Raw genomic sequence first — 57,671 nt, 5'->3', positions numbered from 1 at the left:
AAGACCCGCAAATAAACACTTTTTTTTATGTCCAAACAAAGCGGCAAAAAATGCTCCAATAAGGGGTGCAAATAACGCAATGTATACCATTTGAATAAGCATTTCACTTGAGAATCTCATATTTATCCTTTAAGATTTTGAAGTGTGGTAATATCAAGCGTGCGATGCTTTTTATACCAAATAACAACAAGCCCTAATCCCACGGCAATTTCTGATGCTGCAATAGCAATAATAAAGAGCGCAAAAATCTCGCCATTTAAATCATTGAGATATGAACCTATGGCAACAAAACCAATATTAATGGCATTGAGTAAGATTTCGGTTGAAAAAAACAGCATTAGGATATTGCTTCGTCTTAAAATGCCAAAAAGTCCTATGCAAAAAAGTATCACACACAACAATAAATAATGATTAAGACTAATCATTGCTCACTCCTTTTAATGCTTAATATAATCCCAACAACCATTGCTACAAGTAGCATAAATGCCGCAATTTCAAATGGAATGAGATATTTAGTAAAGATGATATAGCCAATCATTTGGATATTATTCATTTCTGCAATATTAAGTAGATTTTGAGAATCTGCTACTGCTTCAAGATTGCTTCCAAGTAAGGGAATACCAAATATACATACAAGCACTACTGCTATGCCAAAGCATAATATGCAAACTACCCATTCATTTTTGTAAGATTCTATAATGTCCTTAGAAGTGTCAAAAAACATCATTGCAAATGCATAAAGTGCTACAACAGAGCCACTATATACAATAATTTGCACCACGCCCAAAAATTCTGCATCAAGCACAAAGAATATTCCAGAAATGAAAATCATTCCACTTGCAAGAGCTGTCATTGCATAGAGAATGCGCTTTGAGGTAACTACAATAAGAAAACTTACAATACATAATGTGCTAAAAAGATAAAATGCAATTGTTTCAAACATTTGTGTTCTCCTGTGGCGCAGATTCTGAAAGCATATTTTGAGAATCTTGCGTGCAATAACTCAAAGGTGTTATTTTCACGCGCTCATCAGCATTAACAGAGATAGAGCCAAATCCACCAAATTCAAGGAGTGAAGATTTATGCTCTAGGAGTTGGGGCTTAAAGCCAAAAAAAGCTCTTTGTGTGCTTGCATTTTCAACCAAATCTCCGTGCACAATAGCAAGTTCAGGACAAACTTCAGCACAAAGCCCACAATAAATACAGCGTCCAAAATTAATACTATAATTGAGAATCTTTTTGCGCCCATCTTCTCCCTTATCAGTAATAATGCGAATGCAATTGCTTGTGCAGATTTTTTCGCATAATCCACAACCAATGCAACGTTCATTTTCGGATTCCAAAAGGCGTTGAAGTTTATGAATAGCCCTATATCTTGGGCTTAGAGGAGCACTTTCGAGAGGATAATGTATAGTAACTTTTGGCGAAAAAAATGCTCCAAGTGCAGTTTTTAACCCACTAAATAAATCAAGGCTAAAACTTGTTTTGAGTGTAATGATTACACGTGCAAGGAAAGATTGTTTGTCGCGATTAATGCGCGGAGTTAAAAGACGATAATCATTATGCAATTTCATTTGCTCTCCTAGAATAGTAAAATACAGCCTGTGATAAGCACATTAAGCAATGCAAGAGGCAGCATAATTTTCCAGCACATACGCATAAGTTGGTCTGGTCGGACATGAGGAAAGGTAGCCCTTACCCACATAAATAAGAAAATAAAGAAGCATACTTTAAGCAAAATAGCAATTCCACCGGGGATAAAGCCCCAATCATTGAAGCCGCCGCAGAAAACAAGGCTTAAGATAAAGGCGGTGGCAAACATATTAGCATATTCTCCAATAAAGAACATACCCCATTTTAAACCACTATATTCTGTCGCAAATCCTGCAGTAAGTTCGGCTTCGTGTTCAAGCAGGTCAAAAGGTGTGCGGTTAAGCTCTACATAGGCTGCAATAATGAATAAGCCAAAGGCAAGAGGTTGTTTGAAAATAAGCCAATCAAGCATACTTCCTTGTTGATAATTGTTAATATCTATGAGTGAGAGAGATTCTATAATCATAAGGGGTGCAAGGAGTGAGAGTATAGTGATAGCTTCAAAGCTTAAAAATTGTATAGCAGCTCTAGCTCCACCAATGAGAGACCATTTATTCCCTGAGCTTAAGCCAGCAAGAAGCGGAGCATAAATACCACAAGAACTTACCGCAAGCACAAAGAGAATCCCTACATTAATATCAGCGATGATTGGGCGGACAACATAGCCAAAAATTTCAAATTCAGGAAAGAAAGGTATAGGTGCCATAGCAATAAATGCAGTGATAGCAGCAATTGATGGTGCAAGAATAAAAATAGGTTTAATGGCATTTTGAGGGATAATATCTTCTTTGGCAAAGAGTTTGATTCCATCGGCAACCACTTGCAATAAACCATAAGGTCCTACATAGTTTGGTCCGATGCGTCTTTGAAAGAATCCAAGCACCTTGCGTTCTAAATAAGTCCCAAAACCTGCAAGTGCAGAAAATATGAGCAAGACAACAATAATTTTTAATATGCATTCAATAATGCCCCCTGTTAATTCGCTCATACTTGCTCCTTATGTAAAATATGCACATTAGCCCATTGATTTGAAGAAAAAATCTTATCTGCACCACGAAGCATAGGGTTTATAAGGAAATAGGGCTCATTGAGATGGTAATCAATAAATACAGCTCCACTTATATTGTATTGGGAATCTGAAAGCGTTATATGTTCTCCTTCATTTAGTCCAAGTTCTTGAAAGAAAGCGGGGCTGACGTAAATACCTACTTTGTTTTGGAGATGTCTGCTCATAGCCGTATAAGTATTAAATTGTGAGGGAGAGTGCAACATATAGGCATTATAAGTTTTGTATGTAGGAAGTGTGAGCGTGTGAGAATCTTCAGGTGCAAGAGGTGTGAGGGCAAGATTTTTAAAGCGGTAGCCACGCATATTCGTGCCATCATTTAAAAATTTATTTTCAAAATCATCAAATTCACACCCACAAATAAGACTTGTATAGTCAATAAGGTAATCACCTTTCATATTAAAGGCTTTAGCAATATCACTTAAGTCATAGCCCACAAAAGGAAGAGCAGGTTTAAGAGGTAAGATCCTACAATCAATGTTTGTATAAGTGCCCTCCATTTGGTTAAGTGCAGGAAGGATAAAATGGGGTATGTTATCTGACACAGGTGTTTTATGAAGTTCATCATCTGCAATAAAATTAGATTCACAGACAAAATCTCCCTTATCACGGAAGCCGATAGTAAAATCTGCATTTTGCACAGGGCTTAAATCACAAATCATTGCCAAACCTAGTGCATTAGCGAATGGCGGGATAAGAAGCACTTTAATTACATTGTTACGCTCCAAGATACCAAGTATTTGTGCAAGAATCCTAGATTCTGTATGTTGGTATATATCAGAGCCAAGTATGAGGAGGGGTGGTGTTTTAAGAATGTCTTTTAAAGCAATGAAATGTTCTGTATTTATATGCGCATCAAGAAGGGCTTGATATACACTTTCTTCTTGTATATCCTCAATGGTTTCTGTAATTTCTTGACTCACTTCCTCGCCTGTTTCATTCGTTGTTGTGATAGTCTTTTTCACTTCTTTATTGATGGTTTTTTTAATTGTATGCTTACTTTGCAAAAGGGGTTTTAAAATATCAATGAGTTCTGTATTTTCTGCTTGTATTCTTTGCTCCTCTAGTGCCGCAAGAGCAATGCTTCCAACAGCTATTCCTAGTGCATCAGGGTGATAGGTAATAGTTGTTAGGTTTTTGCTTAAAGATTGAATGAGGCTATCATTAAGCGAATGCATATAAACTGCCTGTGAGCCTTTAACAAGCTTTAATTTATTATTAAGCATATATCGTAATGTTGGCACTTGATAATTGATAGCACTTCCTAATACAATTACAGATTGAGATTGTTTAAAATTATCAAGGTGATTTAGTGTGGTTTTTTGGGCATATGTGAGAAAGGTATTAATGAAATTTTTAAAATATAAGGCTTCTTGATTGTGAAGACGAAGTTGCAACGATTTTGCAAGATGATTAAGCACAAATGCTTCTTCATTGGTTGTTTGGTTGCCGACATTAATAGCTTGAGCTTTTTTAAATGCTTCAATAGCAGATTCTAGATTCTGTGTAGGATTAGTGCTAGAAGTAATATCATAAGCATATCGTCCAGCCCCACAAATAGGATTAAAATAAAAATCATTTTTTACTCGATAGATGTGAGGTGTCCCAAGTGTATCATTATGGCGAATTTCGTAGGCAATTTTACATCCCATAGCGCAGTGGATACAAGTAGATTCTACCTTTTCGAGCTCCCACGCATTTGCTTTGTATTTGAAATCATTTGTGCTTAAAGCACCAACAGGGCATACACTGATACATTCTCCACAATCAAAACAAGGCGTATCGCCTACAAACTCAATAAGCGCTTTTTGTTTTCTTGACCATACGCTTAGAGCATCTTTTGGCATTTTTTCTTTCCATAATGCGGTATCTAATGGCTCTAAATCTGCCTTTTGCGCTTTAAGATTTGCTTCGCCTAAATTATCTTTACAAGTTGTTGCACAACGCTCACACATAATACACAAATTAGGGTCATATACAGCTTTTGCCCACGATTTATGTGGTTTATTGCTTTCTTTTATGCTGTAATGTTGGTTTGTAACGTTCATTTTAAGTGTATAATTTTGCAATTCACATTCTCCGCTTTTATCGCATACACCGCATTGAAGCGGGTGATTGACATCATAGCTTTGCATAATAGCGTTGCGTTCTTCATTGATTTCAGGTGTATGTGTAAGGATATTCATACCTTCTTTGGCTTTGGTATTACAAGAATAATTACGTTTGCCATCAATATCTACCATACAGAGTTTGCAAGCCATTGTTGGAGAACAGCCTGAAAGGTAGCAAATTGCAGGGATTTCAATCCCTTCTCTACGTGCTATTTGCAAGATGCTTTCACCCTCAACACAAGAGACACTTTGATGATTGATTGTGATAGTAATTTTGCTCATAATATTACCTCTACTTTTTTGTAAGGATAGCCCATATCTTGAGTTTTTGGCATATATAAAAGTGCGATTGTTCCTTTTAAAGTGCTATCATATTCACAGCTTGTAGGAATCTGTTGAGATTCAAATTTAAGCACAACTTTTTGCTGGTTGTTAAGTTTGAGTGTAGGCGCAAAAAGCGGTGGAGTCTTGAGAATGGGCGTTGATGTATCGGAGGGAAGAATATAAATAAAATGTCCATTTGATTCTGGCAGCTCTTCACATAGACTTAGTGATGTATGTTCCATATGTGAATTATAGGGCATAATGGAGTTTGCAAGTTGAGGTATAATAAAATCTATTTTATTTGTTTTCCCAAGTGTGCCTAGAACTAGGGCAATATCTTGTGCGCGTGGGTGCATAGCTAATTCTGCTCCTAAGACAATACCAAGAGGTTGAGAGCACGTGTGCATAAGATCTTTTATTTCTTCTAATTCTTCTTCTGAAAGATTAGTTTCTGAAGAGAGAAAACCTATATCAATATTTTCAAGTTCAGTTATTTGATTATTTTTTATATCAAGCACGGGAGCAAGCGTGTATGCTAAAAGCCATACCACACCAAATTCTGTGCCAATCTCATAACGCAATGTGCGAGATTGTGATGATGGGTTAAAAGGCGCAAAAAGTGGGTGTAAAATAAAAAGTGGTGTATTTGGATTTTTAAGCGGCTCTTGCCATAAATAGCCAAAACTAAGCAGTAATGTGTAATTTGACACATCTGTTTTAATAGGCTTTTGAGAAATATTTGCAATGAGTTGAGCAAAAGTATTCATTGTTTGTTCCTTTTTACTACAATACTCCAATCTACTTCATTAAAGCGCAAACTATTAAGAAGATCATCTCCGCGATTTAAAATACAATCAATAGCTTTTTGAACATTACTAAAATCCCGCACTTCAAAGAGAAAAATTGCTACCTCTCCATAAGGGAGATCTTCACATAACTCATTCATTCTTTGTTCAAAATTATCAGCAAGATGGCGTAAGTCATATCGTCTCATAGCATTCCTTTATCTATCGATTTCACCAAAAACGACATTTGTTGAAGCCAAAATTGCAGGAATATCGGCAAAATAATGCCCAATTAAAAGTTCCTGCAACACGCCTATATGATAAAAGCTTGGTGTTCGGATTTTAAGACGATGTGGAGAGGGAGCACCTTGCGAATTAATAAAGAATCCAAGCTCGCCTTTGGGAGATTCTGTTGGGACATAAACTTCACCTACAGGAGGGCGCATACCTTGTGTTACAAGCACAAAATGTTGCATAAGAGAATAGTTTTGTGTCATAATATCTTCTTTGGGAGCAGAGATATAGCGCGCATCTTTTGCCATAATTTCCTTAGGTGTGCTAGGGTACATAGCAATAAGTTGCTTAATGATTTTAAGGGATTCATAAATTTCTTCAATATAGAGTTGATAACGTGCATAACAATCACCTTCAGTGGCAATAGGGACTTCAAAATCAAGCTCTGAATAGAGTTCATAAGGATTGTGCTTGCGTATATCCCATTTAATACCACTTCCTCTTGCCATAATCCCGCTTAAACTCCATTGTTTAGCAAAATCTTGTGAAATATATCCAACATTTTCAAGGCGAATACGCCAAATTCTATTTTTATCTAGTAATCCACGCACTAAATCAAGCGTTTTAGGCACACTATGTGTAAATTTTTCTACGCTTTCAAGGAAGTTATGTGGTAAATCAAGTGGAACACCCCCAATACGAATAGCATTATGCGTAAGTCTAGCTCCACAATAGTCTTCCATTAAATCCAAACCATATTCACGTTCAATAAAACAATATAAAAAGATAGATAGTGCACCCACATCCATACCCTGCACGCCAAGAAGAAAGATATGAGAAATAATACGATTGATTTCTAAGAGCATAGTCCGTATGACTTGCGCACGTAGAGGAATATCAACGCCTATAAGTTTTTCTACTCCAAGTGCAAAAGCATAATTATTGCTTGTTGCAGCAATATAATCAAGCCTATCAGTTGTTGGCATAAATTCATTATAAATCATATTTTCAGCCATTTTTTCTATACCACGATGAAGGTAGCCGATATCTGGTGTAGCCTTAATAATTTTTTCATTTTCTAGTTCAAGTATAAGTCTTAATTGCCCGTGCGCTGAAGGGTGTTGTGGTCCAAAATTTAGAATCATTTTATCATTTTCTTGCTCAAAAAATATATTTTCAAAATTAGGTTTGAGTTTTGTGTAATTTTGTTTCATCTGCGTTTCTCAAGCTTTTTGGTAGTTTTAAAAGATTTAATCAGTATAGGAGCTGTTTCTTCTTGATAGCGAGATTCAAAATTTATGGGAGAGAAATTTTTATCATCATCTTTGTCAATTCTTGCACTATCTCTTTGCTCTGCTCCAATGATGTCGCGATAAGATTTACCAAAAATTTTATCCACTTCATACCAAGCAGCATATTCATCGCCTTGTAAAGGATATGATTTAAGTAATGGGTGTCCTACCCAATCTTTTGGCATAATTAGTCTTTGGAGGTAGGGATGTCCATTGAAAATGATGCCAAACATATCATAGCATTCTCTTTCGCTCCAATTTGCACTTTTAAAAATCGGTGTGAGCGAAGAAATTTGCTGTCCTTTTTTAATTTTAGTTTTAATCTTAAGACGTTTAGAGCTTGTATCCTCAAGCTTAAGAAGGAGATAAAAAAGTTCAAACTCGTTACATTCTTCTAATTTATCAATAGCACTCATTTCAGTAAGAATTTCATAGCCTAAAGAATGAAGTTCTTTAATAAGTGCAAAAATATAAGTAGATTCTACCCAAAGCGTGGCTAAATCATTTTGTATATAGCTCTCGCTAATTGGAGTAGTAATAGTATTTATTTCAGATTCAAAGCCTGTAAGCGCAAGTTTTGGAGAAGTGGGTGCAACATCAAAACGATGAGTATAATAAACATTTTTTTGAGCGTTTGTTTTAGGAGGATTCTGCCGTATCATACTTTACCTTTTGTCATATAAGTCGTTTTGGTTTAAGATGAGGTAGGGCTTTTTGCCTACGAATCTTTTGTTGAAGCACCATTATAGCATATTGCAATGTCTCTGGGCGTGGCGCACAACCGGGTAAATAAATATCCACGGGTATGATTCTATCTACACCTTGCACAGTGGCATAGGTATTAAACATTCCACCCGTATTTGCACAGCTGCCCATAGAAATAACCCATTTAGGTTCTGGCATTTGGTCATAAAGACGGCGAACAAATTCAGCGTGTTTTTTAGTAACAGTGCCTGATATAATCATTAAATCAGATTGACGAGGTGAAGCACGAAAAATTGAACCAAATCTATCAAGGTCAAAACGACTACCACCAGTTGCCATCATTTCAATAGCACAACACGCTAAGCCGTAAGTTACTCCCCAAAGCGAATTGCTTCTGCTCCAATTAAGAAGTTTATCAACACTGCTCAGAACAATTGGTAAGCCATTGTTTTGAGTATAATTTACTTGATGCTCTGCCATGAAAATGCTCCTTTTTTCCACGCATAAATGAACCCTACAAGCAAAAAGCCGATGAAACTTAGCATTTCAAAAAATACAAAATTTCCAAGTCCGATATGTGTAAAAAGTTTAAAATCAATTGCCCAAGGCACCATAAAAATGACTTCAATATCAAAGAGGACAAACAAAAGGGCGAAAATAAAAAAGTGCGCAGAGATTCTATTTTGTTGTTTAGTGGGGGTGGGACCACACTCATAAGTAGAAAGTTTGAGTTTTTCTCTATCTTTTTTAGCGAGTTTTCTTGAAATAATGCGTTGCAGACGGAGGGTAAGAGTAAAGGCAACACAGGTTAGCACAAACAATACAAATACACCGAAGTATGGGTGTTCAAATGTAGAATGGCTCATTTTAATTCCCTTTTGTTGTAAAGCTTTAAATAACCAAATTATAATGCTAGATTCTAAAAAACAATACTTTTGGTAAAAAAATATTTTACAAATATATAAATCAGGTTACTTTTTTACCCTTAATTGACTTATTCAATGTTTGTATAAACTGCTTGGACATCATCATCATCTTCAATTTTATCAAGGAGTTTTTCAATATCTTGCATTTGTGTTTCGCTTAGGCTAATGGGTGAAGTAGGGATTCTCTGTAGGGTAGCCTTAGAAATAGGAATATTCAAATGCTCAAACCCTTCACTCAAGCGTCCAAAATCTTTATAGTCTCCATAGGCAATATGATAGATTCCCTCCTCACTCTCTCTGCTTTCTAATTCCTCAAGTCCATAGTCAATAAGTGCCAATTCTAATTCTTCTATATTTTTGTCTGTGTGAAATTCAAATGCACTTTTGCGCGCAAACATAAACTCAATAGAACCATTTGTAAGGATACTTGCGTTGGGGGTTTTGTTAAAATAGCTTTTAATATTTGCAATAGTTCGGGTAGGATTATCTGTTGTGCATTCAATAAAAATAAGCACACCATAAGCAGCCTTACCCTCATAAGTAATTTCGCTAAAGATTCCATCTTTACCACTAGCACGCTTAATGGCTGCGTCAATATTATCTTTTGGCATATTTTGTGCTTTAGCATTAGCAATAGCTGTGCGCAGTTTGGCATTCATTGCTGGGTCTCCTCCACCTTCTTTTGTTGCAACTGTGATAGCCTTTGCAAGTTTGGGGAAAACTTTGCTCATTTTATCCCATCGTTTTTCTTTGGCTGCTCGGCGGTATTCAAATGCTCGTCCCATATGGAAAATCCTTTATTTTAGAATCTAAAATATGTATTATAGCCAAAGCACAGCTTTATATGCAATGTTTTGTTCAAAGCAGTAGGGAATAGATTTGGTATACTAAAGTATCAAATTTCTTTATTGAAACTTATGCAATATTTGCGCTACTTCTTTAGTATGATAGCTGATGATAATATCTGCACCTGCGCGTTTAAATCCTGTGAGTGTCTCAAACAATACTCTTTCATAATCAATAAGCCCTGCTTTTTGCGCACATTTTAGCATAGCGTATTCACCACTGACATTATATACAGCTAAGGGGAGCAGTGTGCGGTCACGAATATCACGCACAATGTCTAAATACGCAAGTGCAGGTTTTACCATAAGAATATCCGCTCCCTCTGCCTCATCTGTTAGACTTTCTAAAATTGCTTCTCTGCGATTTGCTGGATCTTCTTGATAAGAATTTCTATCACCAAAACTTGGTGCAGAATTTGCAGCATCACGGAAAGGTCCATAATAGCCACTTGCAAATTTTGTTGAATAACTCATAATGGGTATATGATTAAAACCACTTTTGTCTAAATATATGCGGATGGTTTCTACCATACCATCCATCATTGCGCTTGGTGCTATCATATCTGCTCCACAAGTAGCAAGCACTACGGCTTGTTGTCCGAGAATCTCAAGTGTTGCATCATTATTTACGCTGCCAAGATTTTGGTCTAAAATACCACAATGTCCGTGGTCTGTATATTCACAAAAACATAAATCAAGCGTAACTATCATCTGTGGAAATTGTTTTTTAATAGCTTTTGTTGCTTGTGCAATAATACTTTTATCACTTAGAGCTTCGCTTCCACAAGAATCTTTATGGTTTGGCAACCCAAAGAGTATAATGTGATAAATACCTAATTTGAGTAGCTCTTCGCATTCTTTGAGGAGATTATCAATACTGAATTGATAGACTTGAGGCATAGAGGTAATTTCATTTTTGATTCCTTGACCTTCAATAACAAAAAGTGGATAGATAAAATCTTCTTTATCAAGTCGCGTTTCTCTTACTAATGCTCTCATAGGCGCTTTTAATCGTGTGCGCTTTAATCGTCTAAACATAGATTCTCCTCTATTTTGGTTTTTTATCAACAAGACAATAGTTTTCAACTACGCAATGATGAATAATAAAAATATTATAACCATTTTTGTGTTTATAACTTAGGTTAAAACCTTGATTATCAAGGGTATTTTTAATGATATACATACCAAGTCCAAAGCCTTGTGATGAAGGGTTTTTATGATTTTTAAAATAAGGCTTAAAATAGGCTTTAAGCTCATATTGGAGCGGCTCACCTTTAGAGCTCGTGTAAAGTCTATCATTCTTTGTATATACTGATACTTTACCATCATTGCTGTATTTAATAGCATTATCAAGGAGGTTTTTAAGCGCAATAACAAATAAATCAAAATCCGCTTTAATAAGGGCGTGAGGCGAACTCAGTGTGATAGGGCTAGATTCATCAATAAGGAGCATATCTTCTGTATGACTGATGAGATCTTGGAGCAGAAATTCTTGTTTGTTAAGATGATAGTTTTTAGAAGTAATTTGTTCAAGCTTTGCAAATTCATTTATAAGCTCATTAAGGCGTGTAAATGCCGAGCAAAGCTGTTGTTTATGTGTAGAATCTTGCACCATTTCTGCAACAATGCGTCCTTTGGTAATGGGAGTTTTAAGTTCGTGCATAATTGAGCGCAAAAGGAGACTGCGGGATTCATTAAGGGATTTAATTTTGTTTGAGGCTTTGTAAAATTCGTGATAAAGTTCCCCAATTTCATCTTTGGTGTTTTGCTCATATTGAGTATTGAAATTACCTTCTGCAAATAGTTTGACTTGACTTTTAAGAATCTTAAGGGGCATAAGGCTTTTAAGCACGATAAAAAATACAAAAGTAAGCAATATAATGCCAATGAGAGTAATTACATAAAAATCTTCATAAAGCTTTCGTGAATTATCCTTATAAAGGATAGTTTCATTATGGCTTTCAAGAAGAATATAAATACCATTTTGTGTATTAATTGCCTTTGCGAATACTCCACTAAAGTTATCTGGAAGTTTACCTACTTCTTGAAGAACTTCTTTGATTTTTTCTTCTTCTGCGGGGACAAATTGCATACTTTGAAGATATTGCTTGATAATATTGAGATTTCCACCATATTGCATAATTTCATTAATTGTGGCTGTAAATTGTTTGTAACGAAATTCAGAGAGGAGATTCTCATTTTCAATATGGTCTTGAATAAAATAATAAGAAATTGCAAAAAAGCTAAACAAGGCACAGAGAAATAAAATGACAATTTTAAAAAAAATTGAATGCCGAAATTGAAACATAGAATCTCGCTATTTTATGTTTCAAGTTTATAGCCCACACCACGCACAGAGATAATGTATTGTGGGTTTTTTGGATTTTCTTCAATTTTAGAGCGTAAGCGTCCAATGATGACATCAATACTTTTATTGGAGCTTTCAGGGTTAATGGATTCAGATTCTATTGCAATGGCTTCGCGTGAAAATACGTGCCCCTTTTTACTAATAAGTAATGTAAGAATCTCATATTCCGCACGCGTAAGTTCAAGTTTTTTCTCTTTAAAAAAGACTTGGTGGCTATACTTATCAATTCTAAACACGCTATCTTTTTCTTTATCTTGCTCTTTAACGCTTTTTTTATTACAACGTCTAAGTAGAGTTTGGATTCTCACAACAAGCTCTTTTGGGTCATAAGGCTTTGAAATATAATCATCAGCTCCAGATTTGAGTGCCTCAACTTTATCATCAACATCACTTCGCGCAGAAGAAACGATAATAGGGATACTATTTTGCTTTGCTACACGCTTGCATACTTCTAAGCCATCAAGATTAGGTAGAGTCAAATCAAGAAGGAGAATATCAAAGTGTTTGGCATTGACTGCGCTCATACCCGTATAAGGTTCATCATAGTTGGTAACATTCATATCATATTGCCCGAGATAACTTGTTATAATTTCTGCTAATTCCACATCATCTTCAATCATTAAAACTTCTAACATAGTCCAAACCTTTATGTAATGTAGTCTATTAAGGTATTAAAAATGAGGATTGTATAATAAAAAACTTGTTAGATAGCTTAAGAGCTTTTATCTAGGCAAGATTCTATATAAAAAGATACTTTAAAAAGGAAATATTGTAACTTACTTAAAGTTAGTATGGAGGAGACGCCGCTAAAGTGGGGGACTTTAGCGGTATCAATAAAGGTTTGGTTATCGGTAAATGCCTTGAGGAAACAAGGAGGAAGTTGGAGGGGGATAACCTCCTTTTGAGATGGCATTTACATATGGGTTAATCCATCACCTCGCCCTATCTCATTCGGGTCAAAAGGCTAAGAAGCATTGTAAGGGAGAATATTAAATGAAAATTTAATAGCAATGCAAATTTTTTGGTAGATTCTAGAAAAATGTTATTTTTTAAGGTCATTTAGCCGTTCTTGTATAACGCTAAGTTGATATTCAAGGAAATTTATTGTGATGTTTAGGCGAGATTGTATGTCTTTATTTTGTGGGGCATTCAAGCCTTCAAAAAGCACTAAAAGTCGCTCTTGAAGTAACTCTAAAAATTCACATTCTTCGCGTAGAGATTCGTTACTTTGATGAAGTCGTTGAATTGTAGAGAGCTGTGAAGGTGTAATGGGTGCAATTTTGCTTTCACTTGGATTTATAATCTGAAGCTGTGTGAGATTGTGCTCTTGTGGTGTATCATTTGTCGAAAATTCATTGAGGGTTTCAAGTATTAAATCTTTGAGTTCCATTGGAGTAGCCACCTTTGAAATTGAATTGAATCCTCTTGAGATTGAGGATTAACAAAAAGCTCTTTTTGAATTTGATTTGTCGGAGGAAAATGTTTTTGAACAAGCATTAAACGTTTGATTGCCGTTTGCGCCTCTTTATTTTCAGGGTGTGCTAAAAGAATTTCACGATAAATTTTAAGCGCATCTTCTTTGAGCCCTTGTATCTCATAGATTCTTGCAAGAGCAACTGATTTAATGCTTTCCATAGATTCAACTCCTTAAGTAATGAGATTAGATTCTATAATGATTTTGTTTGTAAATACTTTAAAAAGTTTGTTATTTTCAAGTGTCAAGATAGCGTTTATCGCAAAAGCTTCCTGCGTGGATATTGCTAAAAGCATTTTTAAGAGATTTGAAAAAATCTGGGTTTTGGGATTCTATATTTTTGAGAAATTGTTTTGTTGATTCTCTACTATGAGGCTTTTTATCAGAATCTAACCAATTAATGGGACAATTACAATCAGGTGCAATATAAATGTGATTACTTGCAATGAAATCAATAATCTGTCGCTCACGCACAAAGATTAAAGGACGGATAACCTCCAAACCATTTTGCGCACGATATGTCGGTGGCATAGAACGCATCGCTCCATTATAAGTAAGATTCATAAAAAAGCTTTCCGCCGCATCATCAAGATGATGTGCAAGGGCAAGCTTATTGAATCCTCCCTCTAATGCCTTACTATATAAAGCACCGCGTCTCATACGAGAGCAAAAGCTGCAATAAATTGTGCCTTCTCTTTTATTTTCTTCTAATATCTTATAAATATCTGTGCGGTAGAGTTCGTAAGTAATCCCTAATTTCTCGCAATATTCAAAAATATATTCATATTCGCCACCTCTGCCATAATCAATTGTAATAGCTTTAAAATCAAATTTAAAAGGGGCGTGTTTTTGCATATAAGATAATAATGTAGCAAGCAGAATAGAATCTTTGCCTCCGCTTAAGCCCAATAATACTTTATCCCCCTCCTTAATGAGTTGGTATTGTGCGTTTGTTTTCCCAACAATACCAAGAATCTTTTTGCTTATTGTAGGTGTTTGTGAAAGATTCTCTTTTTTAGTTTGGATATGGTTATTTGTCATTTTTATTTTTAGCTTTATCTTCTTCTGGGAATATGATTTCTATGAAATTTCCACTTCCATCTAGTGTTTCTATCCTTATGACATTATCGGGGTTTTCTTCATCAATATTATCTTTTTGTTTGTCTGATTCTATATTATTAGGCATTGTGCCCTTTTTAGCAATTATATTTTTATCATTTTTTAAAATAATACTTTTTTTTGAAGTATGTTTTTTGAAGTAATCTCTATTTTGATAGATTAAAAAACATAAGTAAAGCCCCATTACAGAGGCAATGATGATTTTCTCATAGTCCATAATTTAGCCTTTGTTTAATGTAGATAAGATTTGCTCTTTTTTTATGAGTGTATCATCGTATTTGATAATAGCAATATGCTCATTTTGATTGATATACCATTCAATAACACCCTCAAGTGTATCAAGTGTGCTAAGTGCTTCTAGCGAATATTGCTGGTTATCAAGAGGAAGATAAATGTTTTTGTGATTGCGTGGATTACTCAAAAATACTATGAGCAATACTGCCCATATTATACATACTACTGCGATAATAAGCGAAAGTTTGAAAAGTCCTATTTCTTCATAGAGCCAACCCCCACACATACCACCAAGAGCAGAACCCACATAGCCAAGTGTTGTAAAAATACCAAGTGCTGCACCTTTTTGATGTGCTTTTGGATAACGACTTGCTAGGGATTGCATAATAGGCTCGTGGATAGCAAATCCTATGAAAAATATAAATACACCAATTGCAAAAAGCACAATGCTTTCTTGTGGAATAGAAAAAGCCATTAAAAAATATGACAACACAAAGGCAAAGATACCAAAAAGCATCACGGCTTTGAATTGTCCCCTTTTTTGTGCAAAAACTGATGATGGTCCCATAGCAAAAACACCTACAAGTGCAGCAGGAGCATAAATATACCATAGTTTTTCTTCAGCCATATCAAACTGGTGAGTAAGGGCAAGACTGATGCATACAAAGGCAAAAATCATTAAAAACTTTTGCAAAAATGCGCTTAGATTCATAATAAGGAGATTTTTATCTTTGAGCAGGGCATTAAATGTATTGTCTTGAAAGTGGTATTTCACACTTGGTGTATCAGGCACTTTCCAATAAAGGATAATAAGAGAAATCACACAAAGCCCACTTGTGATAAAAAAAAGAGTGTTTAGTCCATAATGGCTTGCAATAATAGGGCTTAAAAGCATAGCAAGAACAAAGCTAATAAAAATACCTCCTCCCATAACAGCCATAGCCTTATTGCGTTCCTCTTCTTTGACTAAATCAGCAATTTGTGCGCTTACCACACCTCCAATTGCCCCAACACCTTGTAAAAATCGCCCAATGATAAGCATAGTAATATCGTTAGAAAATGCACATACAAGAGAGCCAAGCAAAAAAATGATCAAGCCAATACCGACAACGTGTTTGCGATTGTATTTATCGCTCCATACACCAAAGGGTGTTTGAAAGATGATTTGTGTAAGTGCATATCCACCAGCTGCCATTCCAGCAAGAAATGCACTCGTGTGAAATTCATCAGTGTAAAGCCCAATAATGGGTAACACAATAAAAAGTCCAAAAAAACGCAAACTTGAAATAAGTGCAAGAGGAAAAATCTGCTTTATCATTGTTACTCTTTTTGGTTTAGTCTGTAATATCTTGAAGAGATTCGCAAATAGTGATAGATTCTATAAGAGAGCCTTCTTTAATTTTATCTAGCACAGAGAAACTTTGTGAATCTTGTGCCTCAATGCCACCAAAAATTGTATGCTCTCCATCAAGATGAGGTTGTGGTGCAAAACAGATAAAAAACTGGCTACCTCCTGTATCTCGTCCAGCGTGAGCCATAGAGAGTGCTCCCTTAATGTGTTTATGTTTATTGTTACTTAATTCACATTTAATACGATAGCCCGGTCCTCCTACACCATTTCCCACAGGGCAACCTCCTTGGGCTACAAAATTCGGGATAACGCGATGAAAAGTAAGCCCATTATAGAATCCACTTTGGGCTAAAGTAGCAAAATTAGTAACACTCTGTGGGGCAGCATTACCAAAAAGTTTAAGTTTTATTGTGCCAATAGATTCCCCATTTGGTGTAGCAACCTTTATGAGGGCGTAATTAAGCTTTGCCAACTCTTCTTCTTTAATCTCGTATACTTTAAGTTCTTCGCGAAACATACATTAACTCCTTAAGGTTTAAATTAGTAATTGCCCCATACATTAAATAAAGCAAAACAATAAGAAAGTATTTGGCATAAAAAAGTCTAGCTATTCTACCGATATTAGTTTAATAATTTTTCAATAAAAAGGTAAGCTAGGTGTTAAAACAGGGTGTGATTTTTATCGCTCTATGGGGCATTGTATGTATAGGTTATGTGAGCGCACTTAATGCTTCAGAGGATTCTATGGAGGAAGTAATGGATGGGTATGAAAGTCCTCAAAAGTTGTTTATGAATCTTGATAAAACTCAAAATATTGATAATAAAAAAAAATCACAATCTGCACATTCGCAGCAAAAATCCAAGAATACTAATAAAATGCGACCACAGGATATAAAATTGCCATTGCTTCCTCAATGGATTTATAGCACAGGAATTGTAGAAACTTCATTTACAGATGGTTCTTTTAAACGTGGATTGGGAACATTACTTAAAAATGGTTTGTACCTTACTTCATCAGAAATTATTTATAATGGCAAAATTATGCCTAAAAAAATATATGTCAAAATGCAAGATGATATAAGCGCTAATATGATGTGTGTTTCGCAGCTGAGTATTAAGGCACTTGATTTAGATTTAGGACTTGCTCTTTTAAAGGTCTCTCAACCTGTAGATAGTTATTGTCAAGCACGTGATAAAAGTTATTATCACGATAGAATCTATAAGCGATTTGGTGTGGATATATTTGCTTCATATCGTGCAATTACACCGCATACCAAAGCATATTATCCCTATCTTGATAGTATGTATGTTTTTACTCCTCAAAGTTTGATGCTTGAAAAAATTGCAACATATTATGATTTTGATAAAAGAAAAAAACGAATATATGGTTTTGAAATAGAGCGAGATGCTTATGAGGAATTTACTTATGGAAGAGCATTTTATGATGAGAAAGGCGTATTTTTGGGCATTATGAGTAGAGTAGGCATAGGATATTTACCTGTATTTGTTAATCGCAATGTGATACAGAATTTTCTCTGTGATGTGCGGGATAAGGAAATGATTAATGATAATTTTGTGAATCAATCGTGTCAAAGGCTTGGTGTGAATAGACAACGCTTTTTTACAGATAGGGCAGATAGTATAAGTTTTTAATCAAATCCACATCATTGTGTATTTTTTAATAGATTCTATAATGGAGCAGATTTTGCTTATTTTTGTTTTGTTGGAGAAATATATATTTTTTATAGGTAGAATGCACATTTTGTAAATGCGACCTAAAAGAAATATGTCTACAGAATTTTATATCACAAAGGCAGTGTCAATGATGAATAAATCGCGCGTGGTTGTAGCAGGTATTATTGTTTCTTTGCTTGCGAGTTCGGCTTTATTTGTGGGGTTATCAGCTGATGAAACCCACAAAGCTAAACCAAAAGTGCAGGAAGTCAATAAGCTAGAATCTTTCAAAAAGCTTCGTCGCATTATGGCGATAGTAGAAGAGTCTTATGTTGATGAATTAAGTCTTGATGAGATTGTCAATAAGGCAATAGATGGATTATTAAGCAATCTTGATGCGCATTCAAATTATCTTAACAAAAAGAAATTTGATGATTTGCGCGCCAATATTGATGGTGAGTTTGGTGGCATTGGTATCACGGTGGGCTTAAAAGATGGTGCTTTGACAATTATTGCACCTGTTGATGGCACACCCGGAGACAAGGCAGGGTTAAAAAGTGGCGATGTTATTGTGAAGGTAAATGACAAAAGCACGATTGATATGAGTATTGATGATGCAGTAAATCTTATGCGTGGCACACCTCGCACAAAGGTGGAGCTTACTATTGTGCGTAAGGGTGAAGCAAAACCTCTAAATTTTAGTATTGTAAGAGATATTATCAAGATGGATTTTGTAAAGGTGCGCAAGATTCAAGATACTGATTTTGCATATGTGCGTGTAGCATCGTTTGATAAAAATGTAACGCGGAATGTATTAAGCTCGCTCAAACAAATGGGTAAAGTAAAAGGTATTGTGCTTGATTTACGTAATAATCCGGGTGGAGCACTTGACCAAGCAGTTGATTTGAGTAGATTATTCATCAAAAATGGTGTGATTGTTACCCAAAAAGGACGCAATAAAAATGACAACGTTGAATATAGAGCAACAAATGCTCCTTATGCTTCTGTGCCTATTGTTGTGCTTGTTAATGGTGGAAGTGCAAGTGCAAGTGAGATTGTCGCAGGTGCATTACAAGACCATAAACGTGCCGTTCTTATCGGGGAACAAACATTTGGTAAAGGAAGTGTGCAGACATTTATGCAACTTGACCAAAATGAAGGCTTAAAACTCACTACTGCTAAATATTATTTACCAAGTGGAAGGACGATTCAAGCAGTGGGCGTAACACCTGATATCATCGTGTATCCCGGTGTAGCACCAGAGAATGAGAATAGTTTTAGCATTAAGGAATCTGATTTAAAAAGACATCTTCAAGGCGAGCTTGAGAAGGTTAATGAACAAAATACAAAGACAGAAACAGCGAGTGATGATAAGAAAAATATTACCCAAGCAATGATATATCAAGATATTCAACTTAAAAGTGCCATTGATGTGCTTAAAGCGTGGGGTGTGATTGGTGCTTTAAATCCAAACAAGTAATAGGGAGTTAAATCAATGGAAAAACGAGAAATGCTATATGAAGGGAAGGGTAAAAAGCTTTTTGCCACAGATGATGAACATATTGTAATTGCAGAGTTTAAAGATGACTTAACAGCTTTTAACGCAGAAAAAAAAGGTAAGGAATCGGGCAAAGGTGAGCTAAATTGTCAAATTAGTTCAGTTCTTTTTGAGCTTTTAGCACGGCATAATATAGCTACACATTATATCAAGCGTCTTAATATGAGTGATATGTTGTGTAAAAAAGTAACTATTATTCCTATTGAAGTGGTTGTGCGTAATATTGCTACAGGTTCGCTGACAAAGCGTTTAGGCATAAGCGATGGAAGTATTCTTTCCCAGACGCTTGTTGAATTTTATTATAAAGATGATGCACTTGGCGACCCATTAATTAATGATGAGCATTGTAAGATTTTGGGCATTATAAAGGAGCAAAGTCAGTTAGAGATACTTAAGAGCCAAGCACGTCAAATAAATGAAATTTTGAAAGCATTTTTTGATGAAAAAGGTTTGCGACTCGTTGATTTTAAGCTTGAATTTGGACACGATAGCGCTGGAAATATTATACTTGCCGATGAAATTAGTCCTGATAGTTGCCGTCTATGGGATAAACAAACAAATCAAAAACTTGATAAAGATAGATTTAGGGAGAATTTAGGCAGCGTAAAAGTTGCCTATGAAGAAGTATTACGGCGGATTTTAGTATAGAGGATAAAAATGAAGGTAAAAGTTCTTGTTTCACTTAAAGAGGGGGTGCTTGACCCTCAAGCAAAGGCTATTGCTCACGCATTATGTGCTCACGGATTTGAAAGTTTGCAAAGTGTGAAGCTTTCTAAAGAAATTATTTTAGATATACAAGAGAATAATGCAGATAAAGCATATAATTTAGCACAAAGTATGTGTGAGAATTTGCTTGCCAATGTAGTAATTGAAGATTATTCTATTGAGATTCTTAAATGAGTGTAGCTATTGTTAGATTTCCGGGCACAAATTGTGAGTTTGACACGCAATATGCCTTTTCTTTATTCGGGGGAGTTACTTATATTGTGTGGCATCAAGATAAGAGTTTGCCAACAGATTGCCATCTTGTTGTGATTCCGGGAGGCTTTAGCTATGGGGATTATTTACGTTGTGGAGCTATTGCGCAGTTTTCACCTATTATGAGAGTGATTAAGGATTTTGCTTTACAAGGTGGCTATGTGCTTGGTATTTGTAATGGTTTTCAGATTCTATGCGAGGCAGGATTATTGCCCGGTGCTTTAAAACGCAATATTAATTTACATTTTATTTCACAGATGCAATCACTTAGAATCGTAAGCAAAAATAATGCTTTTTTACGTTCCTATGCTCCAAATCAAGAAATAAGATTGCCTATTGCCCACGCTGATGGAAATTATTTTATTGATGAGAGAGAGTTATTAAAACTTAGGGCAAATGAGCAAATTTTACTTGAATACACAGATAATCCTAATGGTTCGGTAGATTCTATTGCTGGAATATGTAATGAGAAAAAAAATGTTTTTGGCTTAATGCCCCACCCCGAAAGAGCTATTGAAGATATGCTTGGCAGCTGTGATGGCAAAGCAATGCTTGATAATCTTTTGCATATTGCAGAGATGAAATAAGAGGTGAGAATAATGAAAATGTGGAAAATTATTTGTTATATTTTATTGATGGGTTTATGTTTGAATGCGTTAGCAGATACGACTAAACCCAAGATTGCTTATATAAATGTGAGTTTTCCAAGTGCAGATACAGGCTTGTATGTTGGGCAAGATATAGAAGTAAAATATAGCCTTACTTTACTTTCTGGTGCAAAGCTTGCTTCTGCTGAGTTTATAGACCTTTCTGCAAAGAATAATGTAGAGTTAAGAAATAAAGGTGCAAGTTGGCAGCAAGGCATAGATGGTGTATTAGTTAATACATACATATATAAAATTATGGGTAAAGATGTTACACTCCCACCTTTGCGTATTAAGGCGATTTCAAATGATAAGAGCTATGAAGAGGAAATCATTGCTAATGGAGCAAAATTACAAGCTATTGAGCTTTCTCATAATGCTTCTTATGTAAATGTCATTGCTGATGCAATGGAAGTAGTTGATTATCGTGTAAAAGAATATGATGAAGCTAACAATATTATTATATTCCAGATTGAAAGCAAAGGGGCAAATCTAAATACGATGAGATTTACTCAATATCAAAAACAAGGCTTGGAGAGTAGTAAGGTTGTTGATGGTGTAACTTATGGCATTTATTATGTAGTGCTTGATAAATCTATTCGCAGTCTTTCATTTGATTATTTTAATCTTACACAAAAACAGTTTGTAAATATCACATTGCCGATTAATCTTACACGCAATATTATTGATGAGAGCGGAGATATTAAGCCACGCAATACGTTTTTGATATTTAAGAATCTCTTAGTGGGTGGATTGATTATTTTTGTTGGAATTATTTGGGTTGTATTTAAAAAAGGACGCAAAATAACACTAAGTATTCTTGTTTTACTTGTGCTCGTATTACTATATAATATATTTTTTAGTGCAGTTTCAGGTATAGCACAAGCTGGAGCAAATATTAGTATTATTCCTACGCATAATTCTACAATTACGGAAGTAGTCAAAACACCCATAGAAGTAGCAATTATTGGTGAATATGGAGATTATTATAAAGTAATGATAGAAAATCGTGTAGGTTGGATAAGGAAAGAATATGTTAGCAAAAATTAGAGCATTTCTTGCCACTCTCTCCATCGCCATTTATCTTCCCGTCATTATTGCCCAAATCTATCTTACGCGTAGTTGGCGTAATGGTAGATGGGCAAGAAAGCAATGTCGTTGGTTTTTTGGATTTAATAGATTGAATGTAGAGCGTATAGGTGAATATGATAAAGATGCACAACTTTTTGTCGTCAATCATCAGAGTGTAACAGATATTATTTATTTTGAGGGATTTCACCCTGCAAATTTGTGTTGGGTGGCTAAAAAACAGCTTGGGGAAATACCTTTATATGGGCACGCACTCAAAGCTCCAGATATGATACTCATTGATAGGGAAGATAAAAAAAGTATCGTCTTTTTACTTAAAGAAGCAAAAAGACAGCTTGCTCAAAATCGTCTTATTGCCATTTTTCCTGAAGGCACAAGGAGCGATGGAGGGGAAGAATTTTTACCTTTTAAATCGGGAGCAAAGATTCTCGCATCAAAGCTTAAACTTAGAATCCAGCCCGCAGTTCTTATTAATATGCGTAAGCTATATAATAGTTCATCTATGTCAATAGAGTCAGATAAAGCGCGAGTGGTTCTTATGGAGGCTTTTACACCAGATTTTGATGATGAACAATGGTACGAAAAACTCCAAAAGAATATGCACGATGTGTATTTGAAACATTATTATGAACTCAATCAGAAGCCTTTAAGTAATAACAAGGCAGAATCCTAGCCTTAAGATTTTGGGGTGTTAGCTCAGTTGGGAGAGCGCAACGCTGGCAGCGTTGAGGTCAGGGGTTCGAACCCCCTACACTCCACCATTGTTTTCTATGCAAGTTTCTTCAATCTATTTTAATGCTTAAAATATTGTTATGCGTGAGTTTATTTTTTTTGCTACAATAGCACCTTAAGTTTATTTCTTTAACTCATAACTTCATTGAGGTGTCTTATGTCATTGTATAAAATGCTTTCCCCTTATCTTTTTAAGCTTGATGCTGAAAAGGCTCATTGTATGGCAGAATTGGCACTTAAGCATATAGTGCCTTTGCCTTTAGTGCAAGATTATGTAGCTGGAAAATATTGTGTTGTTGATGAGCACTTAAATATGGAAGTTGCTGGTCTAAGATTCTACAATCCAGTAGGTTTGGCTGCAGGATTTGATAAAAATGCAACGATGGTGCGAGGACTTTCGGCATTGGGATTTGGCTTTTTAGAGATTGGCACAATTACCCAATCTCCTCAAGAGGGAAATCCAAAACCTCGCCTTTTTCGTTATGTAGAGGAAAGAAGTTTGCAAAATGAAATGGGGTTTAACAATCAAGGTTCGCTTGAAATAGTGCAACGCCTTAAAAATATTTATCCTTATAGTATTCCGCTTGGGATTAATGTAGGTAAAAATAAAATTATTGCACAAAGCGATTCGCTTAAAAATTATGAAAATGTTTTACTTGATTGTTTGTCTGTGGGAGATTATTTTGTTTTTAATCTCTCCTCTCCAAATACACCGAATTTACGTGATTTACAAAATGTGCATTTTGTGCAAGAGCTTTTTACTATGGCGCGCTCATATACTCAAAAACCGCTTTTTATAAAAATATCTCCCGATATGGATAAAGATGAAATGCTCAAAATAGTTGAAATGAGTATCAAATATGGTGCAAATGGTGTGATTGCAACAAATACCACTATTGATTATGCTGTGCTTACAAATGCAAGGGAGACAGGAGGCATTAGTGGTGAGGCATTAAAAAAGAAGTCAAAAGAAGTGCTTAGAATCTTAAGTGAAGCATTTTTTGGCAAAACTGCACTTATTTCTGTTGGAGGCGTTGATAGCGCACTTGAAGCTTATGAGCGTATCAAGCTTGGTGCATCACTTGTGCAAGTGTTAAGTGGATTAATTTTTGAAGGTCCAAGATTGTGTCAACAAATCAATGAGGGGCTACTTCAATATTTAAAAGAAGATGGTTTTACACATTTGTATGAGGCAGTAGGGCAGGATATAGCCCATAAGCCAAAACGTGGAAGAAAATCAAAAGCGGCACAGGCATTGGATTCTTTGGATTCTATGGAGGTAAATACAGAGATTTCCACAAGCCTTCGCACAAGCAAATCCAAAAAATCTGCTCAAAAAGTAGAATCTCAAAAGAAACCAGCTACTACAAGAAACACAAATGCAAATAGAGCATCTGCAACAAAAAAAACCGCCTCAAAGGAAAATGCAAAAGCACAACAAAAGTTAGATTCTACAGAATCTCCAAAGCCAACGACACATAAGAATGTAAACTCTGCCAAGAAAAACTTATCTAACTCACAGCCCTCATTATCTAAAGTGAGGGAAAATACGGCAGAGATTCCCAAAGAGTAAGCTGTGAAGTTTTTGATTTTAGGAGTATTAATGAGTATTTCTAATATGGTGAGCACCCCATCATTGGTCCCAAGTTCCTTGCCAAAACATTATACAAAACATCTTGATAATGGACTACAAATTGTGGTCGTGCCATTGAATAATAAGAGTGGTGTAATTGAGACAAATATTTTTTATAAGGTTGGAAGTCGTAATGAAGTAATGGGCAAAAGTGGCATCGCACATATGCTTGAGCATTTAAGCTTTAAATCCACGGATAAGCTCAAAGCAGGAGAATTTGATGAGATTGTAAAAGGCTTTGGAGGTGTGAATAATGCTTCAACAAGCTTTGATTATACACGTTATTTTATTAAATCAAGCGTTGAGAATCTTGATAAATCTTTAGAGCTTTTTTCTGAACTTATGAGTAATCTTTTGCTAAAAGAAGATGAGTTTGAACCCGAACGCAATGTAGTAGCAGAGGAGCGATTGTGGCGGACAGATAATTCACCTATGGGATATTTATATTTTCGTTTCTTTAATACTGCTTTTGTCTATCACCCTTATCATTGGACACCTATTGGTTTTATGCAAGATATTCAAAGTTGGAATATTGATGATATTCGCTCATTTTATCGCACTTATTACCAACCACAGAATGCTATTGTATTAGTAAGTGGCGATATTGAACCAAATGTTGTTTTTCAAAGTGCAACTCAATATTTTGGAAAACTTAAAAATACTTCTTCGGATATTCCGCAAGTTAGGGCAAAAGAGCCAAAACAAGATGGTATGAGGCGCAATATAGTAAAAAAAGATTCTCAAGTGGAGTTTCTTGCTATGGGATATAAGATTCCTAATTATTTAAGCGAAGACCAAGTGGCATTAAGCGCAATAGGCGAGATTCTAAGCGCTGGTAAATCAAGTATTTTTCAGAGAGAACTTATTGATAAACAGCAAATTGCCACTAGCGCATACGCATATAATATGGATATGAAAGATGAGAGTGTATTTTTACTCATTGTTGCGGCAAAACAGGGTGTCAGAGCTGAAAAAATTGAAGAAGAAGTGTATAAGATATTAGAAAATATTAAAAAAGGTCATATTTCCCAAGAAGAGCTTGATAAGGTTAAGGTCAATACGCGTGCAAATTTTATTTATAGTCTTGAAAATTCTTCAGAGGTTGCAGGGCTTTTTGGGAGTTATCTTGTGCGAGGAGATATTAAACCATTACTTTCTTATGAAAGAGATATAAATACTCTTAACTTAGATAAGATTCAGCAGGTAGCAAATAAATATTTTGTAGAAGATACACTAAGTGTGGTGATTTTAAAGGACAAGGGGAGGTGATTATGGTTTTTGGGGCAATGAGTGCATTAATCACACCATTTATAAATCATAAGGTTGATTTTGAAACATATGAAACACTCATTAAGCGGCAAATTACCTATGGTATGGACGCTTGTGTGCCAGTAGGCACGACAGGAGAATCGGCTACACTTTCGCATAAAGAACATATGGAATGTATTGAAGTTGCCGTAGCGGTATGTAGGGGTAGTAAAGTAAAAGTGCTTGCAGGCGCAGGGAGTAATTCTACAAGCGAGGCAAAAGAACTTGCACTTTTTGCCCAAAAATGCGGTGCAGATGCGCTATTATGTGTTACACCTTATTATAATAAACCTACACAAGAGGGTTTGTTTGAGCATTATAAGGCTGTGGCTAATGCGGTGGAGATTCCTGTAATGCTTTATAATGTTCCATCACGCACAGGAGTAAGTATAGAGATAGAAACTGCTAAACGTCTGCGTGATGCTTGTAAAAATATTTATGCAATTAAGGAGGCAGCTGGACTTATGGAAAGAGTCGTGGCTTTTGGTGCAGAAGTGCCTAATCTTGCACTTTTAAGTGGAGAAGATGTAATCAATTACCCCATACTTGCAAATAATGGTAAAGGCGTTATATCTGTAACCGGTAATCTTTTCCCACAAGAGATTGCTGATTTAACGCATTATGCTTTACAAGGTAATATGGAAAAAAGCTATGAGATTAATACAAGGCTTTATGAGATGAACAAGATACTTTTTTGTGAAAGTAATCCTGTGCCCATTAAAGCGGCAATGTTTTTAGCAGGATTATTAAAAAACTTGGAATATCGTTTGCCATTAGTGCCACCTTCTAAGGAAAATATGGCTAAAATACAACAAATCTTAGAAAAATACGAGGTGAAAGAATGAAAAATGCTCAAGATTCTACAACACATTTTATGAAAGGCAAAACACTTGTTATTAGCGGTGCGACACGAGGTATTGGCAAGGCAATTTTATATAAATTTGCTCAAAATGGTGTAAATGTCGCTTTTACTTATAATAAAAACGAAGAGGAAGCCCAAAAGATCGCTCAAGATGTTGAAACTAAATATGGCATTAAAGCGAGATTTTATCCACTCAATGTGCTTGAACCAGAACAATATATAGAATTATTTAAAAAAATTGATGAAGATTTTTCACGCGTAGATTTTTTTGTATCTAATGCAATTATTTATGGCAAAAGTGTAGCGGGTGGATTTGCACCATTTATGCGACTTAAACCGCGTGGGCTTAATAACATTTATACAGCAACCGTGCTCGCTTTTGTTGTAGGTGCGCAAGAAGCAGCTAAACGTATGAAAGAAGTTGGTGGTGGAGCTATTGTTTCTTTAAGTTCAACAGGGAATCTTGTGTATATGCCAAATTATGCAGGACACGGAAATTCTAAAAATGCAGTAGAAACTATGGTAAAATATGCAGCGACAGAGCTTGGCGAGTGGGGCATACGCGTAAATGCAGTGAGTGGAGGACCTATTGATACCGATGCGCTCAAAGCATTTCCTGATTATGCACAAGTAAAAGCTAAGGTGGAGGAAGAATCTCCTCTTAATCGTATGGGGACACCTGAAGATTTAGCAGGAGCAGCATTTTTTCTTTGTGATGAAACGCAAAGTGCGTGGCTTACAGGACAGACAATCGTTATTGATGGTGGCACAACATTTAAATAATGTCTTATTTACATTCAATACAGCTTTATTTTATGCGATTAATGAGGCAAATACGCCTCAGATTTATTTCTATACCTTATACGCATTTTTCTTTTTATAAACCACAGACTTACAAACCAACAATTCTATGGCATTTTATATCTTTTATATTTGCATTTTTATATGTGTTACCTTTTTATGCGCAGTGGGTTTTGGAAAGTTATGATAAAGCAATATCACCATTACTTGCTTCATTACTTGGTTTATTCAGTATTGCAAGTGTGCTTTTTGTTCCTAAAAATCGTCGCTTTGGCGTTGGATTCTTTATTGGAATGCTATGGTTTTATTGGATAAGTTTAGGACTTAGATATTTTGATATGAGCTTTCTTATTCCTTTAGTTGTAATAGCTTGTGGTATTTTTATGGGTTTTGTATTTTATATTGGTCTATGGTGTGAATGTTTGATTGTGCGATTTGCGTTTTTATTACTTTTAAGTTATCTTACACCTTTTGGCTTTGATTGGATTGTGCCAGAGAGTGTATTTGCATATAGCTATATTGGTGTGGATAAATTAAGCTTTGCACTCTCAATTCTCGCTCTATGGATTTTATTTAAGTATAAAACTTGGTGGAAGTTAGGAGGAGTGATTTGCCTTGTTTTTGCACTTGATTTTGGACTTAAGGATTCAAAAATACAGAATCTACCCCCACTTAAAATTAAACTTGCTCAAAGTGCTGTGAGTCAGGATTTTGATTATCGTATGAGAGAAGCAAAAAGCATATTTAGCGAACATATAAGTGATATACAAAAGGCAATTAATGAAGAATATGATGTGATAATTCTACCCGAGAGTGCATTTTATGTGCCTTTAGATTCTCAATATTTTCCATATTTTGACTCGCTTTTAGAGATGAGCCATAAAATTGTTATTATTGTGGGGGCATTACGTGAAGAGATACACACAGATGGAAATGCATTTTATTTCAATAGCACCTATAAATTTGATAAAGGCAAAGTTTCTTTCTACGATAAAGTCCATCTTGTGCCTTTTGGTGAGACTCTCCCCTCTTTTTTACTGCCACTTGTAAATACATTTTTTCAAGGCATTGGCGGATTTAGTGCTGGGAAAGATTTTGGATATTTTGATATTGCAGAAATAAAATTTAAAAATGCTATTTGCTATGAGGGAAGCAATCGTGGATTCTATGCGGATTATCCACAATATGTGATTGTAACAAGCAATAATGCGTGGTTTGTGCCAAGCATTGAGCCTATATTACAAAAAAATTTGATGAAGTATTATGCTCGGCTCTATGGCAGTGTAATTTTCCACGCAACAAACCTTTCTCCCGCTGCTATAATTACACCTTTTGTTTCTTCTAGGTGAATGCCGTAGAAAATCACTTAAGAGAAAATATAAAAAACCGATTTTAAGCCGATATTAGTTTATTATGGTATCATAGGCAGTTTAAACCATAAAAGGAGTTATACAATGGTAAAAAAAATGTTTTTAATGTTTGTATTGGCTGGAAGTGTGGTGTTAGGTGCACCATCAAATAATCAAAAATCGCTTGGTGATGCGAAAAAACAACTTTTAGGGAATTTTGCAAGTGGCTCTATTCTCAGTGGTTCTAATAAAGCGGGAAATGTAGCGCGTTGGTATCTATTCAACGAAGGACATTTGGGATATTCATATTCAAGCATTGGTGATTTAAATTTACATTCTGCAGATATTGGTTATTCAGTATATATTACTGCTATTAAGTCTGCAAGCGGTTTGCGTCCTTATATTGGGACAGAGATTACTGCACCTATATATTTAAAATTCACAGGAAACTCAAACGCATTCCTAGATGGTGTTGTTAATAATTTGCCCGGTGGTTCAAAAGTAATGCAAGATATAGGCTTTAATGGCTGGGGTGTGCAAGTGCCTGTAATTGTAGGTGTGCAAGCGCGTTATTTTTATATTCAAGGTATGGTAGGTTATGCTTATCATAGTTTAAAAGAGCCTTATTTTGTGAGTGATGTGCAAAATGATACTTCTTTAGAACATACTTATCACGGGCTTACCTATGGTATTGGAGCGGGAGTTAAGGTATCAAATGTCTTTAGTGTAGGGTTGCGCTATGTAATGGGACAAATGACAAGCTCTTCACGCACACCCGGTGCTAGTATCAATGCAAATGCAGTGAGGCCAAAAGATTTTAAAGAAGACTACCAACGTATTTCTTTGATTTTTGGTGTAGTATTTTAATTTTTTCTACTCTATAATGTGCCACCTTTTAGGGAAATCTTAAATAAATCCTAGAGGGTGGCATTTTTTTTGCTTAAACTTTTGGAGGAAATCTTCAAAGGTAATATATGTCTCAACAGCATTTTAATATTGATTCTGCTATGCAAATGGCGTATCAGCTTTATGAATCAAAGTCTTATCATCAATGTGCGGATATATGCATTCAGATTCTAAGTATAGACTGCACAAGGGCAGATATATGGAATCTCGCAGGTATTGTTGCACTTGAACTCAAAATATATGAGAGAGCAATAGAATATTTTACTCAAGCTAGTAAATACGAGCCTAAACAGGTTAATCACAAGCTCAATCTTGCTGAAGCTTATCGCCGCAGTGGGAATCCTAAACATTGTATTGAAGAGCTAGAAGCAAGTTTGTTGCAAGAGAGCACTTTAGAGCATAATTCAACTTTTCATTTTAATCTTGCCAAAGCTTATTCGGATTTAGAAGATTCTCAAAATTCAATAAAACATTATGCGATTGCCATTAAACTTGACCCTAATGATTTGGGTGCTATGTTTAATCTTGCAAATGCACAAGTAAGTATCAAACAATTTGGTGAAGCGATAGAATTGTATTTGAGTGCGTTGAATAGAGGCTACTTAGATGCAGGTGTGAATCTTGCGCATACTTATGTGCAAATTGGGCTTTTTAGTAAAGCCCTTGAGGTTTATGCGGCGATTTATCAATATTATAAAAATGATGCGGATTTTTTATTTAATTATGCTAATGCTCTTAATTATGCCAACGCAGATATGCAGCTTACCCAAACGCTTTATCAGCAAGCCATAGCACTTAATCCTGCAAAGGTGGAATATTGCATTAATTATGCGCATTTTTTGTTACGTCATTTGCACTTTGAGCAAGGTTTTAGAATCTACGAAGAGCGTAAAAAGTTACCGCAGATGTTGCCACAAGGAATAAATAATATATGGCAATATAACTTAGAATCCAAAGGGGCACAGCAGTTTGAGGGTAAAAAGGTGCTTGTATATCACGAGCAGGGACTTGGAGATTCTATAATGTTTGCACGATTTTTACCCTTGCTTCAAAAATATGCCCAAAATGTAAGCGTCATCGTTCAGCAGCCACTTTTAAAGTTTTTTCAAATGTTAGAGATTCCTAGTGTATCCCATAGAGATGAGGGGATGGATTTTGATGTGGCGATTTCACTTTTATCTTTGCCACTTGCACTCGGAGTAAGTAACATACAAGATTTGTACTTTGCACCTTTTATGATGCAAAGTCAAGATAAACATCAGTTAGAAAGTGAGAATAAAAAGGTAAGAAAAATTGGAATTTGCTTTAGCACAGATTCGGAGTTTCCTGAAGCAGCAAATAAAAATATACCACTTGAGGTGCTTATGAGTGCTTTAGAAGGATATAAGAAAAATCATAATATAGAGATTTATTCACTCAATAAAGCACAACACGATACAGATGGATTAGGCAAATATGGTATTAATCAGTTGCCTATGGAGGATTTTGTTGATACATTTCATATTATTAAAGATATGGATATGGTGATTAGTATTGATACAGCCGTAGCACATTTGAGCGCAAGTGTGGGCAAACACACCATAGTTCTTTTAAATAAACGTTATGATTGGCGTTGGGGCAATGGCATCTTTACTCCGTGGTATGAAGATGTGGTATGTATGACACAAAGCAAAATGAACGATTGGAGCGATGTAGCACAAAATTTAAAAGCATATCTCAAAGCGTGGATTTAAGGCATAGATTCTAAATTTATAGAATCTACTTCCAAAATTCAGTATTGTAAATACCTACATCAGCAGCTTTAAATGTTGGATTTTTTCCTTCTTTACGTTGTTTTTCATAATCTTTGAGCACCCTAATAGCGATATTGCTTAAAAGTAAAATAGCAATGATATTAACACTTGCCATAAAGCCCATAAAAATATCAGCCAAATCCCACGCAAGCTGCAAATTAAGCTGTGCACCAATAAAGACCATTACTACTGCAGAACATCTAAAAATTTGCAAGGCAAGTTTATTGTTTGTGATAAATTTAAAATTTGCCTCTGCATAAAAGTAATTTCCAATGAGCGAAGTAAAGGCAAACAGCACAATAGCAATACTCACAAAGAATAAGCCAAAAGTGCCAAAGTAGCCTTGCATAACATTTTGCATTAATATCATACCTTTTAATTCGCTTGTATTGCTTAAATCGGAGCATAATACCATAAAGGCACTTGCCGAACAAATAATGAGTGTGTCAATAAAAACAGAGAGTGTTTGTACCATACCTTGTTTAGCCGGGTGGCTTGTGTGAGCAGCTGCAGCGGCATTGGGTGCAGAACCCATACCTGCTTCATTAGAGAACAATCCACGTTTTATCCCAATAACAATTGCACTTCCTGCAAAACCGCTAAAAATGGCTTGAAAATTAAAGGCTTCTTTCAAAATATTGTTAAAAATCATAGGTATTTTTTCTAGATTCATACCAATAACGATAAGTGCCACTACAAGATAACCAAAAGCCATAATAGGGACAAGCACTGATGAAATGGTTGCAGAACTTTTGCCACCACCAAAGAAAAAGAATGACACAAGAGCAGCAAGAATAAGTCCAACAAAAGCAGTAAAGCCCCCCCCCTCGTTAAAAACTTCATTGCCTACAAAAATCTCAAAGGCTGATGTAAGCGTGTAGGATTGCAAACCATTGAATCCATAAGTAAAACACAAGATAAGTGATATGGCAAAAATAATGCCAAGTGCGCGAGAATGCAAAGCTGTTTCAATGTAATAAGCAGGACCACCTTTGTAGCGATGCTCCCCATCTTTGCGTTTATACACTTGAGCAAGAGTAGATTCTATAAATGCGCTTGCCCCTCCTACAAGTGCAGTTACCCACATCCAAAACAACGCACCAACACCACCGCTTACAATAGCGATTGACACTCCTACAATATTGCCAATGCCTACGCGTGAAGCAGTGGAAATCATCAGTGCGCCAAAAGGTGAAATATGTTTTTGATGACTGCGTTCATTAAGCACCATAAAAGCATCTTTGAGAAAACGAAGTTGAATAAAACGTGTGCGAATACTAAGATATAAACCACAAGCAATCAAAGCAAAAACGAGCCAATAAGTATATAAAAACCCATTTGTGCTATCAATTATATTGTGTAAAATGTCCATTGAGATTCCTTATTGAGTAAAATAATGAGCATTCTAACAGATAATAAAATAAATTTTGCCTTGAAAATGGACTTAATAGTATAAGATATGGATATAAGTGTTACTATTTTACTTTATTAATGAGGAAAATATTTTCAAATGATACAAAATGATACAAAATAGTTAAGATTCTTTTTATTTTTTTATAAATAGAGTTGCAACTAGATCACCAAATTCAAAACATAAAAGCCACCCAAAACATACAAAAAGCACACCACAAATGATATCAATGATGTTAAAAATTTTTGTATTCATATATTGTTTAGCTACACTTGCGCAAATAATCACAAATATAAAAGCGCTAAAAAGTGAACACCATAGTGCAATTAAACCTATTCCCATACCCTCATCAATAAAAGGTGTTACCAAAAATATGAAAAATAAGATTGCCTTGGGGTTAGAGAGATTGAGGAGTAATCCCTGCATAAATCCATCTTGAGGCATATTATTTTTTTCTATGTTTAAATCATATGTCAAAGAGGGCGCACTCAATATTAAATAACCTAAATAAAGAAGATAGAATCCACCTATTAAACTAAGAGTAAGTTGTAAGATAGGAGTGTTTAGCCAATGGCTCAAACCTGCGTATATAAGCCCTAAATACAAACACCAGCCGCTTGCAATGCCAAGGAGCACTTTTAATCCTTGAGCCATACCAAATCGCAAAGTTGTTTTCAAGGTAAGAAGTATATCGGGTCCGGGCGTTATCGCACCAAAAAATCCTATAAGACACAAAAGGATAATTTTTTCTGTTATTTCCATATTTGATTAAGATTCTCACTTTTTGTATTTAAAGATAATATGCCAAAGAAGAATTATATAATGCTTTTACTTAAGAAGTAAGCCTATTTTTAGTGAATTTGGGCTAAAATAGCGCTAAAACCTAGATTGGGAGAGACAATGGATAGCCTAATAGAAGATAATAATATAGATGTGAAAATTGATGATTCTATCAAAGAGAGTTATCTTGATTATTCAATGAGCGTTATTGTGGGGAGAGCCTTGCCTGACGCAAAAGATGGACTGAAGCCTGTGCATAGAAGAATCTTATATGCAATGAATGAGCTTAATCTCTCACCACGTCGTCCATATAAGAAAAGTGCGAGAATCGTAGGCGATGTAATTGGTAAATATCACCCACACGGAGATACTGCGGTATATGATGCACTTGTGCGTATGGCACAGGATTTTTCTATGCGACTTGAACTTGTTGATGGGCAAGGAAATTTTGGTTCTATTGATGGCGATGGCGCAGCGGCTATGCGTTATACAGAGGCACGTATGACAAGTGCAAGTGAGGAGATGCTCCGTGATATTGATAAAGACACGGTTGAATTTGTGCCAAATTATGATAATACGCTTTATGAACCAGATGTTTTGCCTACGAGATTCCCAAATTTGCTTGTAAATGGTTCAAGCGGTATTGCGGTAGGTATGGCGACTTCTATTCCTCCGCATCGCATTGATGAGATTATAGATGCGCTTATTATGGTGATTGATAAAAATACGCAAGATGTGGAAGACTTGCTTGATATTGTGCAGGGACCGGATTTTCCAACAGGTGGAATTATCTATGGCAAAGCAGGAATTTTAGAAGCTTATCGGACAGGGCGGGGACGCATTCGTGTGCGTGCAAAGGTGCATATTGAAAAGACAAAAACCAAAGATGTGATTGTCATTGATGAAGTGCCTTATCAAGTGAATAAAGCAAAGCTTGTTGAGCAAATTTCGGAATTAGCAAAAGAAAAGGTTATTGATGGTATTTCAGAAGTGCGTGATGAAAGCGATAGAGAGGGTATACGAGTTGTTATTGAGCTTAAACGTGATGCGATGAGTGAAATTGTGCTTAATCATCTTTTTAAATCCACAACAATGGAAAGCACTTTTGGGATTATCCTGCTTGCAATTAATAACAAAGAGCCCAAAATTTTCAATCTCCTTGAACTCTTACAGATTTTCATTGCTCATCGTAAAACAATTATTATCCGCAGGAGTATTTTTGAGCTTGAGAAAGCTAAAGCGCGAGCGCATATTTTAGAGGGTTTAATTATTGCCTTAGATAATATTGACGAAGTCATTAAAACTATCCGTGCTTCAAAGGATACTGATGAAGCAAAAAATGCACTTGTGTCTAAATTTAAATTAAGCGAATTGCAAGCTAAGGCTATACTTGAAATGCGTTTGCAGAGACTTACAGGCTTAGAGAGAGATAAGATTAATGAGGAATATGCCCAGCTTCAAGCTCAAATTGCATATTTAGAATCTATCCTTAAAAGTGAAGATAAGCTTAAGTCCATTGTAAAAGAAGAGCTTTTAGAAATAAAAGAGAAATTTAGCACTAAAAGGCGCACACAAATTGAAGAAGATTATGATGCCATTGATGTGGAGGATTTAATCCCTAATGAAAAAGTAGTTGTTACAATGAGTCATAGGGGTTATGTCAAGCGTGTATTGCTTAAGACTTATGAAAAACAAAATCGTGGTGGTAAGGGTAAAATTAGTGGTAATACACACGATGATGATTTTATAGAATCTTTCTTTGTGGCAAATACGCACGATACGATTATGTTTGTTACTAATAAAGGGCAGCTTTATTGGCTTAAGGTGTATAAGATTCCAGAAGCAGGACGCACAGCTATTGGAAAGGCGGTAGTAAATCTCATTAATCTTCAAGCTGATGAAAAAATTATGGCAACTATTACTACCACAGATTTTAATGAAGATAAATCACTCGTATTTTTTACTAAAAATGGTGTTGTTAAACGCACAAATCTTAAAGAATATGGCAATATTCGTAGCATAGGTGTTAGAGCGATTAACCTTGATGAAAATGATGAGCTTGTAACCGCACATATTGTTGATTCTCATATCAAAGAACTTTTTATAGCCACTTATCAAGGTATGTGTATTCGTTTTGGTGTTGAAGAATTGCGTGAGATTGGGCGTGTAAGTCGTGGGGTAACAGGTATTAAATTTAAAGCAAGCGAAGATTGTGTTATTGCAGCTACGACTATCGCTAATGATACAGATAAGCTTTTAACAGTGAGTGAGCGTGGTATTGGTAAGCAAACTTTGGCTGGAGAATATCGTTTGCAAAGCCGTGCTGGTAAAGGAGTCATTGTAATGAAGCTTACGCCTAGAACAGGAAAGCTTGTAAGTGTCGTAAATATTAATGATGAAAATATGGATCTTATGGTGCTGACAAGTTCAGGTAAAATGATTCGTGTAGATACAGAGGCTATACGTAAAGCTGGGCGCAATACAAGTGGGGTAAAAATTGTAAATGTTGGTGATGATAAAGTGGCTTATGCTAATGTTTGCCCAAAAGAGCCAAAAGAAGAAGACATAAATGATGAAGAAGGAAGCGAGGGTTAATTAAAAGTAAGGATTGTAAGAATAGAGTGAGGAGGTTTATATGCGTGGGCAACTCTTAATATTCCTTTTGTGTATAGGCATACTCAATGGAGCAAATGAGCTTGATGTGATTCCCTATAATGAATCCTTTGATGGTGCTGAAGTGGAGCTACTTATCTCTTATAAAATGGTAAGCAAAGATAATGTTGCGTTAGGAGAGCTTTATCGCGTATCTCACGTAATGAATTACCAAAATCAAAAAGGCTATCAAGTCGCTGCTGAATGCGAAATTGATGCAAGTAGGTATCCTATTATGGACGATATGCCTTATTTTATTACTTCCATTCTTAAGCAAGAAAAAGAGCAAGTATTAGAGTGCTTTTATACATATGAGGTGTATGTGCAAGAATCTACAAGGGGGAGAAACAATGCTCTAAGTTCGCGAGTAAGCTTTGAAATTGCACCCACAAGGATTAAAGCAAAGCTTGTTGATAAAAGCATTATGTTACAAATCTTATCAAAGGGGAGAGTATGAAAATCGCAATCGTAGAAGATGATATTAATTATCGTAAATCATTAGAAACCGCGTTTGAAGATTATCCACAATATGAGATTGTCAGTTTTAAGAATCCAAAAGATGCCCTAAAAAAGCTTGATGAGAGTTTTGAGCTTGTTATTACAGATATTAATATGCCTCAAATGGATGGCTTAGCTTTTTTACAAGAGCTTAATGGGCGATATGAGGCAATTGTCATTACAGGGAATGCTTCTGTGCAAAATGCGATAAAATCCATTCGTTTGGGTGTTAAAGATTTTCTTATTAAAGGTTGTGAGATAGAAACATTTATTGAAGCCATAGAGCGTAGCCATAAAGTCCGCCAAATAGCACAAAAATCCCCTGCTAAGTTATCAGATTCTCTTAAGGATTTTATTGCTTCTTCTCCAAAATTAGAGGAGATTAAAGCTATTGCACTCAAAGTTGCAAAAACTGATGCAAGTGTGCTACTTTTAGGGCAGAGTGGTGTAGGTAAAGATGTGTTTGCACAATTTATTCATCGTAATTCTCATCGGGCAGATGCGCCTTTCATAGCTATTAATATGGCAGCAATCCCTGAGCATTTATTAGAATCTGAACTCTTTGGGTATGAAAAAGGTGCTTTTACAGATGCTACAACTGCTAAACCGGGTATTTTAGAAGATGCTAATGGAGGCAGTGTATTTTTAGATGAAATCGGAGAAATGCCTCTAGCTCTTCAAGCTAAACTTTTGCGAGTATTGCAAGAAAAGGCTCTGACACGACTTGGTAGTTCAAAGCCTATCAAAATTGATGTGCGCTTTATATCTGCTACAAATGCCGATATACAAGCAAAAATTGCCAAAAATGAATTTAGAGAGGATTTGTTTTTTAGATTGCAGACAATTCCCCTATCTATCCCACCGCTTAAAGAGCGCAAAGAGGAGATTTTGCCCTTGAGCGAGTGGAAATTAGAATCTGTATGTATGCAGTATGGTTTAGAACAAAAGCGGTTTTCATCTCAGGCTAAAGAAGCTCTTATGTCTTATGAGTGGCCCGGTAATGTGCGCGAATTGCTTTCTGTTATTGAACGAGCTGGTATTTTAAGTGAGGGAGATGAAATAAGCGTAAAAGATTTATTTTTAGAGAGCCGAAGTGGTGTATTTGGGTTTGTCCCTCAAGCGCAAGGAAGCAAGATTGCCGAGCTTGAAAAGCAGCTTATCGCTCAAACACTTATAGAATCTGCTAATGATGTGCAAAAAGCAAGTGATATATTAGGTATGAATTTAGAGGTATTACGGCATAAAATTGCCCGCTATGGGCTTTAATAGCATAATGAGGAGAAAAAATGTTTAGGTTTATTTTGATTTTGGCATTTTTGGGAATAAATATTTATGCAGATGATAAGGCTAAACTCAAAGAGTTATATAAACAATGGGGTGGTATCTATGTCAAAGATATGCAAATAAATGGAAAAAGTGTGCGTTTAGGTTTTTTGATTGATGATAACTGCTATGTCAATGAACACCAGAGTGCTGATGGTGAGGGCAATGATGGTATGGGGAATTTTTATTGTTCAATTTATTATTCTAAAGACGGCAAAGATTTTCTTGATTGGTGGAAACATAACATAGATTTTGTTACAGAGCCACAAGATCAAAATTATGCCACAACACGCATTATTTCGCTTATTTCAAAGCAAAATGCGGTTATTAAAGTGTATTCAATGGAATTTGCAAATGATTTTTGTAATATCAAAGTGCAAAAACAAGGAGAGAACATTACACTTGAAAAAACAGAATGCAAACTTGATGGATTTATTTTGCACGATGAGGTTTTTGGCACATATACAAAAAGTGAAAAATGGTAATAAAAGCAGATGCTAGAATCTGCTTAAAATACATACAAAAGTAAAGTTATTTTAGCTTACTTAAATATTTTAAGCGGTAGCCTTTTATCTTTTCTCTTGCGAGTTTTTGCATATCAGGAGTTTTATCAAATTCATCAATGATTTCCTCACCCAAAAGCGTTTCAATCACATCTTCTAGTGTAACGATACCAATAAGTTGCTCATACGCATCTTGCACGGCAAAAAATCGCTCTTTTTTACTCATAAAAAGATTAAGCAGATTTAAAACCGAAATATCAAGAGAGATAGTATGCACGGGACGCATAAGCTCATAGATTTTCTTTTCTTTTTCTTTTTTAATGCCTTCTTCTAAAATATCTACTGCTAAGACAATACCAATGATATTATCCACACTTTCGCCATAAACAGGGATCTGTGAATGATGATAAATGCCCTCAAGTGCTAAAACTTCTTTAATTGTGATATTATGATGCAGCGCAAATACAACACTTCTAGGCGTGAGTATATCAAAGGCTTGATAATTTTTTAACTCAAGGAGATTCTCTATAATATTTTGCTCCCGTGCTGTGATTGAGCCACCTTTTTGCCCAATTTGACTTGCTGCGAGAATTTCCTCACGACTTATGGGATTACTGCCTTTTTTTGGCTTAACAAAACGTGTAATAAGCTTAGCTATCCATACAAAAGGGAAAGTAATTTTAAGGAGATAATGAATGCTAAGTGTTACAATAGGCACAAAGCTTTTCCAATGAGTTGCTCCCAAAGTTTTGGGGAAAATCTCACAGGCATAAATAAGCACAATAGTAAGGATTATTGCACCAAAACTCTGCCATTCTGTGCCAAAAATATGTGCCACCTCAATGCCCACACCCGTAGAAGTAGCTGTAACGCCAAAGGTATTAAGCACCAAAATTGCCCCTTCAGCATCATCTACATTATTTTTTAACTCTTTCAATCGCCCACCGATTTTAGGATTACTTTTTTCATAGCTTGCAACAAATGAGGGTGTGATAGAAAGAAAGACAGATTCCATAATTGAACACACAAAGCACACAGCAATAGCGATTATGCAATATAAAATGAGCAATTCCATTCTAGTCCTTTTTAAGTGTCCCAACGCTAAGGGTAGCCATAATCACATCATCAAGGCTTACTATGCCTACGAGATTATTCCTTTTATCTACAACAGCAAATAAATGTTCTTTTTTGTTGATAAATTGCTCTAATAAATCAAGCAAACTCACATTTTCTTCTATTTTAGTAATGTCTTTGGAAAAATCTTTAAGCATTTTTTTCTTTTTGCCATTTAGCATTGCTTGTAAAATATTTTTGCGATATACGACTGAACAAATATTGCTTGGTATTGCTACATAAAGCGGAATACGCGAATATTTATGCTCCTTTGTTGCCTTGATAGATTCTTTAATGCTCATTTGTTCATCAAGGGCGAATATTTGCTCTTTTGGGGTCATAATATCTTTTACCTTGAGTGATTTTTGCTCTATTAAATGTTCTAAAATGTCGCCTTCTAACTCATTGATTGAACCGCTTTTTTCGCCTAGCTCCATAACAGCTAATATTTCATCGCGACTCATTTGATTTGTGTGATTGTTTTTAAGTAATCGTGTAATAACGCGTGAAATATATACCAATGGAAAAGTAATCCAATAAAGTGTTAAAATCACATAACAAGCGGGTAAGATGAGAGATTTCCAATAAGTTGCACCAATAGTTTTAGGGACAATTTCTGAAATATATAAAATACTCATAGTCATCACAAATGCGACTATACCTTGCCAAGATTCACCAAATATTTCTACTGCCTGCACACCTACACCCGCTGCTCCCACTGTGTTAGCAAAGAGATTTACAATGAGTATTGCCCCAATAGCATTATCAATATTTGTTTTGAGATACTGCAAAATCTTACCACTTTTTGGGTGAATCTTAGGATAGCTTTCTATAAAAGGCGGTGTAACTGAAAATAGCACAGCTTCTAATACCGAACACACAAAAGAAATACTAATTGCAAGTAAAAAATAGGCAATAAGCAAACCCATAAAAACTTTATATCCTCTTTTTAAGCTTTTATTTATAAGTTGAGATGAAATTAAAGCGAAAATATTTTTAATCAAGGATTATAACATAATGTAAGAAAAAACAATCTTTTAAATATTAAAAAATAATTTAAAGTGGCATTAACTCTTGTTTTTTGGTTGCATCAAGAAATGTGTATCCAAATGAGAGAGAGAATCCAACAAAAAGATTGCTTCCGGTTTGTGAGATATGACGTCCTTGTAGTGCATAATATTTTATAAAAGGTGCAATAGCTAATTTTTTATAAAGTTTAGTATCTACACGTGCTTCTATTTCAAGCTGATATAGAGGATTATAGCTTTGTGGAGCAGAGCTATAAAGATAATGACGAAAGTTAGTAAAATAATAAAATTTTGTATTTTCATTGACTTTATATTCAAGGCGGATACCGCTCTCCCAGCCATAGTTTTCAGATTCTATATTAAGTGCAAAATCTTTTTCGCTAAAGGCATTTAAATGCAAATCTTTAATATATACCCCATCAAAGAGCTTTATTCCTGTATTAAATCGTATGATTTGATGTCTGTTTTCAAATCCACTTTGATAATTAAGCTTAAAAAATGGACCTACTTCAAAACCTCCAACAAATGTGGGAACATACCAAATTCTATGTGTATAGTCAGTAGAGAGAAGAATTCTATCAAGTGTGGTATTGCTTATACGCTCATTTTCAACTACAAGAATCGTGCGTCCATACTCTGCAAGAATAGAATTAAATACAACATAGCGTGGTGCATAAAAATCAAGTCCTAAGTCAAAAAGCCCTTGTGCGATAAGTTGAGAATCACCCTTTACGCGGCTATCTGAAAAATTGATATATTCATTTTGCCCGCGTATAGAAGTTGAACTTAGATTGGCTGCTATGCGTTTAAGCTCAATATGCCAACCGCGTTTGTCGGGATTAATATCAATTTCTGCACCAAGGCTTTGTATAGCCCTAAGAAAAAGGAGTATAGCACATATTTTTACTTGTATATATTTATTCATTTTTCTCTCTTATATTTTTTATTTTACTAAGCCATTCATTAAGCGTTTTTTCAAAGCCTTTGGTTGTGGATTCTACAAATTCTAAAGGCTCTTTTGCATCTTCTAAATAGTTTTGTTCTACCCAACCACCAAAATCGTGTGGATACAGATATTTTTGAGCTTCTGGCATAATGTGTTTTGGGATAGGAAGTATGCACCCCTGTTTAATAGAATCTAGAGCTTTATTAATGGCATTATAAGCAGTATTACTTTTGGGAGAACAAGCAAGATAAATGACACATTGAGAAAGAATAATGCGAGATTCGGGATAACCAATTTTGCTCACTGCTACCATTGTGTTTGTGGCGAGATTGAGTGCATTTGGATTAGCATTCCCAATATCTTCACTTGCTAAAATAACAAGTCGTCGCGCAATAAATTCTGGATTCTCGCCTCCTGCAATAAGTCGTGCAAGATAGTAAATACTTGCATTTGCATCACTGCCGCGTATAGATTTAATCATCGCGCTAATAAGACTATAATGAGTTTGGGCTTCGCTTGAGCCATCGTGGAGGGTATAAGGGCGTAGAGATTGCAAAGTTTGATAGGTAATGAGACATTCTTTTTCATTAAGGGTATCGCACGCAGCATCAAGGAGATTAAGCATAGCACGTGCATCTCCAGCACTTGAGCTAATAATAAACTCTTGGGCTTGAGGAGCAAGCTTTACTTTTAAATGTTTTTGGTTATGTAAATAAGTGAGCGCATATTGTAAAATCTGTTCTAAATGTATAGGCGAAAGCGGTTTGAGCTCAAAGATAAAACTCCGCGAGCGAATGGCATTTGTGAGTGAATGAAATGGATTATAAGTGCTTGCACCAAAAATAATGGCAGTATGAGATTCCATAATTGGTAATAATACTTCTTGTTGTAATGTATTGAGCCGATGTACTTCGTCAATGAAAATCAGCGGTTGATATAAACCTCCTTCATAATTTTTGATAAATTTACGCAATTCTTCAATTTTAAAAGTTGTAGCGTTAAAGTTTGCAAATGGTTTGTTAAGCTCTTTAGCAATAAGTTTAGCAAGGGTAGTTTTACCACTACCAGGTGGTCCATAAAAAAAGCAATGTGCTATTGTATGGTGCTGTAACATTTTAAAAAGTGGCGTATGGGGAGCAATAATATGCTCTTGTCCAATAAAATCCTGTAAGGAAGTAGGGCGGAGTAAATGTGCAAGATTTAGCAAGGAGACACTTTGTTTTTTTGAAACAAAATAATTTCATAAGAACTTTCATTTGTTTTGAGCACTCTACTACTTCCTTTATGCTTAGCAAGGTCTTCTCGTAAGTCTCCAGCCATTTTATCAAGCTCATCAAGCCGCTCTTTAAGGCGAAGAATAATATCTACTCCTGCGAGATTCACGCCCATATCGCGTGTAAGTTTAAGAATAGTCTTAATTTTATCAATATCGCGTTGAGAATATAAGCGCATTTTACCATCAGTGCGCCCGGGCTGAATAAGTCCTTCTTTTTCATATTGACGCAAAGTTTGAGGGTGAATCTCTAAGATCCTTGCTACCACACTAATAAGATAAACGGGTTCGTCATAGCTATACATAATTCCTCCTTGTGATGTTATACTCTTATGGGAGTTGCTCTTGGAGCATATTTTTTAGCTCACTACTCAAATGATCTGTATGAGGCAAAATAATATTTGCTCTAAGATACAAATCGCCCATAATGCTTGTTTTGCGATTTTTGATACCCTTACCTTTAATACGGAATTTTTGGTTATTTTTGGTATTGGGCGGAATCGTCAAAGTAATGTCTTTATAGAGCGTTGGTAGCGTAATTTTGCCTCCAAAAAGTGCAACTTTAAGGGGCACATCAAAGCTTTTGCTTAAATCATCGCCATCAATCTCATATTCATTTGATTGCAAAACTTGCACTTTAAGGAGCAAATCCCCACTGCGTCCATTATGTGTGCTGCCTTTACCTTTAAGTCGGATAGTCTCACCATTTTTAAGTCCCACTGGGATTTTAATATCAAAACTCCCACTGCGTCCATTATAATGATAGCTCCCGCCAAGTGCTGCACTTTCAAATGGAATCTGAATATTCTCTTGTATATCAAGATTTGGAGCATTAAAACCACTAAAACCAAAGTCCCCACCGCTTCCAAAACCAGCACTTCTGCTAAAATTAAATCCACTGCCATTTCCTGCGCTAAATCCGCCTTGTCCAAAAATAGAAGCAAGTATATCATCAAGATTGACATTGCTCCCTTGTGAGCGGGAGAAATCGTGAAAGTTTTGTCCCCCAAACATTGCATCACCAAAGCGGTCATATTGAGCCTTTTTGTTTTCATCGCTTAGCACTTCGTAAGCAGCATTGATTTCTTTAAATTTCTCCTCTGCTCCTGCGTCTTTATTGATATCTGGGTGATATTTGCGTGCAAGTCTGCGGTAAGCCTTTTTTATTTCATCGTTTGAGGCATTTTCATTTACTTCAAGGGTATCATAAAGACTTTTTGACATTATAACTCCTTATAGATTCTTAAATATTGATATTTCGTGATAAATTTAAGTGCTATTGTATCATAAAAGTTTAGTAAAGTGTAGTCAAGGTTAAAAATTTATAGAAAATTCATATCTTTAAGTTATAATTGGGCATAAATTAACACAAAAGGATATTGGTGCAAAGCACTAAAAAGCAATTTTTTGCGCTCAAGGCTTCGGCTGGTAGTGGGAAGACTTTTAATCTTTCTTTACGTTTTATTTATCTCCTTTTTCAAGGAGCCAACCCTCATCAGATTCTCACTCTGACTTTTACTAAGAAAGCCTCTAAAGAAATGTATCATAGAATCCACGATTATCTCAAATTTCTCTATGATTTTACACAGGATAAGCATACAAAAGAAGGTATGAATATTTATGCCGCGCTCATCAAAGAGGGTTTGAGCGATGAGTTTTTACGCGATAAAATTGAAAGTATTTATTATGAATTTATGCAAAGCAATCCACGCATTACGACTATTGATGCATTCTTTCACGCGGTATTAAAAAAATTTTGTTGGTATGTAGGTATTTCTTCACATTTTGAAGTAGGTAATGTGAGTAAAGATGAAATTAATGAACGCTTTTTGAGCACGCTTTCTTTGCAAGATGTGCGTGAGATTGTTGCATTTTGTTTTCACCATAAGATAAAGATTACAAAGTTTTTATCTATGCTTTATGATTTTTATATGTTTTCAAATGAGACTATTCAAAACCTTTCTCCTGCACCTGAAATCTCACTTTTGGAGGTAGATGATATAGAGAAATTGATATTAGAGAAAATGCAAATTATTTATCAATTTATCCTCACACAACCTCAAGCAAGCCAGAGAGCTAAAAATCTTTTTAATAAAAAAGATATTAAAAGCATATGCGAGAGCCCTAAAATGCTTTTAGATTGGAATGACCATAGCTATCTTAAAAAAATAGATTTAAGTCAATTTGATGATGTGCGTGAGGAAATACTAAAACTTTTACATCTTTATTTTATACAAAGAGAATATAAGATATTTACGTGGATTAAACGTTTTATTTATATATTTAAACAAGCCAAGGAGCAAGAAATAAGGGCAAAAAACCTTTTAGGATTTGATGATGTGATGCTTAAAAATTATGAATTACTTCATCAAAATATAGAACGTGATTTTTTCTATTTTCGTCTTGATGAAAAGATTACGCATATTTTGCTTGATGAATCTCAGGATACAAGTCTTATGCAATATCAGATTCTAAAACCTATTATAGAAGAAATTAAATCGGGAGAAGGGCGTATTGGTGATAGAAGTGTTTTTATGGTGGGTGATGAAAAACAAAGTATCTATATGTTTCGTGGAAGTTTTGCGGGAGTATTTGAGGAAGCCATAAAAGATTTTCATCAAGAAAATCTTGATTACAATTTTCGCTCAAGTCCGCGTGTAATTGCCTTTAATAATGATGTGTTTCAATCGTGTTTCCCATATTATTTGCCACAACAATATCCACACAAACCATCTCATATAAAGTCTAATGGTTATGTGAGGGTATTGTCTCAATGTATGGATAATGAAGATTTGGGATTGCATAAGCAAATATGTGCTGAACTTGAAATCTTATTGCAAAATGGTGCAAATGAAGATGATATAGCTATTTTGACTTTTAAAAATGATGATGTTTTATCACTCAAGGAATATATCAGTATGCAGATTCCTCATTTAAATATTGTTACTGAAACAAACTCTTCGCTTTTTCAAAGAAAAGAGGTAAAGATTCTTATTTGTGCCCTTGAGTTTATTCTGTTGTATTCAAAGATTCAAAATGGAGAGTATGAGGCAGATTCTTATAAACAATTATTGAGCACTAAAAAGCTTTATGAAAAAAAAATTATCAAACTTCTCGGTAAGCCTTATATGTGTTCTAATAGACTTATTGATGAGATTAAAACACTTATGCTCCCTTCTGATACACCACCTTCGGAGGCGATATTTTTACTCATTGAAGAGCTTGATATTGCACAAGCAGCATCTATGAAGTTTCTAGAGCTTAGTTGTGATTATATGCGCATTGAAGAATTTTTAGATGCATTGCCTCAAATGGTGTGTGCTGCACCGATACAAAATAATAAAGGTGTAAAAATTATGACAATTCACAAGTCAAAAGGCTTAGAGTTTGAATATGTTATTTTGTGCGATAAATTAAGTGGATTTCAGCAGGGCAGAGAAGTTTTTATCTATGAGTATGAGGATATACAAATAAAGCAGATGTATTATAAAATAGCTGGACGAGAGAGCTTTGATAAAGAATATCAAAAAGCACTCCAAGCACATAAAATGCGTGAAAAGCAAGAAGAGTATAATATGCTTTATGTGGCTTTTACACGTGCTAAGTATGGTTTAAGTATAGTGCAAAAATATAAAGGAAGTGCCTTTGAGATTCTAAATCTTACCCCTTGCTGTGATGAGATAGCATACATTTCCCCAAAACAAAGTGTGAAAAATATTTCTTCAATTCATACGCCACAAGTTCTTATGCACAATATGCCATCTTTTGGGCGACAAATTGCTTTTATCAGGCAAGAAAAAGATGAGCGAAAAGGCATTTTTGATACGCAACAATGGCACAATATTATTTTCGGACACGCTTTGCATAGTGTATTTGAATTATATTTGGGATATAAGATGACACAAAAAGATATACAAAGTATTTTGTATAATCGCTATGGATTCGCCCTTTCACTCTCAAGTATTATTCAAGCTATGCAATATGCGATAAATTGCATTCAGAGCAAAAAGTTTATAGAGATGCGAAAAGGTAAGCATATTGTATGTGAAGTAAGCTATATTGCTAAAGAACATTTATATCGCATAGATACACTTTTATATGATGAAAAGGAATGGATTGTTCTTGATTATAAAAGTAGCGCGACTAATATAGATATGCAAGAAGAACAAATCCGAGAGTATATGAGATTTTTATTTTCTCTTAATAAGCAAGAAAAACAGCAGGAGAAAAATGTCCGAGGTTTTATTGTGTATCCGCTTAAAAATGTAGATGAACAATTTTATGAAGTAAGCTTATAAAATTTTAAGAAAAAATATTTTACTTATTGACTAGCCTAGCACAAATAAAGTATAATGGCATTTTCATTTTTTATTGTAGTCGTAGTTAATTAACTCTAAACAATACATTTAGCTTATTTATTATTTTATAATTTTATAGAGGGATTTCAATGTCAGAAGCAAAGATTACGCCTAGCAGACATTCATATGTAAAAGATAGACTTCAAGACAGCCTCAATCGTTTTATCAAGCACGAATCTTTCGGGGGAGTTTTGCTTGCATTTTGCGTTGGAGCAGCTATGCTTGTAGCGAACTCATCGTATGCAGATATGTATTTTACTTTTTTTCATAGCGAATTTGGCGCATTTTTTAGCGATTCGCATTTTAAGGTAAGTTTGCAGGATTTTATCAATGATGTATTAATGTCATTTTTCTTTTTGCTCGTGGGCTTGGAAATGAAACGCGAAATGCTCTATGGGGAGCTGGCTGGGTTTAAAAAAGTAAGTTTTTCTTTTCTTGCAGCATTTGGAGGCATTATATGTCCAGTAATGATTTATTCATATTTTAACTCTGGCACAGCATATGAAAGTGGTTTTGGTGTTGCAATGAGCACAGATACAGCCTTTGCACTTGGGCTTATAATGCTTCTTGGAGATAGAGTGCCTAAGATTTTGAAGATTTTTCTTGTAACACTTGCTGTAGCTGATGATTTAGGGGCTATTTCTGTAATTGCAATTTTTTATTCTGATAATATTAATATGCAATGGATTTATGCTTCTTTAATCCTTGTTGCAGTACTTATTTATCTTAATTATCGTGATACTAAATATCTTTCGCTATATTTTTTGGCGGGTATTTTGTTGTGGTTTTGTGTGCACCATAGCGGGATTCACGTAACAATTGCAGCAGTTATTTTGGCAATGGCGATTCCCGGGCGCACACGCGTAAATAAAAAATATTTTATCAATATGCTTAAAGAATTTGAAAGAATGAAAGTAGCCACGAATGATTGGAATGATGTAGTCTATGCACGTGAATCGGAGAAGGTGGGTTTTTGGAGAGGAAGCTTTAAGAATATTAGAAGTTTTATATTTGGAAATCAAGATGTGGAAAAAAAGATTGATATGGCAAAAACTTCCCAACTCGTGCATATGTTGGATACTATAGGCACATATTCTCGTTATGCGCAAAATCCGCTTATACGTCTTGAAATTGCTCTGCAACCCATTTGCGCTTATTTTTTTGTTCCTCTTTTTGCTTTTGCTAATGCAGGTGTAACACTTGAAGGCAATATTGATATAAGTTTAAATAGTGTTATGCTTGGGACAATTTTAGGCTTAGTAGTGGGCAAACCTGTAGGTGTATTACTTTTTTGTTTTTTAGGAGAGAAGTTAAATCTTGCTACTCGTCCAAAAGATTTAAATTATTTGCATATTTTATCTGTGGGTATGATTTCAGGCATTGGCTTTACAATGTCTATGTTTGTGGCAAATCTTGCCTATAAAGATGATATAATGAGTATTGATATGTCTAAAATTTCTATTCTTGTAGCATCGTCAATAGCAGCTGTTCTTGGGCTTTTGGTGGTTTATCTTAGCACAATTAAGCAGGATAATCAGGTTGATAATATAAATGAAGAAGATGAGATTCAAAAGCTTAAGGAAACACAAAGTATCATTTGATTTAAGAGTAAGGAGTAAAAATGGCAGCAAAGCAAAATAGAATTTCGGAAGCATTAAGTAGTTTTATCCGCGCAGAATCTTTTAGTGGTATTTTTTTATTTTTTTGCGCAGTGAGTGCAATGATTGTAGCCAATTCGCCTTTCTCTGATATTTATAAAAACTTTTGGGAACAACCTTTTGGTTTCAGCTTTGCAGGGGGATTTTATGGATTTAGTATTCACGATTGGATTAATGATGTATTGATGTCAATTTTTTTTCTTATGGTTGGGCTTGAAATTAAACGCGAATTGCTTTTTGGGGATTTATCCGGATTCCAAAAAGCAGCTTTTCCTGTTATAGGCGCAGTAGGTGGTATGATTGTGCCAGGTGTTATTTATTATGTGCTCAATATGAATACTCCCTCTTATCACGGATTTGGAATCCCTATGGCTACCGATATTGCCTTTGCACTCGGTGTCATCTTGCTTCTTGGCAAACGTGTTCCTTTGGCACTTAAAGTATTCCTTGTAACACTTGCTGTGGCTGATGATTTAGGAGCAATTGTTGTTATTGCAGTATTTTATCCTTCGCCTGAAGGTTTGCATTTTATATATTTAGGTGCAGCAGCAGGGCTTTTAATACTTCTCACAGGTATCAATCATTTAGGGGTGCGCCATTTAGGAGTGTATATAGGGATTGGTATTTTGTTGTGGTTTTGTGTGCACCATAGCGGGATTCACGCAACTATTGCAGCTGTGGCATTAGCATTTTGTATTCCTGTAAAGCCCAAAATTGAGAGCAAGGAATTTATTCAAGTCGTTCAACAGATGATAGAAATTTTTGAGAGCAAAGACAAAGAGCGTAAAAATATTTTACTTGATACGCAACAAATGAGTGCAATTGATGAAGCAGGGAGAGATTTTGCAAAGGTCCAAAATCCACTTTTGCGTTTAGAGCACGCTTTGCAACCTCTGTGTGCATTCATTATTATGCCCCTTTTTGCTTTTGCTAATGCAGGTGTAGATATCCGTGCAGAAGTAAATTTTCACATTGACCATATTATGCTTGGGGTTATACTTGGACTTGTAGTAGGCAAGCCTTTGGGTATTTTAAGTTTAACATTCTTATGTGAGAAATGTAAAATTGCTTCACGTCCAGCAGGAGTGTCTTGGAGTCATATTTTTGGTGCAGGAATGCTTGCAGGCATTGGCTTTACAATGTCTATGTTTGTCTCAAATCTTGCATTTGATGCTCCTCAAGCAAGTGATGTGTCAAAAATAGCAATTTTGCTTGCTTCAAGCATTGCAGGTATTGTGGGTTCATTGTATTTGATAATCAATTATAAAATCAACTCTCGGGCAAAAGTCAAATCTTAACTATTTTAAGATAGAATCCACAATTTAAGTTTATTAAAAAAGGATTACTTATGCAAGGTGGAGCACAAGAGACATTAATGTCATTACTTCCTATCGTATTTTTTATTGCGATTTTTTATTTACTTCTTATTCGTCCAGCAAATGTAAAGCGTAAAAAGCACCAAGAAATGATTGATGCGCTACAAAAGGGTGATAAAATCATCACTACAGGCGGTCTTATATGTGAAATAGTTAAGCCTGAAAAAACATTTTTTAGCGTGCGTTTAAATGATGACACAATTGTAAAGCTTTCTCGGGAATTTATTGCATATAAGCTTGATGCAAATGATGAAACTCAAGAATAATTACAAATGGCAAAACAACACACTTATTCCGTTCAAGGAAGCCATAAAGGTTTAAATTATAGGCTGTGGTCTTTTATTTTCGTAGCATTAGTTGGTATTATTCTTTGCTTACCTTCATTTACAGATATCAATGGTCGTAAGATTGCACTTGGACTTGATTTACAAGGAGGATTAAATCTTCTTTTGGGTATAAAAACTCAAGAAGCAATTAAAGCGCGTTTTTCTTCCTTAGCTTCCCAGATTGTTTTTGATACCAAAAAAGAGAATATTCTTATTGATAATTTAAAAGTATTTGAAGATAAGATAAGTTTTGAGCTTGTAGATACTGATGAAAAGCCAATGCTAGATAAGATTCTCTCTCAGATTAATGGGTTGCAAGTAAATGAAAATAATGGAGCGTATTCCATTGTTTTTACTGCAGAATATGAAGAAGAGATTCAAAGTAGTGCGCTCAAACAAGCTATCGGCACAATTCGCAATCGCCTTGATGAATTTGGTTTAAGGGAGCCAAGTGTAACCCAGCAAGGTAAAGATAATATTCTTGTCCAGTTGCCAGGCATTAAAACAATTGAAGAAGAACAAAGGGCACGAGATTTGATAGCTAAGCCTGCACATTTGCAAATGATGGCTGTTGATGAAGAAAGAAATGCGCGAGTAAGCACAATGAGCGAGCTTGAGGCACAAAAATATAATGATGTTATTTTGCCTTTTGTGCATTCATCTGAGGTTCAAGCTCTTGAGAATACTCTTACTCATCTTCAAGAAAAACTTAATGAGCTAAAAGAACACCCACAAAATTCTATGTCCTCGCAAGAAAGAACTAATACTTTATTTGCAGAACGCATTAAAATTGAGGGAGAAATTGCTAAGATTCAACAAGAGCTTGAGGCGAAAAAAACAAAACTAAATCAGGTCATATTACTTAAAGCTGTGCCAATTCTTGATGGTTCTATGCTTACAGATGCAAGAGCAGCTTTTGACCAAAACAATCAACCCATTGTGAGTTTTAGCCTAGATTCTAAAGGAGCAAAGATTTTTGGAGACTTCTCTGGGGCAAATGTAGGTAAACGTATGGCAATAGTTCTTGATGGTAAAGTATATTCTGCACCTGTCATTCGTGAGCGTATAGGTGGAGGAAGCGGACAAATCAGCGGTGGCTTTAGCGTAGCTGAAGCAAGTGATTTGGCAATTGCACTTAAAAGTGGAGCATTACCAGCACCTATGGAAGTGCTTGAAAAGCGTAGTGTGGGTCCAAGCTTAGGTGAAGATTCTATACGAGCTTCATTAATTGCGCTTATTAGTGGTTTTGCCTTAGTCGTTATTTTTATGATAATATATTACTCTCTTGCGGGCGTGATTGCTGTTGTCGCATTGTTTGTGAATATTGTGCTTATTATTGCCGTTATGGCGTGCTTTGGTGCTTCATTAACATTGCCGGGTATGGCTGGAATCGTGCTCACTGTGGGTATGGCAGTAGATGCAAATATTATTATTAATGAAAGAATCCGAGAAGCTTTGCGTGCAGGATTTGGTATAGCTAAATCAATTGAAATGGGCTATGCGAATGCCTCAAGGGCAATTTTTGATTCTAATCTCACAACACTTATCGCCGCTGTTTTACTCTATGCTTTTGGGACAGGAGCTATTAAAGGCTTTGCTATTACGATGGGGATTGGGATTACAGCTTCTATTCTTACTGCTATTGTTGGCACACACGGCATTTATCAAGCAATTATGCAGCGGATTATTAAAAGTGGCAATGTAAATTTGTGGTTTGGTATCAAGCTACCTTTAGATACCACAGAATCGGCAAAGCAGCAAGATACAAAGCTTAACAAAGGGTAATATATGGAAGTTTTTAAGAAAGTAAAAATATATGATTTTGTTACATATAGCTCGTATGGACTTGTTATCTCTACATTATTAATTATTGCTTCATTTGTGCTCTTGGGCATAAAAGGTTTTAATTTGGGTATTGATTTTGCGGGTGGAAGTATAGTGCAGATTCAATATACTAAACCTGCCCCGCTTAGTAAAATCCGCGAACTTCTCGCACAAGATGAGAGATTTAAAAATTCACAAGTAAGCGAGTTTGGCTCTAAAGAGGAAGTATTGCTTAAGATTCCTTATATCCCTACGAGTGTCAATGAGGATATATCTCATAGTATTGTTGCTCTTTTAGAGCCAAGTGGGCATTTTGAGTTGCGCAGGGTGGATTCCGTAGGTCCAAAGGTGGGTGATGAACTCAAGCAAAATGGTATTATTGCCCTCACATTCGCACTTATAGCAATGATGATTTATATTTCATTTCGTTATGAATGGAGATTCTCTCTTGCAGGTGTGCTTGCACTCGTGCATGATGTCATTATTGTTTCTGGCGTGGTGATACTTGCAGGTGTAGATTTCAATCTTGATGTCTTGGCGGCGTTGCTTACAATTATTGGTTATTCAATCAATGATACCATTATTATTTTTGATAGAATCCGCGAACAAATGATGATAAAGCGTCAAAAAGATATGAAATATGTTATTAATGAAGCAGTTTCTTGCACACTTTCAAGGACTATCCTTACTTCTTTAACTGTGTTTTTTGTGGTGCTAACACTTTATCTTTTTGGCGGAGAAATTATTGTTGGATTCTCACTTCCTATGCTTGTAGGGGTGATTATTGCTACTTGTAGTTCAATGTTTGTTGCACCGCGTTTAGCATTAATGTTTGGGTTTAATCTTGATGAGTATTATCAAAGAGAGACAAATAAACTCAAAAAACAAGAGGAAAAAAAGAGACTGCGTGCAATGTATGAACAAGGTCGTTTATAAGGAGTGAGTAATGGATTGGGGTAAGGTATTCTTTGTATTTTTTAGTTTAATGAGCTTAACTTTTACGCTTGGATTTTTGTATGAAAGTAATATAGTGATACTTTTTATTGCTACAGCGATTAATTTTATTGCTACAACTTTCCGCATCGGTGTAAAAAATAGTCTTTCCGCTGAGCTTTTTGCAAGCTCCTTGGTTGCAGATTTTCATCTTATACCTGCTTTTGTATTTTTACAAGTTTTTGGTGATATTGAAATTGCTACTGCACTTGTAGTGGGTGCAGTTGTGGCAAATTTATTTTCTGTTGTATTGCTTTGTATTGGGGGCGCAAAAGCAAGAGAAAGTGATTATTAAAGGACTAGGCTTATTAATTCTGGGCAAGGAGAGCTATGAAGCCAATCACATATATGTTCAGCTTTTTAAAATATTATATGTGTATTGTTTGTTGTGTTTGTCTATGGAAAGGTTGTGCTACCTATAAACTTGAAGTAGAGGATGTGAGCTTGTATCACGAGGGTGTGCAAATTATAGATTCTATAAAACCTAAGAGTAAAGTGCGACTTGAGGTAGGACAGACACTTGTGGGAGGCTCAAGCGCGATTCCTTTAGCACTTTTTATTTCTGCGCAAAATCTTGCTTCTCAAAAGGTAATTTTTGATAAGGATTGTGTGCAAATGTATCAAAATGATAAGGCATTAAATTCATTGAGTGATAATGAACTTAAGAGTGCTTCGTTTGATTATGGTTTCATTATAGAATCTTATCATCTTTATATGCCGCCAAAGCCTATGCCAGAGAATCAGTTTGTAGGAATGCCCTTTATTTATCGGGGATATATGGGTGGATTTTATATATATGATTATATGATTATTTCTGCTAGAGAGCGACTTTGGCAACAAATGCGCCTTGATGATGAGAGAGCAAAAAAAGCACTTATTATATCAAGTATGATGCAAAAAAATACTCTTGAACCATATAAAGCACCACAGGGCGGTTTTGTAATTTATGCGCCCCAAAAATTACAAAAGGGGACGCTTGATGTGTATGTGAAAGTGGGCGAGGAAAAACATCGCTTTACATTGCAGCTTAGTAAAATAAAATAAAAGGAGCAAAAATGAAAAAATACTGCATTTATATACTATGGGGAATGCTTATAAGTGCGTTGTTAGTAGCTTGTAGTGATAAACCCACAGATTCTACTCCCGATCAAGCACCTCCAGAGAAACCAGCTCTTATACTTGAGGGTAATGAAAGCCTTGAAAAACTAATGGACAAGATTTTTGAAAATAATGTTTATAGCACTACGACAGATGAGCTAATGCGTTCTTTTTTACCCAAAGAGGTGCAAAAAAATGCAGATACAGATAAATTTATTCCAGTAGAGCATAAACGCTATGAAGTAGCTCAACTTTTTAGACAAGCATATTTTCAGAACAAAACACATCAGATTCAAAGTAAAACACTTGAAGAAGCATTTGCCTTGAAAAAAGAATGGAATGTATTATGCACTTCGGCACAACCTTATGAGAAATTACCCATTCTTCAGCGACTTAATACGGAAATTGAGATTTCCTTAAGCCTTTTGTTGCTTAATAGTCAAGATGAGGTGGATACTTTAGAGAGACTTCTTTCGCAGCAGTATCAAAGTGCTAAAGGCACAGGAGAGCTTAATACCATTATAGAATCTCAAATGCAAGTGCGACTTTTAATACTTTTTGGTTTGTATCATTTAGATTTGATTAATGAGAGTAAGGAAGAACATTCAGAGAGCTTTAAATTGCGTTCAACACTTGGTGCAAATCTTGCACAATATCAGGATTTTTTGCCAAAAGAGCACTATGAGGTATATCACAGAGCCTTTATGCTTCTTAATCACGCAATTTTAAAAGAGCAAACTCCTTTAGATAGAATTTTAGTCAAACTTTTAGAATTTTTACCAAGTTTGGAACAAAATATAGGAAATGAGGATTGGTATTTGCATTTAGAACGCGTTAAGAATGCTTATGAAATTTCAAAAACACAAGATTTTTCTAGCCCAAAAGCTCAAGAATTAATACAAATTGCACAAAATCCTCATAAAAATGTTTATGATAACGCCCTTATAGGAAATTATCTTTATGGACTTGATTATTTGACTTTAACTTTATTGAATAATGATGTGGCAAATAATCTTTCTTTAGCATTAGATTCTTTGCAGAAAGATTTTAAGCATTTTCAAATATTTCAACACCATTTTGAGCCCTCTTCATTTCAAAATTATATTGCATCAATGTTTATAGGGGCTTATGCTCTTTATAATACGCGCCAAAACCAAGAACGTTTTAATGAGTTGCTCCATTTAATTAAATCCGAGTTATCTCAATATAATGATGTAATTTCAGATGAAAATAAGGATTTGTATCAAGATGCACTTTTTGTTTTAGAACAAATGGATAAAACAAAATTTTTGCAAATCACACTTACAGAAGCTAAGCCTGAAGAAGAGGCAGGATATATCAAAATTCGCTTAAACCTTTCGCCTTTTGAAATTGAGAATATAAAAAGCATTGTCTCAAAGGAAAATAATGCCCTTAAGGAAAATCTCCCAGTATGTCTTACTCCGCAAGAGGTAGATTTTATGCTATCTTTAGTGTATCAAGCTTATAAAACACAAGATGTGAGAGGTGTTGCTCCTGAAATGTTTAAAATACGGCTAGAAGAGGTGTTTGGTATTGAGAATCTTGAACATCAAAAGCAGTTTAAAGATGCTCAAGGGAAAGAGTGGGGCAGGGAGTATTTGATAGATTTTGATAGATTTATGTTGCTTGGCGTAGCAGATAGGGCTTGTTATGTCCAAAGTCTTATTCTTGATGAGAAGTTGAGCGTATTGCAAGAGAAGCAAAAAATTTGTGGATATAATTTGTATTTTGATAAAGAAAATGGTTTGATAACTAATGAAATCTTACCCTCGCGTATTCTTGAAATTATAGCAGATGGTAATGTGTATTATCGCTTGAGAGAGGTTGATTTGAATCTCAATAAGTTTATTTTTTATAATGATGAGATTGCTCTTGAATCTTTAAAAAATGCGCAAGATTTGGGTGAAATCTTACCCGTATTGCTTACAACATTCTCGCATATGAAAGATTATCTTAATAATCGTCTTTCACCCCAGCAAACACAAGAAATAATACTTAGAGCGAAACAAAAACCTTGTGCAAAGTAGTATTAGGGCTTTATTTGGGCTCTAAATTCTTTACGTTTTTTAGCGGCTTCAAATCGGCGTTTTTCTTCTTCTGTGGTAGGTGTAAGCGGTGGAATTTTGATTTTTTTACCACTAGGGTCAATAGCTACCATAGTAAAGTAGCAACTATTAGTATGGGTAACAAAGCGATTTTTAATATCTTCACTAATAACTTTTATGCCTACTTCACAGCTTACGCTTCCTACATAATTTACTGACGCAAGAAAAATGACAAGCGAACCAATTGGGATAGGGTTTTTAAATACCATACCATCAACGCCAATAGTTACCACACCGCAGCCACAATATCGTGTTGCACAAGCATATGCTACTTGGTCAAGCAACTTCATAAGCTCACCCCCGTGCATAACGCCACTAAAATTTGCCATACTTGGTGAAGCAAGCACACTCATTGTTAAGGATTTTGGGTCAAATACATCTTCCATAAGTAACTCCTAAAAGGACAAATTTATTTTAAACTTTATATCAAATTATGCACTTGCAAGGTTACAACTGCTATAAATTTAGGAATAAGATTCTATATTTATTTTTTGTATGTCTCTAAATGTAACCTCTTTTATTCATTGTTTCCTAAAAAACAATTAAATTTTTTTCATCATAGCCGATTTGTATTACAGCCAAAGGCAAGGACGCCTAAGGAAAATTTTAAAAAGGAGTTACCATGGCTTTT

58 protein-coding genes and 1 tRNA gene (1 of these 59 running past the window's edge) are annotated in these 57,671 nt (G+C 35.3%); 28 read left to right on the top strand and 31 right to left on the bottom strand.

Annotation, left to right across the window (positions count from 1 at the left end):
* The 22 genes from nuoL to LS66_RS05275 form a co-directional block, all read right to left on the bottom strand.
* Positions 1-120 carry the beginning of an NADH-quinone oxidoreductase subunit L gene (gene nuoL, locus LS66_RS05380; protein WP_034364811.1) on the bottom strand. Its footprint begins 1,758 nt before the window's first position, so 120 of the gene's 1,878 nt are visible here — the first part of the coding sequence; it begins with the start codon at positions 118-120; its stop codon lies beyond the left edge, outside the window.
* A 2-nt stretch (positions 121-122) separates the two neighbouring features.
* The gene (gene nuoK / locus LS66_RS05375; protein WP_011116433.1) at positions 123-425 is read right to left on the bottom strand and encodes an NADH-quinone oxidoreductase subunit NuoK; all 303 of its coding nucleotides are present in this window, start codon (positions 423-425) and stop codon (positions 123-125) included.
* Complete coding sequence (locus LS66_RS05370) at positions 422-943, bottom strand: NADH-quinone oxidoreductase subunit J (protein WP_034364809.1); 522 nt, start codon at positions 941-943, stop codon at positions 422-424. Before LS66_RS05370 ends, nuoK begins: the two co-directional genes overlap by 4 nt.
* The gene (nuoI, locus tag LS66_RS05365) at positions 936-1,574 is read right to left on the bottom strand and encodes an NADH-quinone oxidoreductase subunit NuoI (protein ID WP_034364806.1); all 639 of its coding nucleotides are present in this window, start codon (positions 1,572-1,574) and stop codon (positions 936-938) included. Before nuoI ends, LS66_RS05370 begins: the two co-directional genes overlap by 8 nt.
* A gap of 8 nt (positions 1,575-1,582) precedes the next feature.
* Entirely contained in the window at positions 1,583-2,581 is a 999-nt protein-coding gene (gene nuoH / locus LS66_RS05360) for an NADH-quinone oxidoreductase subunit NuoH (protein ID WP_034364803.1), read from the bottom strand.
* Positions 2,578-5,052 carry an NADH-quinone oxidoreductase subunit G gene (locus tag LS66_RS05355; RefSeq protein WP_034364799.1) on the bottom strand — a complete coding sequence of 825 codons (2,475 nt, stop codon included), beginning with the start codon at positions 5,050-5,052 and terminating at the stop codon, positions 2,578-2,580. The genes nuoH and LS66_RS05355 overlap by 4 nt, the downstream gene beginning before the upstream one ends.
* Positions 5,049-5,861: a hypothetical protein gene (locus LS66_RS05350; RefSeq protein ID WP_011116438.1), complete on the bottom strand. Its 813-nt coding sequence runs from the start codon at positions 5,859-5,861 to the stop codon at positions 5,049-5,051. Before LS66_RS05350 ends, LS66_RS05355 begins: the two co-directional genes overlap by 4 nt.
* Positions 5,858-6,088, bottom strand: coding sequence for an NADH-ubiquinone oxidoreductase subunit E family protein (locus LS66_RS05345; protein WP_034364797.1), 231 nt, complete (start codon positions 6,086-6,088; stop codon positions 5,858-5,860). The genes LS66_RS05350 and LS66_RS05345 overlap by 4 nt, the downstream gene beginning before the upstream one ends.
* Before the next feature lie 9 nt (positions 6,089-6,097).
* Entirely contained in the window at positions 6,098-7,327 is a 1,230-nt protein-coding gene (nuoD, locus tag LS66_RS05340) for an NADH dehydrogenase (quinone) subunit D (RefSeq protein WP_011116440.1), read from the bottom strand.
* Positions 7,324-8,067 carry an NADH-quinone oxidoreductase subunit C gene (locus LS66_RS05335; RefSeq protein WP_034364793.1) on the bottom strand — a complete coding sequence of 248 codons (744 nt, stop codon included), beginning with the start codon at positions 8,065-8,067 and terminating at the stop codon, positions 7,324-7,326. The genes nuoD and LS66_RS05335 overlap by 4 nt, the downstream gene beginning before the upstream one ends.
* 13 nt (positions 8,068-8,080) lie before the next feature.
* Positions 8,081-8,590 (bottom strand): NADH-quinone oxidoreductase subunit B family protein, encoded by a 510-nt coding sequence (locus LS66_RS05330; RefSeq protein WP_011116442.1) that lies wholly within the window; start codon positions 8,588-8,590, stop codon positions 8,081-8,083.
* Complete coding sequence (locus LS66_RS05325; RefSeq protein WP_034364789.1) at positions 8,572-8,976, bottom strand: NAD(P)H-quinone oxidoreductase subunit 3; 405 nt, start codon at positions 8,974-8,976, stop codon at positions 8,572-8,574. Before LS66_RS05325 ends, LS66_RS05330 begins: the two co-directional genes overlap by 19 nt.
* 128 nt (positions 8,977-9,104) lie before the next feature.
* Positions 9,105-9,821, bottom strand: a complete 717-nt coding sequence (locus LS66_RS05320) for a YebC/PmpR family DNA-binding transcriptional regulator (RefSeq protein WP_034364787.1) — start codon at positions 9,819-9,821, stop codon at positions 9,105-9,107.
* Between the two features lie 120 nt (positions 9,822-9,941).
* Positions 9,942-10,919: a porphobilinogen synthase gene (gene hemB / locus LS66_RS05315; RefSeq protein ID WP_034364784.1), complete on the bottom strand. Its 978-nt coding sequence runs from the start codon at positions 10,917-10,919 to the stop codon at positions 9,942-9,944.
* A gap of 10 nt (positions 10,920-10,929) precedes the next feature.
* A complete protein-coding gene (locus LS66_RS05310; RefSeq protein ID WP_034364782.1) occupies positions 10,930-12,189 on the bottom strand; it encodes an ArsS family sensor histidine kinase in 1,260 nt (419 codons plus the stop codon).
* Between the two features lie 14 nt (positions 12,190-12,203).
* Positions 12,204-12,884, bottom strand: coding sequence for a response regulator transcription factor (locus LS66_RS05305; protein ID WP_034364779.1), 681 nt, complete (start codon positions 12,882-12,884; stop codon positions 12,204-12,206).
* A gap of 407 nt (positions 12,885-13,291) precedes the next feature.
* Positions 13,292-13,639, bottom strand: a complete 348-nt coding sequence (locus LS66_RS05300) for a hypothetical protein (RefSeq protein WP_034364777.1) — start codon at positions 13,637-13,639, stop codon at positions 13,292-13,294.
* Complete coding sequence (locus LS66_RS05295) at positions 13,621-13,884, bottom strand: tol-pal system YbgF family protein (RefSeq protein ID WP_011116451.1); 264 nt, start codon at positions 13,882-13,884, stop codon at positions 13,621-13,623. The genes LS66_RS05300 and LS66_RS05295 overlap by 19 nt, the downstream gene beginning before the upstream one ends.
* A gap of 76 nt (positions 13,885-13,960) precedes the next feature.
* The gene (locus LS66_RS05290) at positions 13,961-14,764 is read right to left on the bottom strand and encodes an ATP-binding protein (RefSeq protein ID WP_052057250.1); all 804 of its coding nucleotides are present in this window, start codon (positions 14,762-14,764) and stop codon (positions 13,961-13,963) included.
* A complete protein-coding gene (locus LS66_RS05285) occupies positions 14,754-15,059 on the bottom strand; it encodes a hypothetical protein (RefSeq protein ID WP_052057249.1) in 306 nt (101 codons plus the stop codon). The genes LS66_RS05290 and LS66_RS05285 overlap by 11 nt, the downstream gene beginning before the upstream one ends.
* Before the next feature lie 3 nt (positions 15,060-15,062).
* A complete protein-coding gene (locus tag LS66_RS05280; protein ID WP_011116454.1) occupies positions 15,063-16,394 on the bottom strand; it encodes an MFS transporter in 1,332 nt (443 codons plus the stop codon).
* A 16-nt stretch (positions 16,395-16,410) separates the two neighbouring features.
* Positions 16,411-16,944, bottom strand: coding sequence for a peptidylprolyl isomerase (locus LS66_RS05275; RefSeq protein ID WP_011116455.1), 534 nt, complete (start codon positions 16,942-16,944; stop codon positions 16,411-16,413).
* A gap of 140 nt (positions 16,945-17,084) precedes the next feature.
* Here LS66_RS05275 and LS66_RS05270 point away from each other — a divergent pair, with 140 nt between their 5' ends.
* From LS66_RS05270 to LS66_RS05200, 15 genes are all read left to right on the top strand, one after another.
* Positions 17,085-18,080: a hypothetical protein gene (locus LS66_RS05270; RefSeq protein WP_226989487.1), complete on the top strand. Its 996-nt coding sequence runs from the start codon at positions 17,085-17,087 to the stop codon at positions 18,078-18,080.
* Between the two features lie 169 nt (positions 18,081-18,249).
* Positions 18,250-19,581, top strand: coding sequence for a S41 family peptidase (locus tag LS66_RS05265; protein ID WP_034366118.1), 1,332 nt, complete (start codon positions 18,250-18,252; stop codon positions 19,579-19,581).
* 15 nt (positions 19,582-19,596) lie between these two features.
* Positions 19,597-20,307 carry a phosphoribosylaminoimidazolesuccinocarboxamide synthase gene (gene purC / locus LS66_RS05260; protein WP_034366116.1) on the top strand — a complete coding sequence of 237 codons (711 nt, stop codon included), beginning with the start codon at positions 19,597-19,599 and terminating at the stop codon, positions 20,305-20,307.
* 9 nt (positions 20,308-20,316) lie between these two features.
* Positions 20,317-20,559, top strand: coding sequence for a phosphoribosylformylglycinamidine synthase subunit PurS (gene purS, locus LS66_RS05255; protein WP_011116460.1), 243 nt, complete (start codon positions 20,317-20,319; stop codon positions 20,557-20,559).
* On the top strand, positions 20,556-21,224 hold the full coding sequence (purQ, locus tag LS66_RS05250) for a phosphoribosylformylglycinamidine synthase subunit PurQ (RefSeq protein ID WP_034366113.1): 669 nt from the start codon (positions 20,556-20,558) through the stop codon (positions 21,222-21,224). The genes purS and purQ overlap by 4 nt, the downstream gene beginning before the upstream one ends.
* 12 nt (positions 21,225-21,236) lie before the next feature.
* Complete coding sequence (locus tag LS66_RS05245) at positions 21,237-22,331, top strand: hypothetical protein (protein WP_011116462.1); 1,095 nt, start codon at positions 21,237-21,239, stop codon at positions 22,329-22,331.
* Positions 22,315-23,043 carry a lysophospholipid acyltransferase family protein gene (locus LS66_RS05240; RefSeq protein WP_034366111.1) on the top strand — a complete coding sequence of 243 codons (729 nt, stop codon included), beginning with the start codon at positions 22,315-22,317 and terminating at the stop codon, positions 23,041-23,043. The genes LS66_RS05245 and LS66_RS05240 overlap by 17 nt, the downstream gene beginning before the upstream one ends.
* Before the next feature lie 12 nt (positions 23,044-23,055).
* Positions 23,056-23,131 (top strand) — tRNA-Ala (locus tag LS66_RS05235).
* A 128-nt stretch (positions 23,132-23,259) separates the two neighbouring features.
* A complete protein-coding gene (locus LS66_RS05230; RefSeq protein ID WP_034366108.1) occupies positions 23,260-24,675 on the top strand; it encodes a quinone-dependent dihydroorotate dehydrogenase in 1,416 nt (471 codons plus the stop codon).
* Positions 24,676-24,705: 30 nt separating this feature from the next.
* A complete protein-coding gene (locus LS66_RS05225; protein WP_052057346.1) occupies positions 24,706-26,004 on the top strand; it encodes a pitrilysin family protein in 1,299 nt (432 codons plus the stop codon).
* Positions 26,005-26,006: 2 nt separating this feature from the next.
* On the top strand, positions 26,007-26,888 hold the full coding sequence (dapA, locus tag LS66_RS05220; RefSeq protein ID WP_034366106.1) for a 4-hydroxy-tetrahydrodipicolinate synthase: 882 nt from the start codon (positions 26,007-26,009) through the stop codon (positions 26,886-26,888).
* A complete protein-coding gene (locus LS66_RS05215) occupies positions 26,885-27,688 on the top strand; it encodes an enoyl-ACP reductase (protein ID WP_011116467.1) in 804 nt (267 codons plus the stop codon). Before dapA ends, LS66_RS05215 begins: the two co-directional genes overlap by 4 nt.
* A 41-nt stretch (positions 27,689-27,729) precedes the next feature.
* Entirely contained in the window at positions 27,730-29,055 is a 1,326-nt protein-coding gene (locus LS66_RS05210; protein WP_034366123.1) for an apolipoprotein N-acyltransferase, read from the top strand.
* A gap of 105 nt (positions 29,056-29,160) precedes the next feature.
* Complete coding sequence (locus LS66_RS05205; protein ID WP_034366103.1) at positions 29,161-29,922, top strand: hypothetical protein; 762 nt, start codon at positions 29,161-29,163, stop codon at positions 29,920-29,922.
* A gap of 107 nt (positions 29,923-30,029) precedes the next feature.
* Positions 30,030-31,694 (top strand): tetratricopeptide repeat protein, encoded by a 1,665-nt coding sequence (locus LS66_RS05200; protein ID WP_034366101.1) that lies wholly within the window; start codon positions 30,030-30,032, stop codon positions 31,692-31,694.
* Positions 31,695-31,719: 25 nt separating this feature from the next.
* Here the strand turns inward: LS66_RS05200 and LS66_RS05195 are convergent, their stop codons facing one another.
* Positions 31,720-33,126 carry a sodium:alanine symporter family protein gene (locus tag LS66_RS05195; RefSeq protein ID WP_011116471.1) on the bottom strand — a complete coding sequence of 469 codons (1,407 nt, stop codon included), beginning with the start codon at positions 33,124-33,126 and terminating at the stop codon, positions 31,720-31,722.
* Positions 33,127-33,300: 174 nt separating this feature from the next.
* On the bottom strand, positions 33,301-33,927 hold the full coding sequence (locus LS66_RS05190; protein ID WP_034366098.1) for a LysE family translocator: 627 nt from the start codon (positions 33,925-33,927) through the stop codon (positions 33,301-33,303).
* A gap of 138 nt (positions 33,928-34,065) precedes the next feature.
* Between LS66_RS05190 and gyrA the strand changes: the two genes are divergently transcribed.
* The 4 genes from gyrA to LS66_RS05170 are packed head-to-tail and all read left to right on the top strand — an operon-like array spanning position 34,066 to position 38,903.
* Entirely contained in the window at positions 34,066-36,540 is a 2,475-nt protein-coding gene (gene gyrA / locus LS66_RS05185; protein WP_011116473.1) for a DNA topoisomerase (ATP-hydrolyzing) subunit A, read from the top strand.
* A 40-nt stretch (positions 36,541-36,580) separates the two neighbouring features.
* Positions 36,581-37,054: a hypothetical protein gene (locus LS66_RS05180; RefSeq protein WP_011116474.1), complete on the top strand. Its 474-nt coding sequence runs from the start codon at positions 36,581-36,583 to the stop codon at positions 37,052-37,054.
* The gene (locus LS66_RS05175) at positions 37,051-38,361 is read left to right on the top strand and encodes a sigma-54 dependent transcriptional regulator (protein WP_034366096.1); all 1,311 of its coding nucleotides are present in this window, start codon (positions 37,051-37,053) and stop codon (positions 38,359-38,361) included. Before LS66_RS05180 ends, LS66_RS05175 begins: the two co-directional genes overlap by 4 nt.
* A gap of 20 nt (positions 38,362-38,381) precedes the next feature.
* On the top strand, positions 38,382-38,903 hold the full coding sequence (locus tag LS66_RS05170; protein WP_034366094.1) for a hypothetical protein: 522 nt from the start codon (positions 38,382-38,384) through the stop codon (positions 38,901-38,903).
* Positions 38,904-38,949: 46 nt separating this feature from the next.
* Here the strand turns inward: LS66_RS05170 and LS66_RS05165 are convergent, their stop codons facing one another.
* The 6 genes from LS66_RS05165 to LS66_RS05140 all read right to left on the bottom strand — a co-directional run bounded on the left by LS66_RS05165 (position 38,950) and on the right by LS66_RS05140 (position 44,505).
* A complete protein-coding gene (locus tag LS66_RS05165) occupies positions 38,950-39,996 on the bottom strand; it encodes a CNNM domain-containing protein (protein ID WP_034366091.1) in 1,047 nt (348 codons plus the stop codon).
* Between the two features lies 1 nt (position 39,997).
* Positions 39,998-40,963, bottom strand: coding sequence for a CNNM domain-containing protein (locus tag LS66_RS05160; protein WP_138091923.1), 966 nt, complete (start codon positions 40,961-40,963; stop codon positions 39,998-40,000).
* 127 nt (positions 40,964-41,090) lie between these two features.
* Entirely contained in the window at positions 41,091-41,987 is an 897-nt protein-coding gene (locus LS66_RS05155; protein WP_034366089.1) for a hypothetical protein, read from the bottom strand.
* Positions 41,980-43,215 carry a replication-associated recombination protein A gene (locus tag LS66_RS05150; RefSeq protein ID WP_034366087.1) on the bottom strand — a complete coding sequence of 412 codons (1,236 nt, stop codon included), beginning with the start codon at positions 43,213-43,215 and terminating at the stop codon, positions 41,980-41,982. Before LS66_RS05150 ends, LS66_RS05155 begins: the two co-directional genes overlap by 8 nt.
* The gene (locus LS66_RS05145; RefSeq protein WP_011116481.1) at positions 43,209-43,586 is read right to left on the bottom strand and encodes a heat shock protein transcriptional repressor HspR; all 378 of its coding nucleotides are present in this window, start codon (positions 43,584-43,586) and stop codon (positions 43,209-43,211) included. The genes LS66_RS05150 and LS66_RS05145 overlap by 7 nt, the downstream gene beginning before the upstream one ends.
* Before the next feature lie 25 nt (positions 43,587-43,611).
* Positions 43,612-44,505: a DnaJ family protein gene (locus tag LS66_RS05140; protein WP_034366084.1), complete on the bottom strand. Its 894-nt coding sequence runs from the start codon at positions 44,503-44,505 to the stop codon at positions 43,612-43,614.
* A 158-nt stretch (positions 44,506-44,663) separates the two neighbouring features.
* On the opposite strand from LS66_RS05140, the gene LS66_RS05135 reads away from it, so the two are divergent.
* The 9 genes from LS66_RS05135 to LS66_RS05095 all read left to right on the top strand — a co-directional run bounded on the left by LS66_RS05135 (position 44,664) and on the right by LS66_RS05095 (position 56,962).
* Positions 44,664-47,579 carry a RecB-like helicase gene (locus LS66_RS05135; protein ID WP_034366082.1) on the top strand — a complete coding sequence of 972 codons (2,916 nt, stop codon included), beginning with the start codon at positions 44,664-44,666 and terminating at the stop codon, positions 47,577-47,579.
* Between the two features lie 149 nt (positions 47,580-47,728).
* Entirely contained in the window at positions 47,729-49,240 is a 1,512-nt protein-coding gene (gene nhaA, locus LS66_RS05130; RefSeq protein ID WP_034366080.1) for a Na+/H+ antiporter NhaA, read from the top strand.
* A 20-nt stretch (positions 49,241-49,260) separates the two neighbouring features.
* A complete protein-coding gene (gene nhaA / locus LS66_RS05125; protein ID WP_034366078.1) occupies positions 49,261-50,595 on the top strand; it encodes a sodium/proton antiporter NhaA in 1,335 nt (444 codons plus the stop codon).
* Between the two features lie 50 nt (positions 50,596-50,645).
* The gene (gene yajC, locus LS66_RS05120; protein WP_011116486.1) at positions 50,646-50,939 is read left to right on the top strand and encodes a preprotein translocase subunit YajC; all 294 of its coding nucleotides are present in this window, start codon (positions 50,646-50,648) and stop codon (positions 50,937-50,939) included.
* A 6-nt stretch (positions 50,940-50,945) separates the two neighbouring features.
* A complete protein-coding gene (gene secD / locus LS66_RS05115; RefSeq protein WP_034366076.1) occupies positions 50,946-52,784 on the top strand; it encodes a protein translocase subunit SecD in 1,839 nt (612 codons plus the stop codon).
* Positions 52,785-52,787: 3 nt separating this feature from the next.
* Positions 52,788-53,759: a protein translocase subunit SecF gene (gene secF, locus LS66_RS05110; RefSeq protein ID WP_011116488.1), complete on the top strand. Its 972-nt coding sequence runs from the start codon at positions 52,788-52,790 to the stop codon at positions 53,757-53,759.
* Positions 53,760-53,769: 10 nt separating this feature from the next.
* Positions 53,770-54,111 (top strand): DUF6394 family protein, encoded by a 342-nt coding sequence (locus LS66_RS05105; protein WP_011116489.1) that lies wholly within the window; start codon positions 53,770-53,772, stop codon positions 54,109-54,111.
* A gap of 35 nt (positions 54,112-54,146) precedes the next feature.
* On the top strand, positions 54,147-54,860 hold the full coding sequence (locus tag LS66_RS05100) for a hypothetical protein (protein WP_011116490.1): 714 nt from the start codon (positions 54,147-54,149) through the stop codon (positions 54,858-54,860).
* Positions 54,861-54,871: 11 nt separating this feature from the next.
* Complete coding sequence (locus LS66_RS05095; protein ID WP_034366074.1) at positions 54,872-56,962, top strand: hypothetical protein; 2,091 nt, start codon at positions 54,872-54,874, stop codon at positions 56,960-56,962.
* A gap of 2 nt (positions 56,963-56,964) precedes the next feature.
* Here LS66_RS05095 and LS66_RS05090 read toward each other — a convergent pair whose 3' ends face one another.
* Positions 56,965-57,426, bottom strand: a complete 462-nt coding sequence (locus tag LS66_RS05090; protein WP_011116492.1) for an acyl-CoA thioesterase — start codon at positions 57,424-57,426, stop codon at positions 56,965-56,967.
* Positions 57,427-57,671: the final 245 nt, after the last annotated feature.

It is taken from the genome of Helicobacter sp. MIT 03-1614 (genome assembly GCF_000762925.2).
Lineage (GTDB): Bacteria > Campylobacterota > Campylobacteria > Campylobacterales > Helicobacteraceae > Helicobacter_C > Helicobacter_C hepaticus.
Note: the sequence above shows the minus strand (reverse complement) of the source record. Positions and strands in the feature narration are given on the sequence as shown.

What these genes read in the sequence shown, in the direction of transcription:
- LS66_RS05160 (WP_138091923.1), bottom strand. Translation starts at nt 40,963, where the DNA reads ATGGGTTTGCTTATTGCCTATTTTTTACTTGCAATTAGTATTTCTTTT.
- LS66_RS05230 (WP_034366108.1), top strand. Translation starts at nt 23,260, where the DNA reads ATGTCATTGTATAAAATGCTTTCCCCTTATCTTTTTAAGCTTGATGCT.
- hemB (WP_034364784.1), bottom strand. Translation starts at nt 10,919, where the DNA reads ATGTTTAGACGATTAAAGCGCACACGATTAAAAGCGCCTATGAGAGCA.
- nhaA (WP_034366078.1), top strand. Translation starts at nt 49,261, where the DNA reads ATGGCAGCAAAGCAAAATAGAATTTCGGAAGCATTAAGTAGTTTTATC.
- secD (WP_034366076.1), top strand. Translation starts at nt 50,946, where the DNA reads ATGGCAAAACAACACACTTATTCCGTTCAAGGAAGCCATAAAGGTTTA.
- LS66_RS05335 (WP_034364793.1), bottom strand. Translation starts at nt 8,067, where the DNA reads ATGATACGGCAGAATCCTCCTAAAACAAACGCTCAAAAAAATGTTTAT.
- LS66_RS05325 (WP_034364789.1), bottom strand. Translation starts at nt 8,976, where the DNA reads ATGAGCCATTCTACATTTGAACACCCATACTTCGGTGTATTTGTATTG.
- LS66_RS05355 (WP_034364799.1), bottom strand. Translation starts at nt 5,052, where the DNA reads ATGAGCAAAATTACTATCACAATCAATCATCAAAGTGTCTCTTGTGTT.
- LS66_RS05205 (WP_034366103.1), top strand. Translation starts at nt 29,161, where the DNA reads ATGGTAAAAAAAATGTTTTTAATGTTTGTATTGGCTGGAAGTGTGGTG.
- LS66_RS05345 (WP_034364797.1), bottom strand. Translation starts at nt 6,088, where the DNA reads ATGAGACGATATGACTTACGCCATCTTGCTGATAATTTTGAACAAAGA.
- purQ (WP_034366113.1), top strand. Translation starts at nt 20,556, where the DNA reads ATGAGTGTAGCTATTGTTAGATTTCCGGGCACAAATTGTGAGTTTGAC.
- LS66_RS05170 (WP_034366094.1), top strand. Translation starts at nt 38,382, where the DNA reads ATGTTTAGGTTTATTTTGATTTTGGCATTTTTGGGAATAAATATTTAT.
- LS66_RS05190 (WP_034366098.1), bottom strand. Translation starts at nt 33,927, where the DNA reads ATGGAAATAACAGAAAAAATTATCCTTTTGTGTCTTATAGGATTTTTT.
- dapA (WP_034366106.1), top strand. Translation starts at nt 26,007, where the DNA reads ATGGTTTTTGGGGCAATGAGTGCATTAATCACACCATTTATAAATCAT.
- LS66_RS05175 (WP_034366096.1), top strand. Translation starts at nt 37,051, where the DNA reads ATGAAAATCGCAATCGTAGAAGATGATATTAATTATCGTAAATCATTA.
- LS66_RS05285 (WP_052057249.1), bottom strand. Translation starts at nt 15,059, where the DNA reads ATGGACTATGAGAAAATCATCATTGCCTCTGTAATGGGGCTTTACTTA.
- nuoI (WP_034364806.1), bottom strand. Translation starts at nt 1,574, where the DNA reads ATGAAATTGCATAATGATTATCGTCTTTTAACTCCGCGCATTAATCGC.
- LS66_RS05305 (WP_034364779.1), bottom strand. Translation starts at nt 12,884, where the DNA reads ATGTTAGAAGTTTTAATGATTGAAGATGATGTGGAATTAGCAGAAATT.
- nuoK (WP_011116433.1), bottom strand. Translation starts at nt 425, where the DNA reads ATGATTAGTCTTAATCATTATTTATTGTTGTGTGTGATACTTTTTTGC.
- LS66_RS05100 (WP_011116490.1), top strand. Translation starts at nt 54,147, where the DNA reads ATGAAGCCAATCACATATATGTTCAGCTTTTTAAAATATTATATGTGT.
- LS66_RS05210 (WP_034366123.1), top strand. Translation starts at nt 27,730, where the DNA reads ATGAGGCAAATACGCCTCAGATTTATTTCTATACCTTATACGCATTTT.
- LS66_RS05140 (WP_034366084.1), bottom strand. Translation starts at nt 44,505, where the DNA reads ATGTCAAAAAGTCTTTATGATACCCTTGAAGTAAATGAAAATGCCTCA.
- purS (WP_011116460.1), top strand. Translation starts at nt 20,317, where the DNA reads ATGAAGGTAAAAGTTCTTGTTTCACTTAAAGAGGGGGTGCTTGACCCT.
- purC (WP_034366116.1), top strand. Translation starts at nt 19,597, where the DNA reads ATGGAAAAACGAGAAATGCTATATGAAGGGAAGGGTAAAAAGCTTTTT.
- LS66_RS05310 (WP_034364782.1), bottom strand. Translation starts at nt 12,189, where the DNA reads ATGTTTCAATTTCGGCATTCAATTTTTTTTAAAATTGTCATTTTATTT.
- yajC (WP_011116486.1), top strand. Translation starts at nt 50,646, where the DNA reads ATGCAAGGTGGAGCACAAGAGACATTAATGTCATTACTTCCTATCGTA.
- LS66_RS05195 (WP_011116471.1), bottom strand. Translation starts at nt 33,126, where the DNA reads ATGGACATTTTACACAATATAATTGATAGCACAAATGGGTTTTTATAT.
- LS66_RS05225 (WP_052057346.1), top strand. Translation starts at nt 24,706, where the DNA reads ATGAGTATTTCTAATATGGTGAGCACCCCATCATTGGTCCCAAGTTCC.
- LS66_RS05215 (WP_011116467.1), top strand. Translation starts at nt 26,885, where the DNA reads ATGAAAAATGCTCAAGATTCTACAACACATTTTATGAAAGGCAAAACA.
- LS66_RS05320 (WP_034364787.1), bottom strand. Translation starts at nt 9,821, where the DNA reads ATGGGACGAGCATTTGAATACCGCCGAGCAGCCAAAGAAAAACGATGG.
- LS66_RS05200 (WP_034366101.1), top strand. Translation starts at nt 30,030, where the DNA reads ATGTCTCAACAGCATTTTAATATTGATTCTGCTATGCAAATGGCGTAT.
- nuoH (WP_034364803.1), bottom strand. Translation starts at nt 2,581, where the DNA reads ATGAGCGAATTAACAGGGGGCATTATTGAATGCATATTAAAAATTATT.
- LS66_RS05275 (WP_011116455.1), bottom strand. Translation starts at nt 16,944, where the DNA reads ATGTTTCGCGAAGAACTTAAAGTATACGAGATTAAAGAAGAAGAGTTG.
- LS66_RS05280 (WP_011116454.1), bottom strand. Translation starts at nt 16,394, where the DNA reads ATGATAAAGCAGATTTTTCCTCTTGCACTTATTTCAAGTTTGCGTTTT.
- LS66_RS05265 (WP_034366118.1), top strand. Translation starts at nt 18,250, where the DNA reads ATGATGAATAAATCGCGCGTGGTTGTAGCAGGTATTATTGTTTCTTTG.
- LS66_RS05090 (WP_011116492.1), bottom strand. Translation starts at nt 57,426, where the DNA reads ATGGAAGATGTATTTGACCCAAAATCCTTAACAATGAGTGTGCTTGCT.
- LS66_RS05240 (WP_034366111.1), top strand. Translation starts at nt 22,315, where the DNA reads ATGTTAGCAAAAATTAGAGCATTTCTTGCCACTCTCTCCATCGCCATT.
- LS66_RS05300 (WP_034364777.1), bottom strand. Translation starts at nt 13,639, where the DNA reads ATGGAACTCAAAGATTTAATACTTGAAACCCTCAATGAATTTTCGACA.
- LS66_RS05165 (WP_034366091.1), bottom strand. Translation starts at nt 39,996, where the DNA reads ATGGAATTGCTCATTTTATATTGCATAATCGCTATTGCTGTGTGCTTT.
- nhaA (WP_034366080.1), top strand. Translation starts at nt 47,729, where the DNA reads ATGTCAGAAGCAAAGATTACGCCTAGCAGACATTCATATGTAAAAGAT.
- LS66_RS05245 (WP_011116462.1), top strand. Translation starts at nt 21,237, where the DNA reads ATGAAAATGTGGAAAATTATTTGTTATATTTTATTGATGGGTTTATGT.
- LS66_RS05145 (WP_011116481.1), bottom strand. Translation starts at nt 43,586, where the DNA reads ATGTATAGCTATGACGAACCCGTTTATCTTATTAGTGTGGTAGCAAGG.
- LS66_RS05180 (WP_011116474.1), top strand. Translation starts at nt 36,581, where the DNA reads ATGCGTGGGCAACTCTTAATATTCCTTTTGTGTATAGGCATACTCAAT.
- secF (WP_011116488.1), top strand. Translation starts at nt 52,788, where the DNA reads ATGGAAGTTTTTAAGAAAGTAAAAATATATGATTTTGTTACATATAGC.
- LS66_RS05105 (WP_011116489.1), top strand. Translation starts at nt 53,770, where the DNA reads ATGGATTGGGGTAAGGTATTCTTTGTATTTTTTAGTTTAATGAGCTTA.
- LS66_RS05155 (WP_034366089.1), bottom strand. Translation starts at nt 41,987, where the DNA reads ATGAATAAATATATACAAGTAAAAATATGTGCTATACTCCTTTTTCTT.
- LS66_RS05330 (WP_011116442.1), bottom strand. Translation starts at nt 8,590, where the DNA reads ATGGCAGAGCATCAAGTAAATTATACTCAAAACAATGGCTTACCAATT.
- LS66_RS05290 (WP_052057250.1), bottom strand. Translation starts at nt 14,764, where the DNA reads ATGACAAATAACCATATCCAAACTAAAAAAGAGAATCTTTCACAAACA.
- LS66_RS05095 (WP_034366074.1), top strand. Translation starts at nt 54,872, where the DNA reads ATGAAAAAATACTGCATTTATATACTATGGGGAATGCTTATAAGTGCG.
- LS66_RS05370 (WP_034364809.1), bottom strand. Translation starts at nt 943, where the DNA reads ATGTTTGAAACAATTGCATTTTATCTTTTTAGCACATTATGTATTGTA.
- LS66_RS05350 (WP_011116438.1), bottom strand. Translation starts at nt 5,861, where the DNA reads ATGAATACTTTTGCTCAACTCATTGCAAATATTTCTCAAAAGCCTATT.
- nuoD (WP_011116440.1), bottom strand. Translation starts at nt 7,327, where the DNA reads ATGAAACAAAATTACACAAAACTCAAACCTAATTTTGAAAATATATTT.
- LS66_RS05295 (WP_011116451.1), bottom strand. Translation starts at nt 13,884, where the DNA reads ATGGAAAGCATTAAATCAGTTGCTCTTGCAAGAATCTATGAGATACAA.
- gyrA (WP_011116473.1), top strand. Translation starts at nt 34,066, where the DNA reads ATGGATAGCCTAATAGAAGATAATAATATAGATGTGAAAATTGATGAT.